Here is a 57,055-nt window from a genome sequence, read left to right as displayed (position 1 = left end):
ACGCAGATGGTTGGCGTTGATTTCCAGGCCCACACAATAGAACTTGCTGGCGTCGATACACAGGTAACTGGCCATGGAGCCAACCGTTTCGGCCAGCACCACAGAGGCGCCGCCGTGCAGCAAACCATAAGGCTGATGGGTGCGATGGTCGATGACCATGCTCGCGGTCAGCGACTCGTCGTCAAAGGCTTCGAAGCGGATATCCAGTACTTCGCCAATGGTGTTTTTCTGGATGGCATTCAACTGCTCGATGTTGGGAGTGGTGCGCCACAAACTCATCGCTACTTTCCTTTGTTGGTTTTGTTCGTGACTCAATCCTGCCACAGCACCGCCTCGCTGCGCTCGCTCCATTCCGCGAAACGCTCGCCGTAAGTGGCTTCTATCACGTTGCGCTTGATTTTCAGGGTCGGCGTGAGGAAGCCGTTTTCCACCGCCCAGCTGTCCTTGACCACCACCAGACGCCGCAAGCGTTCGTGCTTGTCGAGGGCGCCATTGACCTCCTCCAGCAACTTTTCCAGGCTTGAGTGAAGGCCGGCGCGCGCCGCACCATCCGCATCCTGCTGCCCGACCGCCGACAGCACGCACAGCCCCAGTGGCGCAATCAGGCCATCGCCGACCACACACACTTGTTCAATCCGCGAATGCACCGCCAAACGATTTTCGATGGGAGCCGGGGCCACGTACTTGCCTTTGCTGGTCTTGAAGATTTCCTTCAGGCGTCCGGTCAGGCGCAGATTGCCTTCGGCGTCTTGCTCGCCCTTGTCGCCGGTGCGCAGGAAGCCATCCTCGGTGATGGTGTCGGCGGTTTTCTGCGGCTCCTTGAAATAGCCGAGCATGGTCGCGCCGCTACGCACCAGGACCTCGCCCGAGTCGTCAATGCGCACCTCGACTTCCGGACAGGGCTTGCCGATCCACCCCGGTTTGTTCTGGCCCGGCAGGCCAATGTGCGAGTAACCGCAGTTCTCGGTCATGCCATAGACCTCCAGCACATCCAGACCGAGCTTGCGGTACCACAACAGCAAGGCCTGCGGCACTGGCGCCGCGCCGGAGAGGGCCACGCGCAAGGCGTCCAGCCCCAGGCCGGCGAGGACTTTGTGCCCGACCCGCTTGCCAATGATCGGCAGGCCAAGAAGGAAGTCGAGACGCTTTGCCGGGATCTTGCTGTAGACGCCCATCTGAAACTTGGTCCAGATCCGCGGTACGCCAAACAGCGCGGTCGGCCGGGCGCGGCGCAAATCGGTCAGAAACGTGTCGAGGCTTTCGGCAAAAAATACCGTCTGCCCGGTATAGATCGACGCCAGCTCGACGAACATCCGCTCGGCGACATGGCACAACGGCAGATAGGACAACAGCCGGTCTGACTCGTTGAGGCCGAACAATCGGGTGCCATGGGTCGTGGCAAACCCCAGGTTGCCGAAACTGTGCATCACGCCTTTGGGCAGCCCGGTGGTGCCGGAGGTGTAAATGATGGTCGCCAGTTGATCGGCGGCGGGTTTGGGGTCGTCCTGGATGGGGGAACTGCGTTGCAGCTCGGCCCAACTGAAATCGAATCTACCCGGTGGATGCAGCGGCAGGCTGATGGTCGGCAGATCCGTGCTGACCCCACTGGACATGCTCGGCCAATCGTCGAGTTTGCCAATGAAGGCCAGCGCCGCTTCCGAATGCTCCAGCACCTGGGCCACGGACTTGGCAGTCAGATTCGGGTACAGCGGCACTGATACATGCCCGGCCATCCAGATCGCCAGGTCGGCAATGATCCAATGGGCACAGTTTTTCGAGATGAGTGCGATGTGACTGCCTTGGGGCAATTCCCGCGCCCGCAGCCAGTGGGCGGCGCATCGGGCCTGATGGCCGACGTCGGCCCAGGTCAGCGTTTCGACCTCCCCGCCACCCATGGGCTGGACCAGAAAGCGCTGGCGGGGATGACGGGCCTCGCGCTCGTAGAAAACGTCCAGAGGCAAACGAAAAGCAGCAGACATGCGACTCGCTCCTTTATTTTGGTCTGGAGCAAGCGTAGCCAACCAAGCAAGTGCTTGGTTGACTATTTCGCAGAAAAACGTTTGATCGCATTCCTGCTAAACGGTTACGGGTGTTTGATGCCCTTGAGCTTCATCGACCCGATCAGCAATTCATCGCCGTTGATTTCCGCCAGTCCGGCGGTACCGACCTTCTCCGGCGGATGCCCGGCGCCATGTTGCAGGTAGCTCAGCAGGTTCCCCACCAGCGGGTTGTGACTGACCAGCAAGACATTACTCACCGACACCAGTTGCTCGGCCACCTTGTCCGGATCGGTTTCCGGCGTGAGCCATTCGACGGTACGGATCTCCGGTTCGAAACCCAGTGCGTCTCGTACAAGTTGAGCCGTTTCCTGCGCTCGCAAGTAGGGGCTGGCATAGATTGCGGTGAGCGGCTGGCCGATCAACAACGCCGCGCTACGCAGTACTTCTTCACGACCGTGGGCGGTCAATGCCCGCTCCGAATCATGGTGGTTGGAACCGTGAGGTTCAGCTTCACCATGACGCAATACCCAGAGTTTCATAGCTTGGGTTCCTCATCTCGGGCCGGATGCGGAGCTGGCGCCACGACGTGCGGCGCTTCACCTTCCGGCGTACGCGGCGTTGGCCAGTCGGCGAACGGCCAGGGCTTCTGGTCGCTGTGAAAACTGCCGAAACGACCGATCTGGGCCAGAAACTGACTCAGGCTGTCGCCGAAATTCATCAGGCTGGCGCTCGGGGCGCCATAGATCAAACGATAGATCAACTGCACCAGCACCACGGCGCCAAGGATGAACTGCGCCACTTGCCAGACCAGCAAGAACACGATCATCCACAGTACCCGCAGCAGGATGGACTCGTATTTGGCTTCTATTTTTTGATCGCTCATGTCTCGCTCCGTTCCTGTTACATAGAGGGCTCAGTTGAAGCCGCTGGTGGAAATGAAATCGACGTCCGTCTTCGGCTCCGCGCGCATCAGCAGCTCAATCACCTGCTCCAGCGTGCGCCCTTCGAACAGGATCGCATGCAGCCCGGCGACCAGCGGCATATACACACCGACCTCCTGAGCCTTGGCCTTGAGCACTTTCAGGGTATTGACGCCTTCAGCGACTTCGCCCAGGCGATTGACCGCCTCGTCCAGGCTCAAACCCTGGCCGAGGGCGAAACCGACCTGATAGTTGCGGCTTTTCGGCGACGAGCAGGTGACGATCAAATCCCCCACGCCCGCCAGACCCAGGAAGGTCATCGGGTTGGCGCCCTGATTCACCGCGAAGCGGGTCATTTCCGCCAATGCCCGGGTGATCAGCATGCTCTTGGTGTTTTCCCCCATGCCCAGCGCCACTGCCATGCCGGCGATGATCGCGTAGACGTTTTTCAACGCCCCGCCCAGCTCCACACCGAAACGGTCGGCGCTGGCGTAGACGCGAAAGGTACGACCGTGCAACGCGGCCTGAACCCGCTGACAAAGCTCTTCGTCTTCACTGGCGACCACTGTGGCAGTCAGTGCGTGCTCGGCCACTTCTCGGGCCAGGTTCGGCCCGGACAACACGCCGATGCGTGCTTGCGGAGCGATTTCCTCAAGGATCTCGCTCATCAGTTTGAAGGTGTGGGCTTCGATGCCTTTGGTCAGGCTGACCAGAAACTTGCCGCGCAAACGCTCGGCATGCGGGGCCAGCACCGAGCGCAACGCGCTGGATGGCAGTGCGACGAAACACAGGTCGCAGGCCTCCAGGGTGGCTTTCAGATCCGTGACCGGTGTCACACCGGGCAGAATCTTGATGCCTTTGAGGTAACGCGGGTTCTCACGATTGACCCGGATGGCCTCGGCCTGCTCGGGGTCACGCATCCACTGCAAGACCTGATGACCGTTTTCAGCCAGCAGATTAGCCACGGCGGTACCAAAACTTCCGCCTCCCAGGACCGCAATCGGGCGCTGTTCAGTCATATGCAATCCGTTAATCCATACCAGTGGCGATGTCGGCATTATACGGAGCGGCCCAGTGGCGGCCAGCCCCCGCGTCAATTAGCGGCGCAAGTGCAAAGAAGTCCAACAAAGCCGCGGAAAATGCTGACATCGTGACTGGAAAAGTCTTACAGCTCGTTTAACATGCGCGCCATCACTCGCTAACAAGGAAGCGTCGTGCCACTGGGTTCTTCCTCACCTCGCTCGTCGTTGGTCATGGCGCTGGCTCTCAGCTCGCCATTGCAGGCTGACGACTTGTTCCTCGACAGCGAAACGCTCCCGCCAGTGCTCACGGCCATTCGCCTGAAACAATTACCGGCCGCCATGCCGGGGAGCCCCTCCCTGGATGCGCAGCAGACTGCGCGTCACAGCGGCTCCGCCGATTCGGACCACGAATGGAACAGTGCACGCCTCTACTATAGTGACGAAGCCCTCAACGACTACCGCTTTGAACGAGTCGATACTTGCATCGCCAAACACATCCGCCTGGGCAAGGCCAACCTGGAATTGGCCGGCGTGCTTGAGCAACGACTCGTCTATCAGCCCACCAGCTTCGTCGACAACCACTACGACGAGCGCCGGGTGATGTATTTCAGCGCGGAACTGGCGTTTTAAGATGCAGCATTATCGGTTGCCCAGGACGCCAACCGTTGGCCATCTACTGGTCATGTTGTGCCTGGTGGTCAGTGGCTGGCTGAGCAGCCTGGCGGTCCACGCCGCGGACATTCTGCTCACCGGTATCGAAGACAACCCCGGCGTGCAGTCCTTCACCCAGGCCTTGCGCGAATTGCGACCTGGCGACAACGTGCGTTTTCAGCCGCTGGCCGACCTGCCGGCACCAGGCAAGCTGCCTGGCAATATCCGATTGATTCTGCTCGACCTGCCGAGCCTCGACTGGCGCCTGCAAGATAGCCATGGTCCGGCGACACTGGTGCTGCGCATCAGCCGCCTGCAGGCGCGGCAACACCTGGGCGACGCCCTGCCGGCGCACCTCAGCCTGCTGTGGAGCGATCCGCCCCTGGGCCGTCAATTGCGCCTGATCCAAATCCTTTTACCTCAGGTCAAACGGGTTGGCGTGCTGTTCGACAACCACAGCGAGTTTTTGCTCAAGGAACTGCGCCAGGCCGCTCTGCCATTGGGTCTTGAAGTGGTCACCGAGCGCTGGGATAACACACTCGACAACCGTCCGTTACAGAACCTGCTGAAAAACAGCGACGTGCTGCTGGGCTTAGACGATCCCGATCTGTACAACCCGAAAACCGCGAAAAATCTGCTGCTCAGCAGCTATGCCCGACAAATGGCGCTGATCGGCCCCAATGCCGGCTTCGTCAAGGCCGGGAGCCTGGCCAGCACCTACAGTGATCAAAGCGATTGGCTGGCGATGCTCGGCGACTTGCTCGACCAGCCACCCGCCAGTTGGCCACGCACGCACTACGCGCGGCGCTTCAAAGTCTCGAGCAACGCGCAAGTGGCGCGCTCGCTGGGTATCGAACAGATAAATGAAGCAGCTGTCGCAGCATTGTTGGCAGAAGGAGAACGCCGCCCATGACCTTCCGTCGTCGTTGGGACATCAACACCCGGACCCAGCTCATCAGCCTCGGTCCTGCCCTGCTGCTGACACTGCTGTTGATCAGCTTCTTCACATTCGTACGGCTCCAGGACCTGCGCCAGGAGCTCAACCACACAGGTCAGTTGATCGCCAACCAACTGGCGCCGGCGACCGAGTACGGGGTGATATCCGGCAACAATGAAGTGCTGGACAGCCTGCTGAAGGCCACATTGGCAACGCCCAATGTACATTTTCTGGAAATCCAGGACAGCGCCAACCGGATTCTGGTGCACGTCGAGCAACCGTCGGCCCGCCCACGCCAGGTCGAAGTGTTCCAGGCCCCGGTGCGGCTGCAACGGGTACCACTGCACAATGATTTTTTCCAGAGTGGCAACAGCGCGGCCACGGCTCCTGCCGAAGACTATCTGGGTCGGGTGATCGTCGGACTGTCCAGTGACGCGTTCAGTCAGCGCCAGCAGGAAATCCTGCTCAAGGCCGGTATTCTGGCGCTGTTCGCGCTGTTGTTCACCTTTCTGGTCGCCCGGCGCCTGGCGGGAAGCCTCTCGCAACCGATCCGGGACATCGGCGACGCGGTCAAGGCGATCCAGAACGGCGACTATAAGACCCCCCTGCCCATCGTCGACGACACCGAGCTGGGCGCCCTGTCGCAACACATCAACAACCTCGCCAGCGGCCTCGAACAGGCCAGCCGTGAACAGCAGCAGGCAATGGCGCAATTGATCCAGACCCGCGAAGAAGCGGAAAAGGCCAACAACGCCAAGTCAGATTTCCTCGCCATGATGAGTCACGAACTGCGCACGCCCATGAACGGTGTGCTGGGCATGCTGCAGTTGCTGGAAACCACCGACATGACCGAGGAACAGGTCGAATACGCCGCACTGGCATCCGAGTCCACCGAACACCTGCTGAAAGTCATCAACGACATTCTGGATTTCTCGCGCATCGAACGTTCGGAACTGGAGCTGGAACATATTCCGTTCAACCTGGCGGACCTGATCAGCGCCTGCGCGCAGTCATTCCAGCACAGCGCCGTGCAGCGCGGGCTTGATCTGCAGTTGCAGATCCCCGACGACATGCGCGGGCTTCAGGTTCAGGGCGACCCAACGCGCATCCGGCAGATTCTGGTCAATCTGGTCGGCAATGCGCTGAAGTTCACCGAGCAGGGTCGCGTCACCATCGAATCGCAGTGGCAATCCCTCGATCACGAATTGTTGTGGTTTACCTGCACCGTACGTGACAGCGGAATTGGCATTTCGGCGCAAAGCCTGGAATTGATGTTCAACGCGTTCCAGCAGGCTGACAGTTCCATTTCAAGGCGTTACGGAGGCACCGGACTGGGCCTGCCGATCGCCCGCACCCTGGCCGAACGCATGGGCGGCACCTTGCGTGCCCAAAGCGAGGAAGGCCGGGGCTCGGTATTCACTCTGGAAATTCCTCTGGCGCTCTACCAACAGCCATTGCCGGCACGTTCACTCCGCGCGCCCAGCGGCAAGGGTGACGGTGAGGGCCGCAATGTGTTGCTGGTCGAGGACAATCCGGTCAACCAGACGGTTATCGAAGCCATGTTGCGCAGCCTGGGCTTTACGGTCAGTGTCGCGGCCGATGGTGCGCAGGCCGTGCGCAGTGCCGAGAGCCTGATTTTCGAAGCGATCCTCATGGACTGCCGATTGCCGATCATCGACGGCTACGAGGCCACTCGCCAGATCCGCCAACTGCCCGGCTGCACCGACCTGCCGATCATCGCCCTGACCGCCAATGCCTTGCAGGGCGACCGTGAAGCCTGCTTGTCGGCGGGGATGAACGATTACCTGGCCAAGCCCTTCAAACGGGTTGATCTTCAGCAAATTCTGCAACGCTGGGTGCAGTAGTACAGGCCTTTCGACCATCTGTGACTGGCGTGAAAGTCGAAAGTGCGGCAGTCTTAGGCACCCGAACAGGCCCGAAAAGGGGCTTGAATAAAAATTTCAGTGCACAAGTGTACATTCATGTCCTTGGTGCTGTGACTTTCACCACAACGCAATAGTCTATGAGTAGGCTGCCGGTTCGAGGCATGAACGCTTCGATCGGCCGGGAAGATTTGCCCCACCTGCCGCATGGGACTATTGAGGAGCTCGCATGACCAAACAAAACGCCTTTACCCGGGAAGACCTGCTGCGCTGCAGTCGCGGTGAGCTGTTCGGCCCAGGTAACGCGCAACTGCCCGCCCCCAACATGCTGATGGTTGATCGCATCACCCTGATCAACGAAGAGGGTGGCAAGTACGGCAAAGGTGAATTGGTCGCCGAGCTGGATATCACCCCGGACCTGTGGTTCTTCGCCTGCCATTTCGAAGGCGATCCGGTGATGCCGGGCTGCCTGGGCCTCGACGCCATGTGGCAACTGGTCGGTTTCTTCCTCGGCTGGCAAGGCCTGCCGGGCCGCGGCCGCGCCCTGGGTTCGGGCGAAGTCAAATTCTTCGGCCAGGTTCTGCCGACCGCCAAGAAAGTCACCTACAACATCCAGATCAAACGCGTGCTCAAGGGCAAGCTGAACCTGGCCATCGCCGATGGTTCGGTCACTGTCGACGGTCGCGAGATCTACACCGCCGAAGGCCTCCGGGTCGGCGTTTTCACCTCCACTGACAACTTCTAAGGGTTATCCGCATGCGCCGCGTCGTTATCACTGGTCTGGGCATTGTTTCGTGCCTGGGCAATGACAAAGAGACCGTCTCCGCTAACCTGCGTGCAAGCCGCCCTGGCATCCGGTTCAACCCGGAATATGCTGAAATGGGTCTGCGTAGCCAGGTTTCCGGCTCCATCGACCTTCCCCTCGAAGAACTGATCGATCGCAAGATCTATCGCTTCGTCGGCCACGCGGCGGCTTACGCCTACCTGGCCATGAAAGATGCCATCGCTGACTCCGGCCTGACCGAAGAGCAAGTGTCCAACCCGCGTACCGGCCTGATCGCCGGTTCCGGCGGTGCCTCCACGCTGAACCAGATGGAAGCGCTGGACATCCTGCGCGAGAAAGGCGTCAAGCGCGTCGGCCCATACCGTGTAACGCGGACCATGAGCAGCACCGTTTCTGCTTGCCTGGCCACGCCATTCAAGATCAAGGGCCTGAACTACTCCATCGCCTCTGCCTGCGCCACCAGTGCTCACTGCATCGGTACCGCTATGGAACAGATCCAGATGGGCAAGCAGGACATCGTATTCGCCGGCGGCGGTGAAGAAGAGCATTGGAGCCAGTCGTTCCTGTTCGACGCCATGGGCGCACTGTCCAGCAAGCGCAACGACACCCCGGAACAAGCCTCCCGCGCTTATGACGCCGACCGTGACGGCTTCGTCATTGCTGGCGGTGGCGGCATGGTCGTGGTTGAAGAGCTGGAACACGCTCTGGCCCGCGGCGCGAAAATCTACGCGGAAATCGTTGGCTATGGCGCGACGTCCGACGGCTACGACATGGTCGCCCCGAGCGGCGAAGGCGCCATCCGCTGCATGCAGATGGCGATGTCCACCGTTGATGCTCCGATCGACTACCTGAACACCCACGGCACCTCGACTCCGGTTGGCGACGTTGCGGAAATGAAAGGTGTGCGCGCTGTCTTCGGTGACAAGGCTCCAGCCATCAGCTCCACCAAGAGCCTGTCGGGTCACTCCCTGGGCGCCGCCGGCGTTCACGAAGCGATCTACTGCATGCTGATGATGGAAGGCAACTTCATGGCGGGCTCCGCCAACATCGACGAACTGGACCCGGAAGTGGCCGACCTGCCAATCCTGACCAAGACTCGTGAAGATGTCGCCTTCAACACCGTGATGAGCAACAGCTTCGGTTTCGGTGGCACCAACGCCACGCTGGTACTGAAGCGCTGGCAGGGTAAGTAATACCCCGCCGTTTCGCTGCACACGAAAACGCCCCGACTGGTTCGGGGCGTTTTTTTTTGCCTGGAAAACGCAAAGCCCCGTGGGCGAGATTGCTCCGGGCGAGCTCCGAAGATGGCGGTGTATCAGTGATGCGTCCTCATCGCGAGCAAACTCTCTCCCACAGGGGTTCCGGCCAGTATCGAGCCGAGGGTTATCCTCAATGCGAACATGAAGCTTTTGTCATGAAACTTAACGACCTGCGACTGAATGTCGCGGCCTGCAAGGCCTGCGAGACTTTGCCCGATTTTGCAAAAGTCTGTTTCCAAATCGAAGAGTTTACTTAGCAAGCTAACAAAACATATAACAGAACCCTGCACACGCCTTGCTGCAGATAAACAAGATTGGAGCTAGCAGATGACTGTAAAAGTAACTGAACGCGACGATTCACATAAATCCCACGAAGGCGTAGCCGCCGGTATCCGCATCTGGGATGTGCATCAACAGGGCTTGCTGGTCGGGATGTTCCATAACGAAATCGACGCCCACAACTACAGGGCCGAACTGGAACTGCTGGAACGGCAACGAGAGCAGCAGTCCGCATAAGCCATGACAGCATTGAAAACGACAAACCCCGCCATGAGCGGGGTTTGTCGTTGTTGCAGTCGTTAACGACTTACCACATCAGATCGTCAGGGATCTGATAGGCCGCGTACGGATCGTCCTCGGCCGCGACTTCTTCGGTCTGCACATTCAGTTGCACGATACGTTGCGGATCGCGCTCCTGGATCTTCAGGGCCGCTTCACGCGGGATCACTTCATAGCCACCACCGTGGTGCACGATGGCCAGCGAACCGTTGCTGAGCTTATTGCGCATCAGGGTGTTGACCGAGATACGCTTGACCTTCTTGTCGTCGACGAAGTTGTAGTAGTCCTCGGTCGTCAATTTCGGCAGGCGCGTGACTTCGATCAGTTGCTTGACCTGCGCGGCACGAGCTTTTGCCTCGGCCTTCTCCTGCTGCTGACGGTTGAGTTCCTGATCGCGCTTGACCTTCTCGGCCATGGCTTCCTGAGCCGCACGCTGCTGGGAGTCATCGAGTTCGATCTGGCCTTTGTGGGCCAGACGCTGCTGCTTCTGTTTCTCTTTGCTGACCTGCTTGGCCTGCTTCTGGTTGACCAGCCCTGCTTTGAGCAACTGGTCGCGGAGGGAAATGCTCATGGTGCTTATTACTCACTTAGGCAACTGCTCAACCGCAGCTGGGCAAATTCTTTTCCTGACGTTTGGCTTCGCCCCACAGGGCGTCCAACTCTTCGAGGGTGCAATCTTCCATGGGACGATGGGTGTCGCGCAATGCCTGTTCGATAAATCGGAAACGTCGTTCGAACTTGCTGTTGGCCCCACGCAGCGCGGTTTCCGGATCAACCTTGAGGTGGCGCGCCAGATTGACCACGGAAAACAGCAGGTCGCCGACCTCGTCGGCAATCGCGCCCGGGTCGTTGTCGGCCATCGCCTCGAGTATTTCATCAAGCTCTTCACGGACCTTGTCCAGCACCGGCAAGGCATCCGGCCAATCGAAACCAGCCTGCCCGGCACGCTTCTGCAATTTGGCTGAACGGGACAACGCCGGCAGTGCGGCGGGAACATCATCAAGCAAGGACAGTTGCTGGGGCGCGGACGACTTCTCGGCCCGTTCTTCGGCCTTGATCTCTTCCCAGCGTTGCTTGACCTGCTCTTCGCTCAAACGCGGGACATCCAGTGGCGCGTACAGATCGCCGGTGGGGAACACGTGTGGATGCCGGCGAATCAGTTTGCGGGTAATGCTGTCGACCACACCGGCGAATTCGAAACGCCCTTCTTCCCGGGCCAGCTGGCTGTAGTAAACCACCTGGAACAGCAGATCGCCCAACTCACCCTGCAAGTGATCGAAGTCACCACGCTCGATGGCGTCGGCGACTTCGTAGGCTTCTTCCAGCGTATGCGGGACGATGGTGGCGTAGGTTTGCTTGATGTCCCACGGGCAACCGTACTGCGGGTCGCGCAGGCGGTTCATGAGGTGCAGCAGGTCTTCGAGTGAATACATCGTTCAATCTCTGTCCGCTCCCTGTTGGAGCGAGCCTGCTCGCGATGGATCAGAGAGCGGCGCCTTCATCCAGACAGCACGCGTCATCGTTAACGTCCATCGCGAGCAGGCTCGCTCCTACAGAAAAGCGCTCCCGTTTTATGGCGTACGGTTACGCCGGGTTTCGATGATGTTCGGCAACTGGGAAATCCGCCCCAGCAACCGCCCCAGCGCATCCAGGCCCGGAATCTCGATGGTCAGGGACATCAGCGCGGTGTTGTCCTCTTTGTTCGAGCGTGTGTTGACCGCCAGCACGTTGATCCGCTCGTTGAGCAACACCTGCGATACGTCACGCAGCAGACCGGAACGGTCGTAGGCGCGAATGACGATGTCCACCGGGTAAGTGAGCACCGGCACCGGCCCCCAGCTGACCTGGATGATCCGCTCCGGCTCGCGCCCGGCCAGTTGCAGCACCGAGGCGCAGTCCTGGCGGTGAATGCTCACGCCACGGCCCTGGGTGATGTAACCGACGATCGCATCGCCCGGCAATGGCTGGCAGCAGCCCGCCATCTGGGTCATCAGGTTGCCGACGCCCTGGATCTGGATATCGCCGCGCTTGCCTGGCTTGTAACCGGTGGCCTTGCGCGGAATCAGTTCCAGCTGCTCGTTGCCGCGCTCCGGCTCGACCAGTTGCTGCGCCAGGTTGACCAGTTGCGCCAGGCGCAGATCGCCGGCGCCGAGCGCGGCGAACATGTCCTCGGCGGTCTTCATGTTGGCCTTTTCGGCCAACTTGTCGAAGTCCACCTGCGGCAAGCCAAGGCGGTTGAGTTCACGCTCCAGCAGGGTCTTGCCGGCAGCGACGTTCTGGTCGCGCGCCTGCAATTTGAACCAGTGGACGATCTTCGCCCGTGCTCGCGACGTGGTGACGTAACCCAGGTTCGGGTTCAGCCAGTCCCGGCTCGGAGTGCCGTGCTTGCTGGTGATGATCTCGACTTGTTCACCGGTTTGCAGGCTGTAGTTGAGCGGCACGATGCGCCCGTTGATCTTGGCGCCACGGCAGTTATGACCGATCTCGGTGTGCACGCGGTAGGCAAAGTCCAGCGGCGTCGCGCCCTTCGGCAAGTCGATGGCGTGACCGTCAGGGGTGAAGATGTAGACCCGATCGGGTTCGATATCGACCCGCAATTGCTCCGCCAGACCGCCAATGTCACCCAGTTCCTCATGCCACTCGAGCACCTGACGCAGCCAGGAAATTTTCTCTTCGTAGTGGTTGGAGCCGGACTTGACGTCGGTGCCTTTGTAACGCCAGTGCGCGCAAACACCCAGCTCGGCTTCTTCGTGCATCGCGTGGGTGCGTATCTGCACTTCCAGCACCTTGCCTTCCGGGCCGATCACCGCCGTGTGCAACGAGCGGTAACCGTTCTCCTTGGGGTTGGCGATGTAGTCATCGAACTCTTTCGGGATGTGCCGCCACAAGGTGTGGACGATACCCAGCGCGGTGTAGCAGTCGCGCATTTCCGGGACCAGCACACGCACGGCGCGCACGTCGTAGATCTGGCTGAATTCCAGACCCTTGCGCTGCATTTTGCGCCAGATCGAATAGATGTGTTTGGCCCGGCCACTGATGTCGGCCTCGACGCCGGTCGCCTGCAATTCGTTTTTCAGCTGGCTCATCACGTCGCTGATGAATCGCTCGCGATCCAGGCGCCGCTCGTGGAGCAGCTTGGCAATCTGTTTGTACTGGTCAGGCTCAAGGTAACGGAAGGACAAGTCCTCCAGCTCCCACTTGATGTGACCGATACCCAGGCGATGGGCGAGCGGCGCATAGATGTCGAAGACTTCGCGGGCCACGCGGTTGCGCTTCTCGTCGTCAGCGGTTTTCACCGCACGGATCGCGCAAGTGCGCTCGGCCAGTTTGATCAGCGCGACGCGAACATCGTCGACCATGGCCACGAGCATTTTGCGCAGGTTTTCGACCTGGCCCTGAGTGCCCATCACCATGGATTTACGCGGACTCAGACTGTCGCTGATCGCCGCCATGCGTTGCACGCCGTCGATGAGTTTGGCCACCACCGGACCGAAGCGCTGGCTGACCGCGGGCAGTTGAATCTGGCCTTCGCGCACGCCACGGTACAAGACCGCGGCGACCAGCGAATCCTGATCGAGCTTGAGGTCGGCGAGAATCTCGGCGATCTCAAGGCCGGTGCGGAAACTCGAGTTTCCTTCCGACCACAGGTTCTTCGCCGCATTGGCTTGTTGTTCGGCCTCACGAGCGTACTCGCAGGCTTCTTTCAAGGCTTCGCGATCCAGTGCCAGATCGACACTGACCGCGTGATCGAGCCAAGCCTCGAGATTGATACTGCCGTCGGTGTTGATCGGCTGGTGTGCTCTCACCTGTACCATCTTGCTTACCTTCCCTACGACGCAGATTCAATGCGTCAAAATCGCTGACCTTCGATGCCCATGAGCCCACGTCGGGCTGGTGCGCGGCTGCACGGGCGGGCCAGTCGGACCAGACGAGCCTTCCTAGCTCGCTTCAAATAACGCCATGGCCTCGACATGTGCCGTTTGAGGAAACATATCGAGAATCCCGGCACGTTTTAACCGGTAGCCCTGCTTGATCAATTCGACCGTGTCGCGCGCCAAAGTTGCCGGGTTGCACGATACATACACCAACCGTTCGGCGCCCAGAGATTTAAGCTTGCGCACTACCTCGAAAGCACCGTCACGGGGTGGGTCCAAGAGTACCGCACAAAAGCCTTCGGCGGCCCATTCGGCGTCGGTCAAAGGCTGGGATAAATCGGCCTGAAAAAACTTTGCGTTATGCAGATTATTGCTAACGGCGTTCGCGGCTGCCCGCTCGACCATCACCTGCACCCCTTCCACTGCCACCACCTCACGTACAGTCTGCGCCAGCGGCAAGGCAAAGTTGCCCAGGCCACAGAACAGGTCGAGAACGCGTTCATCCGCAGTTGGCTTCAACCATGCCAGCGCCTGGGCAACCATCGCTTCGTTGACCCCGGCATTGACCTGAATGAAATCCCCGGGCCGATACGCCAGCTCCAGATTCCACGGTTCCAGGCGATAGCCCAACGACTGATCGGCCTCGACCGGTTGCGGCTCGCCGTCACCGTGCAGCCACAACTGGGCTTCATGCAACGCGCAGAAATCCTTGAGGATAGTCATGTCACTTTCGGACAACGGCGCCATGTGCCGCAGCAACACGGCCAGCGATGAACCGCTGAACAACTCCACATGACCGAGTGCCTGAGGCTTGCTCAAGCGCCGCAGCATTTCCGGCAAACCGGCCATGATGGGTTGCAAGGGTTGTACCAGCACCGGGCATTGATCAATGGCGACGATGTCCTGGCTGCCGGCGGCGCGGAAACCCACTTCGAGCTTTTTCGCCTTCATGTCCCAGCGCACAGCCACTCGGGCTCGGCGACGATAAGCGAATTCAGGACCGCTCAAAGGAGCCGCCCATTCTTCGGGTTCGACGCCAGCGACCTTCGATAATTGCTCGGCGAGCATGCGCTGTTTCAGGGCAAGTTGTTCGTTGTGCGGCAGATGCTGCACGCTGCAACCACCGCAGCGGCCGGCATGGGCGCACGGCATCGGGCGGCGCAGTTCGCTGGCCTTGAACACCCGTTCGGTGCGCGCCTCGACCACTTTGCCGTGGGCACCGAGCACGCGCGCCTCGATTTCTTCACCGGCCAACGCGCCGATGACGAACCAGGTGCGGCCTTCGAAAAACGCGATGCCGCGACCGTCATTGGCCAGGCGCTCGATGGTCAGGCGCTGCTTTTTGCCGGTCGGGACTTGCGGGGCCTTGCTGCCGCCGGTGGGCTGGAAGCGCAGGCCTCTTTCGTGCTTGGCCATCAGTTGGGCGCGTCGAAAATGCCGGTCGACAGGTATCGGTCGCCACGGTCGCAGATGATCGCCACGATCACCGCGTTTTCAACTTCTTTTGACAGACGCAGCATCGCCGCCACGGCACCGCCCGAGGATACGCCGCAGAAAATGCCTTCTTCGCGGGCCAGGCGTCGGGTCACGTCTTCGGCTTCGCTTTGGGCCATGTCGACGATACGGTCCACCCGATCGGCCTGGTAGATCTTCGGCAGATATTCCTGCGGCCAGCGACGGATGCCCGGGATCGCCGAACCTTCCATTGGCTGCAAGCCGATGATCTGCACGCTCTCGCTCTGCTCTTTCAAATAGCGCGAGACGCCCATGATCGTGCCGGTGGTGCCCATGGAGCTGACGAAATGGGTGATGGTGCCCTGGGTCTGGCGCCAGATTTCCGGGCCAGTGGTGGTGTAGTGCGCCTCGGGATTGTCGCCGTTGGCGAACTGATCCAGCACCTTGCCACGGCCTTCGGCCTCCATGCGCTGGGCAAGGTCGCGGGCGCCTTCCATGCCTTCTTCCTGGCTGACCAGAATCAGCTCGGCACCGTAGGCGGTCATCGCGGCCTTGCGTTCGGCACTGGAGTTGTCCGGCATGATCAGGATCATCTTGTAACCCTTGATCGCGGCAGCCATGGCCAAGGCGATCCCGGTATTACCCGAGGTCGCTTCGATCAGCGTATCGCCGGCGTGGATCTGCCCGCGCAGTTCGGCGCGGGTGATCATCGACAGCGCCGGACGGTCCTTGACCGAACCCGCCGGGTTGTTCCCTTCGAGCTTGAGCAAAAGGGTGTTGCTGGTGTTGCCAGGCAAGCGCTGCAAACGGACCAGCGGAGTGTTGCCGACGCAATCGGCGATGGTTGGGTACTGCAAGGTCATGGCGTATTCGCAATCCAGACTGCGGGGGCGCCTATCATACCGGCAAACCGGGTCAGGCCATATCACGCAAAGTGTGGTGCTTATGGCTTATGGGTATAAGGGCGGAATTTGCAGAAGGTGGGTGCTCTCGACCGCGTCATCGGCCAACAAGCGCATATTCATCCGCAGCCCCTTCCCGGTATTCTCCGCCCAGATTGTCCCACCCTGACGCAGCACTGCATTCCTCGCGATGCTCAACCCCAACCCAAACCCGCCATTCCCCCGCCGCGAGCCATCGAGCCGAGTGAACGGCCGGAAAATCCGCTCCAGATCATCTTGCGCCACGCCACCGCCCTGATCTTCCAGCCATAAATGCCAGTAGCGGCCATCACGCCGACCGCCGAGGTGGACAATGCCGCCTGCGGGTGAATGTCGAATGGCGTTACGCAGTATGTTTTCCAGGGCCTGGGCCAGGGTGTTGAGATGGCCGCGTACCCAGCAAGACGCATCCACTAAACATCGCAGCTGCGCTTCGGGCCAGCCACTTTCATAACAGGCGTTTTCCATGAGCATTTCCCACAGCGCCTGAATCTGGATCGCTTCATCGGGCAGTCGAGTGCGCCCGGTGTCGAGCCAGGCCAGTTGCAGCGTGTCTTCCACCAGACGCTGCATGCCATCGACCTCACGGCCAATGCGTTCGCGCAATGGCTCCAGCCCCTGCTCGCTTTCACTGGCAACTCTCAGGCGACTGAGTGGCGTGCGCAATTCGTGGGACAGGTCGCGCAGCAATTGCTGTTGCAAGGCCACCGTACTTTGCAGGCGTTCGGACATGTGATCGAAGGCCCTGCCCAACTCACCCAATTCATCCGCACGATTGGTGGTGCGACTCGACAGCCGCACATTCAACTGGTCGGCACGCCAGGCATTGGCCTGTTCACGCAGGTGATTGAGCGGCACCACCAGTAAACGGTAAAGCCCCACGCACAGCAGCAGGGTGAACAGCCCAGGAATCACCCCATTGGTGATCACCCGCCAGAAAACTGTGTAGCGCCCGGGCATGTACCGCTGGGGCAATTCAATCACCAGACTGCCGGCGTACGGATCGCCGGGAAACGGCAGACGCAGCCATGGCAGGCCTTTGCGGTGAATGGGCCAATCGATACGGCGCAGAAAGGTCAGCTGCTGGACTTCCTCGTCGCTCAGGGGGTGGCTACTGAGCGACTGCAAATCTCCATCGATGACGCCAACCCAGCCGGATTCCTGCTGGCGCATATTTTTCAGCCAGCGATCGACGCCCGCCTGCTGCCCCTGTTGCCACGCTTGCTCGGCTTCGGCGGCATAGCGTCTCAAGGTGTTGCGAGCCTTATCCGACAGATACTGGTTTTGCTCTTCCATGTAGCGGCCCCAGGACCAGCTCAACCAGATCATCAGCAGACAGAACGCCACCAACAGGCAAGCCAGCTTCCAGAACAGCGAATGCCGTCCCGGAAAGTTACAGGTCATCGGTGGCACTCAGGATGTAGCCCTTGCCCCAGACCGTGCGCAGTTCACGCTCGGTGTAGCCGATGGCCTTGAGCTTGCGGCGAATCTGACTGATGTGCATGTCCAGACTACGGTCATGGGCGGCGTAGCCTCGTTGCAGTACATGCTGATAAAGGAAGGCCTTGCTCAACACGTCATCGCCATGGCGGTCCAGGGTTTCCAGCAGTCGATATTCGCTGCGGGTCAGGCCCGCGGCCTGCCCGGTATAAAACACGTCGAAGCGTTCATCGTCGAAATGCAGGCTGTCCATCGAGGGGGTAACCGCTGTCGGCATCGGCCGACGGTCGAGCGCGACCCGGCGCAGGATCGCTTCAATGCGCACCCGCAACTCCACCATGCTGAAGGGTTTGGGCAAGTAGTCATCGGCCCCGAGGCGAAAGCCGCTGATGCGATCCTCTTCGGCGCCAAGCGCCGACATCAGCACGACCGGAGTGGAATGACTGCGGCGCAGTTGCGTCAACACCGACAGCCCGTCCAGGCCTGGCAGCAAAATATCCATCAGCACCACATCGAAGGCTTGCTCGCGGGCAACCTTCAGACCTTCCTGGCCGTTCTGGCACCAGGTCACCTGAAAGCCGCTGCGACCCAGATGTTCGTGAACATATGCACCGAGGACGAGGTCGTCTTCAATGGAGAGGATACGTGGATGGCCAACTGCAATAGGCGTCATGAGTATCTGCAAATAATTCTCAGTTGATAATTATTCAAGATTGCACCGTCCACGGCAACCCAAGGGCTTGAGCTGAACGAAAAGACGCCAGGATGAGCGATGAATGACGACAACAATTTTACGAAGATTGCCTGCCTGCAAATCGCTACACTGCGCAAGTGGCGCGTGCCGGACGCACGTGCAGCTCTATAAATAGCGGGATGCAGGAGAAGTGCGTGCTCAAGAATCTGGGAATTAAAGGCCGCGTGCTGTTGCTGACTCTATTGCCGACCAGCCTGATGGCGTTGGTCCTGGGCGGCTATTTTACCTGGATGCAGCAATCCGACCTGCAAACCCAACTCATGCAGCGCGGCGAAATGATCGCCGAGCAACTGGCACCGCTGGTGGCCCCGGCCATGGGACACAAGAACAGCGAACTGCTGGAGCGCATCGCCACGCAGTCCCTGGAGCAACCGGATGTGCGTGCCGTGACCTTCCTCGCACCGGACCGTACGCCGCTGGCCCACGCCGGCCCCACCATGGTCACCCAGACACCGTCGGGCGATGGTACGCAGATGCTGCGCCGCAGCGGCAGTGACGCCACGCGCTACCTGTTGCCGGTTTTCGGCAAACACCGCAACCTGGCCGGCGACCTGATTCCCGATGAAACCGACCGCCTCCTGGGCTGGGTCGAACTCGAACTGTCCCATAACAGCATGCTGCTACGCGGCTACCGCAGCCTGTTTGCCAGCCTGCTGATGATTGCAGCCGGCCTGAGCGGCGCGGCGCTGCTGGCATTGCGTATGGGCCGCACCATCAATCGGCCGCTGAGTCAGATCAAGCAAGCCGTGGCTCAGCTCAAGGACGGACATCTGGAAACCCGTCTGCCGCCCCTCGGCAGCCAGGAGCTGGATGAACTGGCGTCAGGGATCAACCGCATGGCCGGCACCCTGCAAAATGCCCAGGAAGAATTGCAGCACAGCATCGATCAGGCCACCGAAGACGTGCGCCAGAACCTCGAAACCATCGAAATCCAGAACATCGAACTCGATCTGGCGCGCAAGGAAGCGCTGGAGGCGAGCCGGATCAAATCCGAGTTCCTCGCCAACATGAGCCATGAAATCCGCACGCCGCTCAACGGCATCCTCGGTTTCACTCATCTGCTGCAAAAAAGCGAATTGACCCCGCGCCAGCTCGACTACCTGGGCACCATCGAAAAGTCCGCCGACAGCCTGCTGGGCATCATCAACGAAATCCTCGACTTCTCGAAAATCGAGGCCGGCAAACTGGTGCTCGACCATATTCCGTTCAATCTGCGCGACTTGCTGCAGGACACCCTGACCATCCTCGCCCCAGCCGCCCATGCCAAACAGCTAGAGCTGGTGAGCCTGGTTTACCGCGACACGCCACTGTCACTGGTGGGCGACCCGCTGCGCCTCAAGCAGATCCTCACCAACCTTGTGAGCAACGCGATCAAGTTCACCCGCGAAGGCACTATCGTCGCCCGGGCCATGCTCGAAGAAGAACACGAAGACAGCGTGCAGTTGCGCATCAGCATTCAGGACACCGGCATCGGCCTGTCGAACCAGGACGTGCGCGCGCTGTTCCAGGCCTTCAGCCAGGCCGATAATTCGCTGTCGCGACAACCTGGCGGCACGGGGCTGAGGCTGGTGATCTCCAAGCGCCTGATCGAACAGATGGGGGGAGAGATCGGCGTTGACAGTACGCCGGGCGAGGGATCGGAATTCTGGATCAGCCTCAACCTGCCCAAGACCCGCGACGATACCGAGGACCTGCCCGGCCCACCGTTGCTTGGACGGCGGGTGGCGGTACTGGAAAACCACGAACTGGCCCGCCAGGCGTTGCAGCACCAACTGGAAGACTGCGGCCTCGACGTCACACCGTTCAACAACCTGGAAAGCCTGACCAACGGCGTAACCGGCGTCCACCAGACTGAACAGGCGATCGACCTGGCCGTGCTGGGAGTCACCAGCAACGACATGCCGCCGGAACGCCTCAACCAGTACATCTGGGACCTCGAACACCTGGGCTGCAAAGTGCTGGTGCTGTGCCCGACCACGGAACAGACACTGTTCCACCTCTCGGTTCCCAACCCCCACAGCCAACTGCAGGCCAAACCGGCCTGTACCCGTAAACTGCGTCGCGCGCTGTCTGATCTGGTCAACCCGCGCCAATCGCGTAACGAACCCGGCGAACCGGTTTCCAGCCGTGCGCCGAAGGTGCTGTGCGTCGACGACAATCCGGCCAATCTGCTGTTGGTGCAAACCCTGCTCGAAGACATGGGCGCCAAGGTGCTCGCGGTGGAAAGTGGTTATGCCGCCGTCAAAGCGGTGCAGAACGAGACGTTCGATCTGGTGCTGATGGACGTGCAGATGCCCGGCATGGACGGACGTCAAAGCACGGAAGCGATCCGCCAGTGGGAAAGCGAACGGCATTGCACGCCGCTGCCCATCGTCGCCCTCACCGCCCATGCCATGGCCAACGAAAAACGCGCCTTGCTGCAAAGCGGCATGGATGACTACCTGACCAAACCAATCAGCGAGCGGCAGCTGGCGCAAGTGGTACTGAAATGGAGTGGCCTGGCGCTGCGCAACCAGCGTCCGGAGCGTTCGGGCGAGAGCCACGGCGGTGCCTTTGAATTGCAGGTGCTCGATCACGAAGAAGGTTTGCGCCTGGCCGCCGGCAAGGCCGATCTTGCGGCGGACATGCTGGCGATGTTGCTGGCGTCGCTGGAAGCAGACCGTGAAGCGATCCGACAGGCGCAGGAAAGCCACGACCACAATGCCCTGATCGAACGAGTCCATCGCCTGCACGGCGCCACCCGCTATTGCGGCGTTCCACAACTGCGCGCTGCCTGCCAGCGCAGCGAAACCCTGCTCAAGCAACAGGACCCGAAAGCCTTCGGCGCTCTCGAAGAACTCGACCGGGCAATCAATCGCCTGGCCGCCCAGGCGCGTATCAATGCCTGATGCACTTTCCAGGAGGACAGCATGCGCACGATTCTTTTCAGCAGCCAGACTTATGACCGCGACAGCTTTCTCGCCGCGGATCTGCCCGCCGATATCGAGCTGCACTTTCAATCGGCACGCCTGAGCCTCGATACCGCAGCATTGGCGGAGCACCACGAGGTGGTCTGCGCCTTCATCAATGATGACCTCGGCGCCCCGGTGCTCGAACGCCTTGCCGCTGGCGGCACTCGCCTGATCGCCCTGCGCTCGGCCGGCTACAACCATGTCGACCTGGCGGCGGCGAAACGCCTGGGGCTGGCGATTGTGCGCGTCCCGGCCTATTCGCCGCATGCGGTGGCCGAACATGCGGTAGCCCTGATATTGGCGCTTAACCGTCGCTTGCACCGCGCCTACAACCGCACCCGCGAAGGCGATTTCAGCCTGCACGGCCTGACCGGCTTCGACCTGGTGGGCAAGACTGTCGGCGTGGTCGGCACCGGACAAATCGGCGCGACCTTCGCCAGAATCATGAACGGTTTCGGTTGCAAACTGCTGGCCTACGACCCCTTCCCCAACCCGGAAGTCGAGGCACTGGGCGCTCGTTATCTGAGCTTGCCGCAACTGCTGGCCGAGTCGCAGATCATCAGCTTGCATTGCCCGCTCAACAAAGAGAGCAAGCATTTGATCAACCGCGAATCACTGGCGCACATGCAGCCGGGGGCGATGCTGATCAACACCGGACGCGGTGGCCTGGTGGACACGCCAGCGTTGATCGACGCCTTGAAGGAGGGTCAATTGGGTTATCTGGGGCTGGATGTCTATGAGGAGGAAGCACAGCTGTTCTTCGAAGATCGCTCCGACTTGCCATTGCAGGACGATGTGCTGGCGCGACTGCTGACGTTCCCCAACGTGATCGTGACCGCACACCAGGCCTTCCTGACCCGCGAAGCCCTGGGCGCGATTGCCGCGACCACCTTGCGCAATATCTCGGCATGGATGGCCGGCAACCCCGAAAACAGGGTCGAGGGCGACTGAACCTGATCGAAGGTCATATGCCCGCGCCATGCTGCGCGTATGCCCGTGCTAGCATATCGCGCATATTTGGAGGACCCATGGTCGAACACGATTTCCGCTACAGCCTGATGAACCCGCAACACACCCTCACCGAATGCCGCGCCCTGGTGCCGGGGCGTTATCAAGTCACCGGCAACGGCGGCTCGATTCGCAACAACGACGTGCTGATTGTGACCCTCAAAGGCGCCAAGGACTTGTCCATGCGCCTGACCGTCGAAACGGTTCGCCACCTGATCAACCCACCGGGCCAATGGGTCGCGGTGGCCAGTGGTCCGGTGTTCGGCGAATTGGCGATCCACACCTGGCAAGTGAATTGCGACAGCTGCGCCAAAGAGCTGAGCTTCGAATTCGCGGTCGACGCCAAACTGGGCAATAAAGCGGAAAAACCAGCGGCCTCTGCGCGGATTGCCGAGTTGGGCTGGAAGTCGGTTGGTGAGAAACACCTGTGCCCGAAATGCCAGGAGCCCGCGTGATGAAACGCCTCGCTCTGACCGCGATGGTCGGTGCCAGCCTGGTTGGCTGCGCCGCCGAACCGGTGCAATTGCAACAGAACCGCAGCTACATCCTGGAGTGGATCGGCGAACGCCCGCTGATGGACTACAGCCACCTGACCATCACCCTGGGTGAAGACGGTCGGGCCTACGGTAACGGCGGCTGTAACCACTGGTTCGCGCCTTATACGCTCGAAGGCGACAAACTCAGCTTCGGCAAAGTCGGCAGTACCCGAAAACTCTGCGCTCCAGCGTTGATGGAACAGGAAAAACGTTTCCTGCAAGCGCTGGAAAACGTACAGCGTTGGGACGTCTCGCCGATCGACCAGATGCGTTTCTGGCCGGCCGAAGGCAAGCCACTGCGCTGGTGGCTTGAAGAGGGTTGATCCCCTTCCCCTGTAGGAGCCGGCTTGCCGGCGAAGGTGATGGACGGTTCAACATTGATGTCGCCTGTCCCACCGCTATCGCCGGCAAGCCGGCTCCTACAGTGTTCGTCGTTGCACATGACGGATGCACACCCTGTGGGAGCTGACGAAGGCCGTGATCCTTACCCTTAATTTTTAGCCTGCAACGCCTCCAGCTTCGCCATCACCCCCGCCGCCGTCTGCTCGCCCATCAATTGTTCGCGCACCTTGCCTTTGTTATCGATGATGTACGTCACCGGCAACGCTTCGCTGCGCGGTAAATCGAACAATTCGGCAGGATCCTGCGCCAACACGGTGAATTTGATCCCGAGTTTTTCGCTGGCGCCTTTGAGCTCTTCGCCCTGCACATTGTCGAAGTTGACGCCGAACACTCCGATCTTCTTGTCCTTGATCTGATCGGCCAATTGGTTCAGTTCCGGGATTTCGGTACGACACGGGCCGCACCATTCCGCCCAGTAATTAAGCACCAGCCACTTGCCGTCCAGACGATCGGAGGCGATTTTCTGACCGTTCTGGTCAATGCCATAGTCATTACCGCAGCCCCCCAGCATCAACGCTCCGATGATCGCCAATGCCGCTGCCAGTCGCCTAGTCATGTCGTGTTCCTTGTCAAAAATTGAATGCGCCTGCGACCCATCGCCTCCCGAGGTTCTGGATTGCGCGCTGCACAGTTAGAATAGCCGCCACCTTACGCAAGATGCGACCCGCTCATGACCGATCTGACGCTTTATCACAACCCGCGCTGCTCGAAATCCCGCGGTGCGCTCGAACTGCTTGAAGCCCGTGGCCTGACGCCGACCGTGGTGCGCTACCTCGAAACGCCACTGGACGCTGCGCAAATCCAGAGCCTGCTGGGTAAACTCGGGATCAGTGCCCGGCAACTGCTGCGCACTGGCGAGGACGAGTACAAGACCCTCAACCTGGCCGACAGCAGCCTGAGCGAAGCGCAATTGATCGCCGCCATCGCCGCTCACCCGAAACTGATGGAGCGACCGATTCTCGAAGTCGGCGACAAAGCCGTCATCGGCCGTCCGCCGGAGCAGATCCTGGAGCTGCTGCCGTGACTGCACCCTATATTCTGGTGCTGTACTACAGCCGCAGTGGCTCGACCAATGAAATGGCCCGACAAATTGCCCGCGGCGTCGAACAGGCCGGCCTTGAAGCCCGGTTGCGTACGGTGCCGGCGATTTCCACCGAGTGCGAAGCCGTTTCGCCAGAGATTCCCGATGAAGGCGCGCTCTACGCCACCCTCGATGACCTGAAGAACTGCGCCGGCCTGGCGCTCGGCAGCCCCACCCGCTTCGGCAATATGGCGGCACCGCTCAAGTACTTTCTCGACGGCACCAGCAATCTATGGCTGACGGGCGCGCTGGTGGGCAAACCGGCCGGTGTCTTCACTTCCACCGCGAGCCTGCACGGCGGCCAGGAAACCACCCTGCTGTCGATGATGCTGCCGTTGCTGCACCACGGCATGTTGATTACCGGTCTGCCGTATAGCGAATCGGCGCTGTTGGAAACCCAGGGTGGCGGCACGCCGTACGGTGCCAGCCACCATGCAGGCGCCGATGGCAAAAGCGGTCTGGATGCCCATGAAGTGGCGTTGTGCCGCGCGCTGGGCTCACGCCTGGCCAAGACTGCCCTGAAACTGGAGCGCTGAAGTGGCCAAGAAGCCGAAGATCCTGCCTTCCATCGCATGGCTCGAACCCCGGGTTCGAGCCATGCGCGTCATCAGCCTGCTGTGTTTTTTCGGCTTGGCAGGCCTGCTTTGCGTCTACTACTTGATAGTTGCCGATCTGCATGGCGCGCGACCGTGGGTGATTCTGCTGATCGAACTGGTGCCTTTGCTGTTACTGGCACCGGGCATGATTATCGGCAGCGCCCGTGGGCATTCGTGGATGTGTTTTGTGGTGAACCTGTATTTCATCAAAGGCGCATTGGCTGCCTATGACCCGAACCGGCAGATTTTCGGCCTTCTGGAGATGGGCGCGAGCCTGGCGGTATTCTGCTCGGCACTGCTGTATGTGCGCTGGCGGTTTCAGTTGAACCGCAAGCTGGCGGGCGAAGGCGAAATCGCTGCCGCCTGATCCGTCGCCATCGCAGGCAAGTCGAATCGCCGTACTTGCCCGCGATGGAATCGATTCGGTCTCAATGATTCACGGTGTAAGCCAGCATCATCGAAATCTGACTCATGGGCCGCCCGCCACTTTCTTCATGCCACTGATTGAATACATCCTGCACCAACGCTAGATCCCGCAGGCTGCCGGGCACCTTGTCGATGATGTTCTGCGCATTCAATGCCGCCACCACGTCGTAGCTCGGCACAAAGGTGTCCTTGCCGACCATGCGCAAGAAGCGCGGCGCCGAAAGACCGCCCAATTGAGAGCCACGCTTTTTCAGGAAGGTCCAGAGCCCGACGATATCGGTCACCGGCCAATCGGCGATCATCGCACCGAAGCTGCCCTGTTCATGGGCCACATCCAGCACGAATTGCGCATTGCGCGGTACGCTCTTGAGTTTGCCCAAGTGGCGGATGATCCGTGCGTCCTGCATCAGGCGTTCCAGATGTTCAGCGCTCATCAGCACGACTTTTTCCGGATCGAACTTGAAGAACACCTCTTCAAAGGCCGGCCACTTGGCATCGACCAGGCTGTGCTTGAGCCCGGCGCGAAACACGCGCAATGCCATGGTCGAGAGATAGCGATCGTCGCTGATTTTGCGCAATTGCGCCGGGGTCTTGGGAACGGGCAGATGGGCTTCCAGTTCAGCCGCCGAACCGAAACGGTTCAAGCAGTATTCGTTCAGCCACTTGTAGTCGCGCATGCCCTCTCCTGAGGATTGAAACGAAAACCAAAAGTGGGAGCGCCACAGGCTCGCTCCCACAGTAATTGTGGTTAGAGGTTGACGACGTTGACGAAGCGCGAAGCCGCGGACTCGTCGATCTTGAGGCTGGTGAAGTCGAACAGGTTGCGGTCCGCCAGCTGCGACGGGATCACGTTCTGCAGACTGCGGAAAATGCTTTCGGTACGGCCAGGGGTCTTGCGCTCCCAGTCCTGCAGCATTTCCTTGACCACCTGACGCTGCAGGTTTTCCTGGGAACCGCAAAGGTTGCACGGGATGATCGGGAATTGCTTGAGGTCCGAATAGGCCTGAATGTCTTTTTCGTTGCAGTAGGCCAGCGGGCGAATCACCACGTTGCGGCCATCGTCGGCGCGCAGTTTTGGCGGCATGGCCTTGAGCGAGCCGTTGAAAAACATGTTCAGGAAGAACGTCTCGACAATGTCGTCACGGTGGTGACCGAGCGCCATTTTGGTCGCGCCGATTTCATCGGCGAAGGTGTAAAGCGTTCCGCGACGCAGGCGTGAACACAGTGAGCACGTGGTCTTGCCTTCCGGAATCAGCTCCTTGACCACCGAGTAGGTATCTTTCTCGACGATGTGGTACTCGATGCCCAGCTCTTTGAGATAGGCAGGCAGTACGTGCTCAGGGAAGCCCGGCTGCTTCTGGTCCATGTTCACGGCCACGATCTCGAACTTGATCGGCGCAACCTTCTGCAAGTGCATCAGCACATCGAGCATGGTGTAGCTGTCCTTGCCACCAGACAGGCAGACCATGACCTTGTCGCCGTCTTCAATCATGTTGAAGTCAGCAACAGCCTCACCGGCCTGACGGCGAAGGCGCTTTTGCAGTTTGTTCTGGTTGACCGTAAGAGTGCCCATGACGCGAAATCCGTGAGGTGTGACGAAAGGCCGGCATTTTACGCAAAAACGCCCCGCTGGCGAAGGCCCTCAGAGCCGTTGTGGCAAGGGAGCTTGCCTGCTCCTCAAAAATTCAGTTCTGCACAGACTCTGCGGCGATTAATACGCTTGTTTACAGCGCGATTTGCTCTAATGACCCTACTCCCTCCGGGGAAACTCCTTCCTATACTGCGACATAAGGTCGCATTCATATCCAGACCTACAACTTACCTTGGCCTGCTAGGCCCGTAGGCGCTCCACTGGGGGGCGACGGTAAAAAAAGAGGAGTGACTGGCATGATCCATCACGTAGTGGGGCTTTTCACCCACCCTGATCAGGAATGGAAAGAAATCCGTGGCGACCAGGAGGAAAGCATCAGCCACATGTACCTGACGCACACGCTGATTCTGGCGGCGATCCCTGCGGTGTCGGCGTTTATCGGCACCACACAGGTCGGCTGGGTCATTGGCAATCGAGCGCCGGTGATGCTGACCCAGGAGAGCGCGCTATGGATGACCATCATGTCGTATCTGGCCATGCTGGGCGGTGTGGCGGTCATGGGCGCATTCATTCACTGGATGGCCCGTACCTATGACGCCAATCCAAGCCTGGCACGCTGCGTGGCGTTTGCGACCTACACGGCGACTCCGCTGTTCATTGGCGGCCTCGCAGCCCTTTACCCGCATATGTGGCTGGGAATGATCGTCGGCACCGCAGCGATCTGCTACACGGTCTACCTGCTGTATGTCGGGCTACCGACGTTCATGAACATTCCATCCGACGAGGGCTTTCTGTTTTCCAGCTCGGTACTTGCCGTAGGCCTGGTGGTGCTGGTGGCCATCATGGCGTTCACCGTGATTGTCTGGGGACTCGGCGTGGGGCCGGTCTATACCAATTAGCAACACCCCCCAAAAAAACAAGATCTGCCAACACAGGCCGCCGCAAGGCGGCCTTTTAATTCTTCAGCCTGGAGAACGGCAACGACCATTCGGCGCTTCGGCAATTCGCAAGGCCCGAGGGTTGCGGCATACTCGACGTCTCTGGAGATCCATCAAGCATGCCCGAGCAACTCAATTCCCGCGTCGAAGACTGTTTCCAACAAGCCGAATCCTTTTTCAAACGACCTTTCAAACGCCCCGTGGTGAACCTCAAGCTGCGTGGGCAAAAAGCCGGCGTCGCGCATTTGCACGAGAACTTGCTGCGCTTCAATCCGCAACTGTATCGGGAAAACACCGAAGACTTCCTCAAGCAAACCGTGGCCCACGAAGTCGCGCACCTGATCGCCCATCAGCTGTTCGGCGATCGCATCCAGCCCCATGGCGAAGAGTGGCAATTGATCATGCGCGGTGTGTACGAACTGCCGCCCAACCGTTGCCACACTTATGACGTCAAACGCCGCAGCGTGACCCGTTACATCTATAAATGCCCGTGCGCAGACAGCGATTTTCCGTTTTCAGCGCAGCGCCACAGCCTGGTGAGACAGGGCCGGCGGTATTTGTGTCGGCGCTGTCGGAATACGTTGGTGTTCAGTGGGGAAATGCGGGTCGAGTAGTGTTTTTTTGGTACCCGTGCTGGCCTCATCACGAGCACTAAAGGACCACCTTGGCACGCCGTAATTCAGCAATCCGCTCAGCGCTATACCCCAACCCATCCAACACCTGATCCGTATGCTGCCCCAGCGCCGCGCCAATATGTCTGGGTGGCGGCAAACCTTGCGAAAATTTCAATGGGCACGCCATCTGTGCTTGATTCGTACCGTCCCCCCGTGGCACCTCGGTCACCAACTCCCGCGCCTGCATTTGCGGATGCTGCACCGCCTCGCTCAGGCTCAATACCGGTTCGACGCAGGCATCCAGCTCGGCAAACAACGCACACAATTCGGAAAAATCGTGCTTCTCGAACTCGACCCTCAGCGCGTCCTTGAGGCGCTTTTGCTGGGCCGGTTGCGGCGATAAGCCGAGGCTGGCCAGTTCCTCCAGCCCCAACGCCGCGCACAGCTGCTTCATGAAATCCGGCTCCAGGCTGCCCACCGACAACCAGCGCCCGTCCCGCGAGCGGTAATAGTCGTAGAAACTGCCGCCATTGAGCACCTGGTCTTCCCGACCCGGCTCGATACCGCATGCCAGATACCCGGCTCCGGCCATGGCGTTCAGGCTGAACGCACAATCGGTCATGCTCACATCCAAATATTGCCCCTGACCCGTTTGCTGTCGGGCGATCACCGCCGCCAGCAGACCGATCACCCCGTGCAGCGAGCCTCCGGCGACGTCCGCCACCTGTGCGCCCAAGGGCAACGGGCCACTGTCGGCGCGGCCGGTGTAGCTCGAGAGCCCGGCCAGGGCCAAGTAGTTGATGTCATGCCCGGCGCGATCCTTGTAGGGGCCGGTCTGGCCGTAGCCGGTGATCGACACATAGATCAGCTTCGGGTTGATCGCTTTCAAGGCTTCATAGCCCAGGCCCAATCGTTCCATGACGCCTGGACGAAATTGCTCCAGGACGATGTCGTAGTCCTGCAGCAGCTGCTTGATCACTTCCAGCGCCTCGGGCTGTTTGAGGTCCAGTGCCAGGCTGCGCTTGTTGCGATTGAGGTAGGCATGACTGGCGGAAACGCCCCGGTCATGGGGCGGCAGCACGCGTAGCAGGTCCATGCGAGTCGGCGACTCGATGCGCAGCACCTCGGCGCCCATGTCCGCCAGCAACAACGAAGCGAATGGCCCCGGCAACAATGTCGAGAAATCCAGAACCTTGAGAGATGCAAGTGGACCGGGCATGTGCGTTCTCCATTGACGATGCACCAGCCTAGGCAACCGGCCGCCATGCAGCAATCACCTTATGCGCCAGTCGAGCTGACCGTTATGCTCAAATCCCGGGCATGAAAAAACCCGCCGAAGCGGGTTCTTTCATCATGCCAAGGTTTACTTGGCGCTAGTCGGGGTTGCCCCTTCGACGTGGCCCAGAACATCATCTTTAGGCTCATCGGCAATGCCGCGACCGCCCGAGGCCAGTTCGGCGTGCATCACGTCGGTGTCCAGCTCCTTGACCCACTTGGCCACCACCAGAGTGGCAACGGCGTTGCCCACCAGGTTGGTCAGCGCACGGGCTTCGGACATGAAGCGGTCGATACCAAGGATCAGCGCCAGACCGGCAACCGGCAGGTGGCCAACGGCAGACAGGGTAGCGGCCAGCACGATGAAACCACTACCGGTCACGCCTGCAGCACCCTTGGAGGACAGCAGCAGTACCACCAGCAGGGTGATCTGGTGAGTGATGTCCATGTGGCTGTCAGTCGCCTGGGCAATGAACACGGCCGCCATGGTCAGGTAGATCGCAGTACCGTCGAGGTTGAATGAGTAACCGGTCGGGATCACCAGCCCCACCACGGATTTCTGCGCACCCAGACGCTCCATCTTGATCAGCATGCGAGGCAGTACCGATTCGGAGGACGAAGTACCCAGCACGATCAGCAGTTCTTCACGGATGTAGCGAATCACTTTCAGCACGCTGAAGCCGTGGGCCCGAGCGATACCGCCCAGCACGATCAGGATGAACAACAGGCAAGTAATGTAGAAGCAGGCCATCAACTGACCCAGTTGCACCAGCGAGCCGACACCGTAGGCACCGATGGTGAACGCCATGGCGCCAAAGGCACCGATCGGGGCGAGCTTCATGATCATGTTGATGATGTTGAACATCACGTGGGCAAATCGATCGATGAAGTCCAGGATCGGCTTGCCGTAGGCACCCAGGCGATGCAGGGCGAAACCGAAGATCACCGAAAACATCAGCACTTGCAGGATGTCGCCCGTGGCGAACGCGCCGACGATGGTGGTCGGAATCACGTTGAGCAGGAAGCCGACGACGCTTTGATCGGCACCGGCCGCCACATAGGTGGCGACTTTGGAGGCGTCCAGCGTGCTGACGTCGATGTGCATGCCAGCGCCTGGCTGCACGATGTTGACCACGACCAGGCCCACCAGCAGGGCGATGGTCGAAACGATTTCGAAGTACAGCAGCGCGTAACCGCCGGTCTTGCCGACCGACTTCATGTCCTGCATGCCCGCGATACCGCTGACGACTGTGCAGAAGATGATGGGGGCAATGATCATTTTGATCAGTTTGATGAACCCGTCACCCAGTGGTTTAACCGCCACACCGAGCTGTGGATAGTAGTGACCGAGCAAGATACCGATGACAATTGCAACGATCACCTGGAAATACAGGGATTTGTACAGTGGCTGACGAGTCGTCATTGCAAAGTTCCTCAAGAGTGCGCGGTGACAACATCCATCTGTTGTCCACGACACCTGAATTGCGAACCCTCCTGCACTGGAGGGATTTGTTTTTCGAGCTGCGCGACGGCAAGCATCTACTCGTTGTATCGCAAGGCCCGTGCCACGTTCCGCGAAAACCCTGCAAGCCTTTTGACATCAAGGTTTGCAGGCATTCCCTTGCCACCCGTCCGTTACAAAGCAGTGGCGGATTTCCGCCCATCCGACGGATCGCGTCCTGCAAATTGGCGGATATCCGCCCTGTTCATCAGCAATTCCCGCAGCTACCATCCGTCGCTCAATGGATGGGCTGTCTTCTATGCGCGAACGTACCATCGCCAGTCATTTCGCCCGTGCCGCTCTTGGTGGTGCGCAGCGATGCGGCTACGACTATTCGGGTCTGCTGCAGCAGTTGGGGATCAGCCCCGAATTGCTCGACGAGCCGCGGGCGCGCATCGCTCCTGAACAGTTCGCCCAACTGATCCAGGCACTGTGGCAGGCACTGGACGATGAGTACCTGGGTTTCGGGCAAGGCCCGAGCAAGCCGGGCAGCTTCGCGATGATGTGTCATGCCGTGATCCACTGCCGTAATCTGGAAAAGGCACTTAATCGCGGCTTATTGTTTTATAGCCTATTCCCCGATGCCCCGCGCCTGACCCTGACGCGCGAAGATGAAATGATCCGCCTGAGCCTGGAAGATGCGCATCTGTGGGATCCAGACCATTTCCTCACCGAGAGCCTGCTGGTGATCTGGCATCGATTCGGCAGTTGGCTGATCGGCCAGCGAATACGCCTGGAGCAGGCCACGTTCAGCTATCCGCGACCGGAGCACGGGGCCGAATATGATTTGCTTTTTTCCTGCCCGCTAGAATTTTCAACCGCCCACAGCAGCCTGCTGTTTCACAGTCGCTACCTGAACATGCCGCTGCTACAGGACGAGCGGACGCTCAAGCATTTCCTTGAGCGCTCCCCTGCCGATCTGCTGTCGCGCCCCGACGATGGCGACAGTTTGAGCAGTCAGCTGCGCAGGCTGCTCAGCCGCGACAGTTCGCGCTGGCCGGATCTGGAAGCCGTGGCCGCGCACCTGCACATCAGCCCGCAGACATTGCGCCGCCATCTGCGCGAAGAAGGCAGCAGTTTTCAGGAGTTGAAGGATCAGTTGCGTCGCGACATCGCGATTTATCACTTGAGTCGCGCCGACCTGTCGTTGCAACAGATTGCCGAACAGCTGGGGTTTTCCGAGCCATCGGCGTTTCATCGTGCGTTCAAGAAATGGACGGGGCTGACGCCGGGGGCGTACCGCGCTCAGGGAAATTGAACGAGCCTGCAAAAGCCAGGGCTCGCGAAGCTTGAAACGAGGATCAAACCGCCGGAAAGTGAATCCGGAATGCCGCGCCCCCCATCGGTGAGTCGTCCAGGGTCAGTTTGGCGCTATAGCTTTCAATGATGTCCTTGACCACTGCCAGGCCAATGCCCTGTCCCGGATGTTGCCGGTCAAGGCGCTCACCGCGTTGCAGGATTCGAGCGCGCTGGTCGGGCGGGACGCCGGGGCCGTCGTCTTCGACGCACAACTCGATACCACTCAAGGTCTGACGCACGCTGATTCGCACTTCGCCAAGGCACAGGCGATAGGCATTCTCCAGCAGGTTACCCATCATCTCCAGCAAGGCGCCCTGCTCTATTGGCATGTAACACTGCGGCGGCAAGTCCATGGCGACTCGCACGCGCTTGTCACGATAAACCTTGTCCAGAGTGTCACACAGACTTTGCAGCACAGGCTGCAGGGACACCTGATGCCGTACTAGACCGCTTTTACGCAGGCTGGCGCGCTGCAATTGATAGCTGATCTGCTGACTCATGCGCTCGATCTGGTTTTGCAAGACCCAGGCTTGCTCGCGATTTTCGGTGCGTTGTGCCATGTCCTCACTGACGCCTTGCAGCACCGCCAATGGGGTTTTCAGGCTATGCGCCAGATCGTCGAGGGAATCACGATAACGACTACGCTGTTCGCGCTCGCTGTGTAGCAAGCGGTTCAGAGAACCGGTCAAGCGCAACAGTTCTCGAGGATGTTGTTCGCTGAGGCTTTCGCGGGTGCCACCTTCGATTTCGTCAAGCTCCTTACTTAGGCGGCCCAATGCCTGCAAGCCCCACGTCAGACCAATCCACAGCAAGGCCAGCAGCACCAGCAACGCCGCGCCGAACCCCAGATAGAGGTTTTCCCGCAGGCCTTCAAGGGTGTGTTCGTATTCGCGCACCGGTTGCAGCGTGACAATACTGAACGCCGCGTTTTTACCGCCGAGCAGCTTGACCTCGACGTCATAGACGAAGAACTCCTGGCCATTGGCTTCACGGATTCTTCCGAACTCATTACCGTGCCCGTCATAGCGCGGTTTGTAATTGATGTTTTCTTCCTGAGTGCCCTTAGACCGCCAGACCAGATTGCCTTCACGGTCATAGATATAACCGAGCAAACGGCCATCGGTGAGGTTGAAGCGCTCGTCGGGCAATTGTGCCGGCATCTGCAGGCGGTTGTTCTCCACTCGCGCAGCGGAAATCAGCGTCGTAACGTCCGAAGCCAGTCGCTGCTCGATAGAGTCCTGCAGTGCCAGGCTGAACGCACCCTGCATCGCCGGCAGCAACGCGAGCATGAACAACACCGCCAGAATGGTGGCGGCGAGCATCAAGCGGACGCGTAGGGAACGAATCAATTGCAGCGCTCATTGAACAGGTAGCCGAGGCCCCGCACGGTATCGATCGGCTTGAACCCCGCCGGACCTTCGAGTTTGCGTCGCAGGCGGCCAACCAGCACTTCGATCACATTTGGATCACGCTCATCGTCGTCCGGATACAGCTGCTCCATCAGACGATCCTTGGCCACGACTTGCTGGTGATGGAGCATCAGGTACTCAAGAATACGGTACTCGTACGCTGTCAGCGCCAGCGGCTGCTCATCAAGGCTTGCCTGTTTTCGATTGAGGTCGAGCAGCAATGGGCCCGCGACAATGGTCGACTGGGTGAAACCACTGGACCGACGCAGCAACGCATTGAGCCGGGCATCGAGCTCTTCAAACTGGAACGGCTTGACCACATAGTCGTCGGCACCGGCGGCGAGGCCTTCGACCTTGTCCTGCCAGTTGCCACGCGCCGTGAGGATGAGGATCGGAAAAGTCTTGCCGCGCGAGCGCAGTTGGCGAATCAGCTCGAGCCCGCTTATGCCCGGCAGGCCGAGGTCGATCACCGCCAGGTCATGATTGAACTGTTCGGTCTGGTACAAAGCCTCTTCGGCATTGGCCACAGACTCGACGACATGGCCACTGTCCGTCAGCCGGGTTTGCAGGTGATGACGCAACAGAGCCTCATCTTCAACGACCAGCAGTTTCATAACGCGCTCCAAGGCAAATCAATTTCTCCAGAGGTACGAACAGCGCACCTCGATAGTTTACGGGCCGGCCCCGGTTCAACCTCTTGGTTGATCCGGGGCCGGCCTGTCGCGAACGCTTTTTTCAGAACGCGTAGTTGGCGGAAACGTATGTCTGGGCGCTGCTGGTCAGGCTTAGCGAACCCTGTTTGCTAGCACGGCGCTCGCTCATCTCGGTGCTGGCATTGCTGCGCAGATAACGGTACCCCAGTTCAACGGAGGTATTTCGCGAAATATGCTGTAAAACTCCCGCCTGTCCACCCAGTGCATAACCGATGTTGCTGTCGCGACTGAAGCCTGGCGATTCCTGGGTCATCTTGGTCAGTCCGACGGAGGCGCCGCCGAACAGCCTGGTATCGCCACCCACCGGGTAGAACAGATCGTAGCTGCCCAAGAGGTTTTCCTGACGAAGTTTAATGCCATTGTGCGAGCCCGACACGTTGTCGTAAGTGGCGTAATAGCGGCCCTGGCTGTTTTGCTGCCCCAGGCGCACTCCCCAGGTGTTGTCCTTGCCAATCACGCCGTCGGCGTTTGGATGGTTAAGGTTGTCGTTCAGGACGTGGGACTTTTTGATCTTGTCACTGGTCTGCCCAAAGGTAAGGCTGCCGAAAGTATCGTCGGATGCAAACGCTGCCGAGCTTGCGCTCAAAACGGTGAATGCCAGAAGCAAGTTTTTGAATCCATTCATGGTAGAACTCCTTGTGAGCTACTTGTTTGTTGGCTACGGGGCAAGACTACTCACGCCGCCCTGAACTCACCCTGAACGCGGGCTTAACCTAAGCTGAACCAACTCGCCCCGAGTATTACGATGAGCTTCAACAGGAGATTCGACCATGCGTATGTTCCTTGCTCTCGCCTTGCTGACCCTGAGCGGGCTCAGCCAGGCCGCCATCAAGACTCAGGAAATTCCTTATCAGAGTGCCGACGGCACGAAACTGATCGGCTATTACGCTTACGACGATGCAATCAAGGGTCCGCGCCCTGGTGTCGTGGTAGTGCATGAGTTCTGGGGGCTGAACGACTACGCCAAACGCCGGGCCCGGGATCTGGCCGGCCTGGGCTACAGTGCCCTGGCCATTGATATGTATGGCGATGGAAAGAACACCGAACACCCCAACGACGCGATGGCATTCATGCAAGCGGTATTGAAGGACAGTGCAGCGGCCAGTGCGCGGTTCCAGGCGGGGCTCGATCTGCTGAAGAAACAGCCGCAAACCAACCCTGATAAAATGGCCGCCATCGGCTACTGCTTCGGCGGCGGCGTGGTGCTTAATGCCGCGCGTCAGGGTGTGCCATTGGCGGGTGTCGTCAGTTTTCACGGTGCACTGGCGACCAACACGCCTGCTACGCCGGGCAGTGTGAAGGCAAAAATTCTCGTCGAACACGGCGCCAAGGACAGCATGATCACCTCCGAAAATGTCACTGCGTTCAAATCCGAAATGGACAAGGCCGGGGCCGACTACACGTTCGTCAGCCTCGACGGTGCCAAGCACGGTTTCAGTAACCCTGATGCCGATCGCTTGAGCCACGGCGATCATGGCGGGCCGGACATCGGTTACAACAAGGCGGCGGATGAAAAGTCTTGGGCGGACATGCAGGCGTTTTTCAAAAAGATATTTAGCTGACACACCCAACGTCGGGAGCCGAGCATGCCTGTGGCGAGGAAGCTTGCTCCCTCGCCACAAAGCCCTTAACTACTACCCAGCGTCAATCCAACCCGGCAAAATGCCCGACATGAACTCCGTCCCCGCCCTGCCCGCTTTCTGCTCCCCACTCGATGCTCATTGGCCGCTGCCGTATGTGCTGCCCGACACCGTGCTGCTGAGCACGCACTTCAATACCTCACAACTGCTCAGCGATGATTTCCAGCGCAGCGCCATTGAACCGCCGGCGACCATCCAGCGCTCGGTTGCCAAGCGCCAGGCCGAGTTTCTCGCCGGTCGTGTCTGCGCCCGTGCCGCGCTACAGCAACTGGAAGGTCTGAACCTCAGCCCGGCCATCGGTGAAGACCGGGCCCCAGTCTGGCCGGCACACATTTGCGGCTCGATCACCCACAGCACGGGCCGCGCCGCCGCTATCGTCGCGAAGAAAAGCCATTGGCGCGGCCTGGGGATGGACCTGGAAAACCTGCTCAACGCCGAACGGGCCGAGCGCCTGGCCGCAGAGATCCTCACCCCGCCGGAACTGCAGCGCATGGCGGCCGGCCGTCACGATCAACTGGCGTTATGGGTGACCCTGACGTTTTCGGTGAAAGAGAGCCTGTTCAAGGCGCTCTATCCGATCGTTCAGCAGCGCTTCTACTTTGAACACGCCGAAGTACTGGAGTGGACCGAGCGTGGAGACGTGCGGCTGCGATTACTGACGAACCTGTCCGCCGAGTGGCGCAATGGCACCGAGCTTGATGCGCAGTTCGGGGTCAGGGACGGGCAGTTGTTGAGTCTGGTGAGTATCCGGGCCTGAGGGCACCATCGTCGGCACGCTCGCGCCCGCAGGCTAGCGGCGCATTCATTTCTGTTTTGGACGACTTACCGGCGATGGCGGCCCGTATCCAGCGCACATCTCATCGCTTCTCCTGATTGCGCGGCCAACTCAAACTGAAACACGCGCCCCCCAGGCTCTTGCTTTTGCCGATCAACGCCCGGCCATCGTGCCAATGAATAATGCGCCGCACGATGGACAGCCCCAAGCCATGTCCACCCGATGCGCGGGTACGGCTGTCATCCAGACGCAGGAACGGGGTAAAGATTTTCTCCCAGGCGATTTCCGGCACGCCCGGTCCGTCATCCTCGACATCGACACGACAGCGTTGCTGGCCAACCTGATAACTGATGGTCACCCGTGATTGCGCATGACGCATGGCGTTGCTGACCAGATTCTGCAGTGCCCGATGCAGGTAGCGCGGCTCGGCCTCGACCCAGGCGTCGTCGCAATCGGCCGCCGACAGGCACAACCCGCGCTGCACCGTGACATCGGCACGCAACGGCGCCAGCTCCTCGATGACCTGATTGACCAGCGCATCCAAGTCGATGCGCTGGAAGTTCAGCGCCGGCGAGCCCTGCTCCAGCCGTGCGTAAGTGAGCATTTCGTCAACCAGTCGGTCGAGATCCTCGATGTCGTGATCCATGCCTTCACAGTATTTTTCCAGCGCTTGCGGCGTGGTGGCCGAACCAATCATCTCCAGGCCGAAACGCAGGCGCGCCACCGGCGTCCGCAATTCGTGGGAAACGGCGCGCACCAGCTCACGCTGGATCGCCAGTAATTGTTGCAAGTGCTCGGCCATACCATTGAACGCCGACGCCAGACGCCCTACCGAGTCAGCACCGCGCGCCGGCACGCGGGTTTCCAGACTGCCCTTGGCGATGCGCGTGGCTGCTGCTTCAAGACCGCGCAAGCGGCGCTCCAGTTGGCGAACCAGCAGGTAAACGATCAAACCGATCAGGGTCAGGCCCAGCGCGGCAATCAGCACCAGCCACTCCGGCGGATAAGGATTCATCTGATACAAAGGGCCGATTTCCAGTACCCACGGCGTGCCGACCATCCCCGCAAACACACGGATCGAATCGCCCTCCTTGCCCAGCGCCATCACCGTGTCGCCTTCGGAAATGCGTCGACTCTGGTCCTCGTCCATGTCCGCCTCATCTACTGTGACCAGACGCAAGTCGAAACCAAAGCCCTTGTCCTGCTTCAGTCGCGCCAAGCGCTCGGGTTGCTCGGCCACCGGTACGCGCACCAACTCGTCGGTCAACAGGTAAATCGTCGCCCGCGCCAGTTGCTCGCTGATTTGCTGGACTTCCCCCGTGAGCACCAGTTGCTCCTTGTCGCTGACCAGTCGGTACACCTTGGCCGCATGGGGGCCGGTCTGCTCCACCAGCGCCTGACCATGCAGCACGCGGGTGCGTTGGGTCAGGTCAAGGTCGGTCTGGCTGAAGGTTTTCAGCGCCAGCGGAATTCCCAGCAACCGCTCCCACACCAGCAAGGCACGATGGCGTTCGGTCTCGTTCATCGGTTGCAGGTTGTCGGCCATCAGCGAAAACGTGCCATGGGCCAGGCGCTCGCGGTACTGCTCGCTGCGTACCTGGTTGAGCATGTGCAACGCCAGCACCCCGAGCACCGCCACCAGGATCAGCGCGGCGCACATGCCGCCGTAGATACGCAGGAAGATCGAGTTCACAGGGACGAGTCTACGCAGGCCTCTGGGACGAACAGATAGCCTTTGCTGCGTACTGTCTTGATCAGCCGCGGGTGATCCGGGTCATCGCCGATTTTCGGGCGAATGCGCGAAATGCGTACGTCGATGGAGCGGTCCTGGCCGTCATAGCCGATGCCACGCAAGGCGGTGAAGATCTCTTCCCGGGATAGAATGCGCCCGGCGTTGGCCACCAACAGCCAGAGCAGGTCAAATTCGGCGCTGGTCAATTCGATGCCCGTATCATTGAGCCAGGCTTCGCGCAATGCGTTATCCACGACCAGCGGGCCAAATTGCAGGCGACGTTGTTTTTCCGGCGCGGCTTCCGGCGCCTCGCTGCGCCGCAATAACGCCTGGATGCGTGCCAGCAGCAAACGCGGACGCACCGGTTTGCACACATAGTCATCGGCGCCCAGGTCGAGGCCGAGTATTTGGTCAGTGTCGTCGGTACGGGCGGTGAGCATGAGGATCGGGCCGTCATAACGGTCGCGGACCTTGCGGCAAATGCTCAGGCCATCTTCACCGGGCAGCATCAGGTCAAGGATCACCAGGTCCGGTTTTTCCTTGATGATTCGGGCTGCGGCCAGGGCGCCATCGCCCTCGATGGACACGCGCAGGCCATTGGCTTCCAGGTAATCGCGGGTCAGTTCGGCCAGACGCTGGTCGTCCTCGACAATCAATACCTGCCAGGCTTCTTGCTCCACGGGGGACCTCTATTTGCCAAGAACTCTAATAAGGAAGGGTCCTCCCGTCTTTTTGTAATGATTGGGGAGGATAAATTGTCTACATGCTGGCCGATTGTATAAACGTCGCTCGCGCAGAACACAAGCCGGCAAATGCGTTCGGACAAGTCGGTTTTTTGTGATAGGGTTCGCGCCCTTAAAAATCCACCCGGCCGTTTTCGATCACTGAAAATTGATGAAAAAAGGTTCGGTCCAGCAGCATTGCGGCCTACACGCCGATTCGCTCTTTCACACACAATTTACGCACAGGTTTATCCACAGGTAGTACGTTGCAATCCCCCCCTAAAACGCATTATCTTGTACCCCAGCGCCAAAAAAACCCTAGATGTAGGGTTTTGCGCAAAAAACCAAACACAAACCGGACACCAATTTCAAGCGCTTTTCTTGCCACCGTCCGGTTGAACCAAACGTAATTTCGAAAGCCCAAACCGCGCGTGCGGATGGTTACTGTATTTCGGCCCATAAGGGTGAAAACGGTACGGGTGTTGCAGTCCCCAACTGTCACCTCAAAGGACCCCGGCCTCTCGCCCAAGGCGTGAGGCCAAAGACTTCGGCATGGAAGCGGCGCCCAAATAGCACCCCTTCCTACTGTCCCGAAGTTGTTATGCCCGGCATTCGCCGGTTGTAGTGCTTCAGGACGGAACGGTGGGCACCGTGATGGTGCCCAAACAAACATAGAGAACGTGGAGACACCCATGCAAACCGACACAACTCGCGAGAACCCGCAGGGCACCTTGCCGCAGGCCGCTGATTCGAATTCGGATCTGTCCGCCACCGCGCCGGGCCAGCTTCGCGTGATCAAGCGTAACGGCACTGTCGTTCCTTACACCGATGACAAAATCACCGTCGCCATCACCAAAGCGTTTCTCGCAGTTGAGGGCGGCACCGCTGCCGCTTCGTCGCGAATCCACGACACCGTTGCCCGCCTGACCGAACAGGTCACCGCAACCTTCAAGCGTCGCATGCCATCGGGCGGCACCATCCACATCGAAGAAATCCAGGACCAGGTCGAACTGGCCCTGATGCGCGCCGGCGAGCAGAAAGTCGCTCGCGACTACGTGATCTATCGTGATGCCCGTTCCAAGGAACGCGCCGTACGTGCCCCGGCCGAAGAAGCGGTCAACGCTCACCCTTCGATCCGCATCACCCGTGCCGACGGCAGCCTGGCGCCGCTCGACATGGGCCGCCTGAACACCATCGTCACCGAAGCGTGCGAAGGCCTGGAAGAAGTCGACGGCGACCTGATCCAGCGCGAAACCCTGAAAAACCTGTACGACGGCGTGGCCCTGACCGACGTCAACACCGCCCTGGTGATGACTGCCCGTACGCTGGTCGAACGTGAGCCGAACTACTCGTTCGTCACTGCCCGCCTGCTGATGGACACCCTGCGTGCCGAAGGCCTGGGCTTCCTCGGCGTCGCCGAAAGCGCCACTCACCACGAAATGGTCGACCTGTACGCCAAGGCCCTGCCTGCCTACATCGCCAAGGGTATCGAATTCGAATTGCTGAACCCGGTTCTGGCCGACTTCGACCTGGAAAAACTGGGCAAGGCAATCAACCACGAGCGCGACCAGCAGTTCACCTACCTGGGCCTGCAAACCCTGTACGACCGTTACTTCATCCACAAGGATGGCGTGCGCTTTGAACTGCCGCAGATTTTCTTTATGCGTGTGGCCATGGGCCTGGCGATCGAAGAGAAGCAAAAGGAAGACCGCGCGATCGAGTTCTACAACCTGTTGTCGTCCTTCGACTACATGTCCTCGACTCCAACGCTGTTCAACGCCGGTACCCTGCGTCCGCAGCTGTCGAGCTGCTACCTGACCACCGTGCCGGATGACCTGTCGGGCATCTACCACGCGATCCACGACAACGCCATGCTGTCGAAATTCGCCGGTGGCCTGGGCAACGACTGGACACCTGTTCGTGCATTGGGCTCTTACATCAAGGGCACCAACGGCAAATCCCAGGGCGTTGTACCGTTCCTGAAAGTCGTGAACGACACCGCCGTCGCCGTTAACCAGGGTGGCAAGCGCAAAGGCGCTGTCTGTGCGTACCTGGAAACCTGGCACATGGACATCGAGGAGTTCATCGAGCTGCGCAAGAACACCGGTGATGATCGTCGTCGTACCCACGACATGAACACCGCCAACTGGATTCCTGACCTGTTCATGAAGCGTGTCTTCGATGACGGTAAATGGACCCTGTTCTCGCCGTCTGAAGTTCCGGATCTGCACGACCTGACCGGCAAGGCCTTCGAAGAGCGCTACGAGTACTACGAAGCCCTGACCGAATACCCTGGCAAGGTCAAACTGTTCAAGACCATCCAGGCCAAAGACCTGTGGCGCAAAATGCTGTCCATGCTGTTTGAAACCGGCCACCCATGGCTGACCTTCAAGGATCCGTGCAACCTGCGCAGCCCGCAGCAGCACGTCGGCGTGGTCCACAGCTCGAACCTGTGCACCGAAATCACCTTGAACACCAACAAGGACGAAATCGCCGTTTGCAACCTGGGCTCGATCAACCTGCCGAACCACATCGTCAACGGCAAGCTGGACACCGCCAAGCTGCAACGCACCGTGAACACTGCCGTACGCATGCTCGATAACGTGATCGACATCAACTACTACTCGGTGCCGCAAGCGAAGAACTCCAACTTCAAGCACCGTCCGGTCGGCCTGGGCATCATGGGCTTCCAGGACGCGCTGTACCTGCAACACATCCCTTACGGTTCTGACGCTGCCGTCGAGTTCGCCGACAAGTCGATGGAAGCGGTCAGCTACTACGCGATCCAGGCTTCCTGCGACCTGGCCGACGAGCGCGGCGCCTACGAGACCTTCCAGGGGTCGCTGTGGTCCAAGGGCATCCTGCCGCTGGATTCGCAACAGATCCTGATCGAGCAACGTGGCCAGAAGTACATCGACGTCGACCTGAACGAAACCCTGGACTGGGCCCCTGTGCGCGCCCGCGTTCAAAAGGGTATTCGTAACTCCAACATCATGGCCATCGCACCGACCGCAACCATCGCCAACATCACTGGCGTATCGCAGTCGATCGAACCGACCTACCAGAACCTCTATGTGAAATCGAACCTGTCGGGCGAATTCACCGTGATCAACCCGTACCTGGTTCGCGACCTCAAGGCTCGCGGCCTGTGGGACTCGGTCATGATCAACGACCTGAAGTACTACGACGGTTCCGTGCAGCAAATCGAGCGCATCCCGCAAGAACTCAAAGAGCTCTACGCGACGGCCTTCGAAGTGGACACCAAGTGGATCGTTGACGCGGCAAGCCGTCGTCAGAAGTGGATCGACCAGGCACAGTCCCTGAACCTGTATATCGCCGGCGCTTCAGGCAAGAAGCTGGATGTGACCTACCGCATGGCCTGGTACCGTGGTCTGAAAACCACTTACTACCTCCGTGCCCTGGCCGCGACCAGCACAGAGAAGTCGACCATCAACACCGGCAAGCTGAACGCTGTTTCCAGCGGCGGCAACCACGGTGACGACTCGGTCCTGGCTGCGCCAGCAGGTCCAGCGCCCGTGCCGAAGGCCTGCGCCATTGACGAGCCGGATTGCGAAGCTTGCCAATAAGCTGAACCTGCAAGCGTCGTAAGGCGCTTGTCTGAAACCCCCGATGGGCCTCTGGCCGATCGGGGGTTTTCTTTTGCTTCTTGCAGGAGCGAACTTACTCGCGATGTACGCGAAAGCAACACGGTTAATCAGCAGGAACGCGTGATCGTTAACGTCTATTGCGAGCATGCTCGCTCCTACAGTGTCGACCAATTCAGCTTCCACAAAAAAGCCCCTCTGACGAGGGGCTTTTTATGCAGCGCTATCCAGTATCAGGTCATCTGAATGATGGTCTGCATGATGGTGCTTTGGGTGGAGATAGTCTTGGCGTTCGCCTGGTAGTTGCTCTGCGCCTTGATAAGGTCAACCAGCTCGTTGGTCAGATTCACGTTGGACTCTTCCAGAGAGTTGGAAACCAGCGACCCCAGGGTGCCGGTCTCCGGAGCATCGTAGCCTGGAATACCCGACGCGTAGGTTTCCTTCCAACTGGTGCCACCAACAGGCTGCAGACCTTGTTCGTTGGTGAAGCTGGCCAGCGAAATCTGGCCGATGGGCTTGGTCTGGTTGTTGCTGAAGTTGGCCAGCAGCACACCGCTGCCGTCGATGGTCAAATTGGTGATCTGACCCGTCGCGTAGCCGTTCTGCGCAGGAATCGAACGCGCGCTGTCGGCATTGAACTGGGTGGTGTTGGACATGGCGATGGACAGGCCAGCCGGGTCGGCGGATGCACCGTTGGCAGCCCAGACACCATTGGTCACTTTACCTGGAACCCAGTTGGTGATTTTCAAATCAGGGCTTACAACAGGGGGGGTACCTGGAGTGGTGACCGACACGAGCTTGCCGCTCGAATCGAACGCCATGGTCGAAGCGACCGGCGCGGTAGCCGCGACAGTAGGATCGCTGCCATCCGGGTTGCGACCATCGATCAGCGTGTAGGTATCCCAGGTATTGGAAGCTGTCTTGACCATGTACTGGTCCATGGTGTGCTCATTGCCCTGGGTGTCGTAGACCTTGGTGGAGAACTGCTTGGTGAAAGTGGCTGTATTGGACGGATCAAACTTGTTGGCTGCAACAGCCTGGTCAATCACGTCAGACTTGGAGTCCAGGTTGATCGTCGACGAAACGGAAGTGGTAGCCTTCGGCGCCAGGTTGGACGTGTCGATTCGCAGGTCGGTCAATACACCATTGACGATCTTGCCATTGGAGTCGACGCCGTAACCTTGCAGACGGGCGGTACCGTCGCTGTTGGTGACGTAGCCGTCCTTGTCGGTCTTGAACGTACCGGCACGGGTGTAGGTCAGCGAACCATTGTTGCTCAGGACGAAAAAGCCGTTACCCTGGATCCCCATGTCGAGCACGTTACCGGTGTTGCTCACATCACCCTGACTGAATTGCTGGGAGACGTTGGCCAGACGTACGCCGTTGCCGACGGTCTTGCTGCCAGTTCCCAGGCGAGTCGCAGAGTACACGTCTTCGAATTCTGCACGGGACGATTTGAAACCGGTGGTCGCGACGTTGGCGATGTTATTGCCCGTTACGTCCAGTTGTTTGTTGGCTGCAAAGAGACCGCTAAGGCCGATGTTGAAAGACATAATCCACTCCTTTGTGCCGGGTTAGTCGGCTTTACATACCAATGGTTTGTACTTTGGACAGGGCGACGCTGCCCAGCCCGGCCAGATTGAGCATCAACTCACCGCCGGTCTGACTGATGGTCACACTGTTGACCGTGGCGGGCAGATTGGTGACAAGCGATACGGACTGGCCGTCGATCGTGCTCGCAGCCCCAAAGCTATAAGTGCCCGCAGGAACCGTTACACCGGAATCGTCCTTGCCGTCCCAGATGAAGCTGGCATTGCCCGCGCTCTGAGACCCCATGTCGATGGTGCGTACGGTCTTGCCATCGGTATTGGTAATTTTCAGGCTGACGTCGGCGACCGAAGACGGAACGACGACCGTACCGCTGAGGCTCTTGGTGGTGTCGACCACAGCCTTATCGCTCGGTGCGATGACCGAACGCCCCACCAGCGAGGAAGCCTGCAGGGCTTGCGACGAGTTGTAGTTGCTGGCAAGGCCACTCACTGTGGTGTTGAGGTTGTTGATGCCTTCCAGGCTACTGAACTGCGCCAACTGTGCCACGAACGCGCCGTTGTCCTGCGGCTCCAGCGGGTTCTGGTTTTTCAGCTGCGTTACCAGCAATTGCAGGAACGCGTCCTTGCCCAAGGCTTGGTTGCCCGTGGCACTGCTGGTTGCCGAAGCCAGACCGTCCTTCGTGGTACTGGTCTTGATCGAGGAATTGGCCAGGATGTCGTTGAGGCTCAAACTGCTGGTGGTATCGCTAACACTCATCTGAATCGCCCCTTATCACTGACCGAGGGTCAGGACTTTCTGCATCATGGTTTTGGCCGTGTTCATCATTTCGGCGTTGGTCTGGAACGAGCGGCTCGCGGAAATCATGTCCGCCATCTCTTCCACCACGTTGACGTTCGGGTAATAGACGTAGCCCTTGGCGTCGGCGGCCGGATGGTTCGGCTCGTAGCGCGCCTCGAGGTTGCTCTGGTCTTCGACCACGCCCATGACCTGCACGCCTTGACCGGCAGCGTCCTGGTTCTGGAACAACGAATCGCTGCCGCCGCTCTGACCGCCCTGGAACATGGTGGCGAATACCGGGTGACGCGCGCGGTAGGTCTGGTCGATGCTCGACGAGACGGTTTCGGCGTTGGCAATGTTCGAAGCGACGGTGTTCAAGCGAGTGGTCTGCGCACTCATGCCGCTACCGGCAATGTTGAAAACACTGGATAGAGACATGGCTTACTCTCCACGCAGGGCTGACACCAGCCCTTTGAATTTACTGTTGAGCAGGGTGAAGCTGGCCTGGAAGCCAATCGCGTTTTCCGCGTAGTTCGACTGTTCCAGCTGGGCGTCCACAGTGTTCTGGTCAATCGACGGCTGCATCGGCGTGCGGTACATCAGCGATTCGTCACCATTGCCCAGCCCTTGCGCTTCGATATGACGGCTGTTGGTCATGTTCAAGGCGATGGTGCCGTTTTGGTTTTTCTCGCTCTGTGCCGCGAGCACTTTGGAGAAATCCAGATCCCGGGCCTTGTAGTTCGGGGTGTCGGCGTTGGCAATGTTGTTGGCCAGGACTTCAGCGCGCTGGGCGCGAAAGCCCAGTGCCTGTTCGTGAATACCGAGCGCTTTATCGAAGCTGATGCTCATGTCGGGAAACCTTCGGGTGACCTGATTTTTCGTACGATGGACATAGCAAGCGTCATGCCAAGTCAAAAAAACCCCGTAAACCGGGGCTTTGCGGGCAGAGGCTAGGCGGCAATGCCAGAAAAGCGGCAACGGGTTTCCGCCGGATGCCGCTTTTCTGCCGCCTGGCATCCAATCCCGAGTACACCACTTGCCAACTCCTGGCGCGGTTTCGCCAGGCACAAAAAAACGGGAGCCCCATAAGGACTCCCGTTTTGATGACGCCGACAAAATCACTTCGCCTGATAAATGATCCCAGGGCTGCACTGGACCATCTGGTAATGATCCGGCAATCCGTTCAGCGCTTCTGAAGCACCAAGGAACAGATAACCGCCAGGCTTCAACGTGCTGTGAATACGCAACAGGATGTCCTTCTTCACTTCGGCAGAGAAGTAGATCAGGACGTTGCGGCAGAACACGATATCGAACTTGCCCAGGCTGGCGTAGCTGTCCAGCAGATTGAACGAACGAAACTCCACCCGACTCTTGATCGGTGTCTTGATGACCCAGCGCCCCGGCCCTTTCGGGTCGAAATATCGCTGCAGTCGCTCGGGCGACAGACCGCGACCAATGGCCAGGCTGTCGTACTCGCCGGTCTTGCAGTTGGTCAGCATGGTGCCGGAAAGATCGGTGGCAACGATTTGCACCCCCATCCTCAACTGTCCCATGTTGGCCCGCTCGAACTCATCAATGGACATCGAAAGCGAATACGGCTCCTGACCCGACGAGCATGCCGCCGACCAGATGCGCAAACGCTGGCCGGGACTGGCCTTGATCGCTTCGGGCAGTACCTTGTTCTTCAAGACTTCAAAGGGGTAGGTATCACGAAACCACAGGGTTTCGTTGGTGGTCATGGCGTCGACCACCTGCTCGCGCAAACCGCTGCGCGGCTGGGTCTGCATGCGCTGGACAAGCTCACCCAACGACTTGATACCCTGCTGCTCCATCAGTTTGTTGAGACGGCTCGATACCAGATACTGCTTGTTTTCACCGAGCAAAATGCCACAGGCTTTTTCCAGGAATACCCGGAACTGTTCGAAATCCAAATTACCCGTTGACAATGCTGCCGCCTCTTAAATCGTGTTGACTGCCGGGGGCCGAACGCCCCTAGCTAATGTCTGCTGCTTTGATCCGGTCGACTACCCGGGATGCCAGGTCATCAGGACGGAATTTGGCGAGGAAGTCATCGGCACCGACTTTCTTGACCATCGCCTGATTGAACACACCCGACAACGAAGTATGCAGGATGATATGTAGCTTTTGCATGCGAGGGTCGTTGCGGATTTCCGCCGTCAGGGTGTATCCGTCCATCTCCGGCATCTCGATGTCGGAAATCATCATCAGGAACTCTTCCTCCGGCTTCTTGCCCTCGTCGACCAGTTTGCGCAGGTAATCCAGCGCTTGCCGACCGTCGTTCAACGCCACCACTTCGACGCCAACCGTTTGCAAGCAGCGCGTGACCTGTTTGCGTGCCACCGACGAATCATCGACTGTCAACACACGCAGAGAGAGCGCCTTGTGCTGGGTTTCGACATCCACCACACCAACCGAAATCGCTTCCGGTGTCGGCGCCACTTCCGCCAGCACTTTCTCGACGTCGATGATTTCGACAAGTTGATTGTCGACGCGAGTCACGGCCGTCAGGTAGTGATCGCGGCCGGTGCCCTTGGGTGGCGGATGAATCTCCTCCCAGTTCATGTTCACAATGCGTTCCACCGAGCGCACCAGGAACCCCTGGGTCTTGGTGTTGTACTCCGTGATGATCACGAAAGGGTTGTTCTTGTCTTTCAAGCCCCCGGAGCCGGTCGCCATCGCCAGATCAAGGATCGGAATGGTCGCCCCCCGAATATTCGCCACGCCGCACACGACAGGACTGGACTTGGGCATCAGTGTCAGTTGGGGGCATTGCAGCACCTCCCGGACCTTGAACACGTTGATCCCATAGAGCTGCTGGCCGTCAAGACGGAACAACAACAGCTCAAGGCGATTCTGCCCTACCAGTTGCGTGCGCTGGTTTACCGAATCCATTACACCAGCCATGCCCAGACTCCTACACCAACGCTAAGTGTTGTTGCGACGCACATTCATCTCTAAACGGCACGGCGCTTGCTTTTTATCTCTCTATGAACAGAGAACCGACATTTTTTCGACGCCTTACCACACCCTACCGCAGATTACTCGGCGTGCTGGCGACTGTGTGCCTGTTCAACGCTGGCAGCCCTGCCCTTGCTGACCCGGTTACCTTGCCTGACATGCTTATCGGCGTCACCCAAGGCTTTCTTGAGTTCACCGTAGAAGACTATCTGGCCACCAGTCAAACGGAAGGTCGCTATGAAATCCAGGTTAACCAGCTCGATCCGCGCATGCGCATGCCGATGTGCGACAAGGAATTGACAGCCTCGCTGGAGAGTCCGGCCAAGCCACTGGGCCGGGTAACGGTCAAGGTCCGGTGTGAGGGAGCATCCCCCTGGACCGTCTTCGTACCCGCTCAAGTACGCCTGTTTCGTGACGTTGTGACCACCACCCGCCCCCTGCGCCGCGCCGGCATTGTCGAGCCTGGAGACGTGACATTGCGTGAGCGCGATATCAGCCTGATCAACCAGGGCTATTTGACCTCGGTGGATCAGGCGATCGGCCAAAAACTTACCCGACCAATGGTCGCCGACCAGGTCATTACCCTGGTGCACATGGAGCAAGCGGAAGTCGTTCGCAAGGGCGATCAGGTGGTGATTACCGCGCGCAGTGGTACGCTCAGCGTGCGAATGCCAGGCGAAGCGCTGGCCAACGGTGGCTTGAATGAACAGATCCGGGTCAAGAACCTCAACTCGCAGCGGGTCATCAAGGCTCAGGTCACCGCGCCGGGGCAGGTGGAAGTAGCCATGTAGGGCTCCCTGTTCATGAAGATGGCGCTTCCTGAGGCTGTTCCCTAAACTGTGCTCCATGCGGGGCAAGCGCCGACGCGCGCAAGCTCCCGGATAAATGGGCCTAAAGTTTTGCAGGGGATGGCCGAAAACAGGGCAAGCGTCCAAATTCCCAGAGGTTTTTTATCATGGTCATCGATTTCAGCCGTTTGAACAGCTCCTCATCACTTACGGGCAGTACACGTACCAGCGCGAGCAAGGAAACGGCCGACGCCGGCAAGTCCGCAGCGCTGAATACCCCGGCCGAACGGGCCAGCACCGTTAAGAGCGGGGAATCGGTACATCTCAGCAATGAGGCTCAACAGTTGCAAAAGGTCACTGATACGCTGCGCGATCAGCCTGTCGTCGACAACGCCCGCGTGGCCGCGTTGAAAGCAGCGATTGCCGATGGCAGCTACAAAGTCGACAGCAACCGTGTAGCCAGCAAACTGCTCAACTTCGAAGCCCAGCGCTAGGCCCACGGCCTGCGCCAGGCTTTTGGACGCTTAAAAACCAAGGCCAGCCATGCACGACACTAATTTACTGCAACTGATCACCGACGATTTTGCTCCAGCGCAACAATTGCTGGAGTTACTGCAGACCGAGTCCCTCGCCCTGCATGGTCGCGACATGCCCCTGCTCGAAAACGTTCTGGCACAGAAACAGGCATTGATCATTTTGCTCGAACAGCATGGCCGCAAGCGCAGCGAAATTCTCGCCAGCCTCAACTTGCCAACCAACCGTAGCGGGCTGGAGCAACTGGCCAGCCATTCGAGCATTGGCGAACAGTTGCTGGAGCAGAGCGACGTGCTGACCAACCTCCTGGCTCAGTGCCAGACCACCAATGCCAGCAACGGTCAGTCGATCCTGATACAGCAAGCCGCTACGGCTACCCAGCTGAAAATTCTTACCGGCGGCGAACCTCCTGCGCTCTACGATGCCAGCGGATCATTCTCCAAGCTTGTGAAACCGCGCCCGCTCAGTCAGGCTTAAGCTTGTCGATGAGCACGCTCTATCAAGACGCGAAACATGCTGGCAAAATGCTGGCTAGCCGTAGTCAAAACTTGTCTGGAGATTGATTAACCGTGTCCAATGCCTTAAATGCGGATGATGCTCCGCAGCCACCCAAGGTGCTTAGCACGCCTCTGGAAATCTCCAGCAACCTGCGCCAGCTGCAAGAAAGTCATGACCCGCTGATCATTACGTTTCATGAGCGCAGCCAGCGCTTCCAGAGCTATCTGGTGGACGTTGATCGTGAAAGCAAGATGATTGCCCTGGACGAAATGATTCCCCGAGACGGCGAACGTTACTTGTTGGCCGGCGAACCCTTCAAGGTCGAAGGCTTCCACGAAGGCGTGCGTATTGCCTGGGAAAGCAACGGTCCGCTGACCATCGACGAATCCGGCGGCACTCGTTGCTATCGCGGCGCACTGCCCGATGAAGTGGTCTACCATCAGCGCCGCAATGCGTTCCGCGCTGCGTTGAAACTGGCACAATTGGTCGACGTCGACCTGGATGGCGAGAAACTCAAGGCACCGATCAGCGGCAAGTTGCTAGACATCTCGGCTACCGGTTGCAAGCTACGCTTCTCTGGCGACATCTCTGGCAGCCTGCAATTGGGTCAAGTCTATGACCGCTTCGTGGCCGCCCTGCCTTTTGGCAAGATGATGGCCCCGGTCGAGTTGCGTTACTTGCACTTTGAAGAAAAGATCTCCACTACCTTCGCCGGTGTGCGCTTCCATAACATGAGCGGATTGGTGCAACGGCAGGTCGAGCGGTTCGTCTATCAGCTGCAACGCGAAGCGCGGCGCTTCGACAAAGATGACTTCTGAGACAGAAGTCTGAATAAAAGCGGGCAGTCCCTTGCGGTGACTGCCCGTTTTTTTTGCCTCAATGTTATGGCCTGGCCTCGGTGAAACTTTTTTCGCTGCCCGTGTCCGGCTGCTCCGGAGGCGTATCTGCTTCAGGCTCCGATGCAGACTCCGGTTCGGAAGGTATCGGGTTCTGCATCTGTTCCTGCACCATCTGCTCATCCACCCGCGGATCGAGTGCAGCCACCAGTGGCGAGCTCGACATACTGTCCGGCATGGCAACGTGGTGCAGCGGCGCATCTTCCACCTGGTGCAGGTTGGTCACCGCTTTCGGACGAATTCGCCACACCAGGACCAACGCAAAAAAGCTGAAGAATGCGTAAAGCATCTGGCTGCCGAACAACTTCATCAACACCCCGGCAACCAACGGTCCGATGCTGGCACCAACCCCGTAGGTCACCAGTAACATCGCAGTCAGCGATACCCGACGATCCCCCTCGATGTGGTCATTGGAAAATGCCACGGCCAACGGATACAGACAGAACTGAACCAATGAGCAGAGAAAACCGGCGATAAACAACACCTCCAGCGGCACCCGCTCCATGATCGCCAGCGGCAAAGCGGCCAGCGCCAGACTGAAAGCGAAACTGCGGATCAACAGCGCCCGGTCATAGCGATCGGACAACCACCCCAGAGGCCACTGCACCAGCAACCCGGCAAAGATACAGCTACCCATGAACAGACCGACCTGTTCGGTGGACAACCCCTGCTGCGAGGCATACAGCGGTGCCAAGCCATAAAATGAGCCGACGATCAGCCCCGCTCCCAACACCGTACTCAACGACTGCGGCACCCGCTTGATAAAAAACCGAGGCTCCATCGGTGCCGGATGCAACGGAGCCGGGTGAATGCGTCGGGTCAAGGCCACCGGCACCAGACACAAGGTAAAACATAGAGCGACCAACATCAGCAGCTCGAGCCCCAGTCCTGGGTGCATGACCAGAATCAGTTGTCCAAGCACCAACCCCAGATACGAAGCAATCATGTAGCCGCTGAACACCATCCCGCGCTGCTTGGTGTCGGCCTGTTCGTTGAGCCAACTCTCGATGACCATGTATTGGCACATCATGCCAAGGCCGACGATCACCCGCAGGAAAAGCCAGGCAGGCAACCAGTTCACCAGGCCATGGCCCAGCACTGCCGCGCCAACGATCCCGGCACAGGCCGAATAAGCTCGAATATGACCAACCCGGGCGATCAGTCGATGGCCGATCTTGCCACCCAGCACAAGACCGAAATAGTTGGCGGCCATCAACGCACCGACCCAAAGGCTATCGACATGGTCGGCAGCCAGGCGCAACGCCAGGTAAGTACTCAACAAGCCTGAACCGATCAACATCATCAGCGAGGCGAAATAAAGCGCTCGAAAGGATTTCCAGATTTGGCGCATCGGCGTTCCGAGCGGCTCCTTGCAGTGAGAAACGGGCTATCCAAACGATAGCCCGATGTCGACATTTCGTCAGGCCTGGGCCGCTAGAACACGCCTTTCCCAGGGAGTAATTTCATCATGGAAGCTGGTCAGCTCCAGGGTCTTCGAAGCAATGTAGCCTTCGATGAACTCCGAGCCGAACAGTTCCTTCGCCAATTGGCTACGTTTCAGACGCACCAGAGCTGCATGCAAGGTACAGGGTAACGAAAGATTGTCTGGCACTTCAAATTCGCCCTGGATCGGATCGCTCGGTTCCAGTTGTCGTTCAATGCCATAGAGTCCCGCCGCCAGGCTTGCGGCAATTGCCAGATAAGGGTTGGCATCAGCCCCCGGCAAGCGATTCTCGACCCGACGAGCGACCGGCGAACTGGCCGGAATACGCAAGCCTGCCGCCCGGTTGTCATAGGACCAACAGGCATTATTCGGTGATGCGAAGGGATGGAACAAGCGCTGATACGAGTTCACGTTCGGTGCAAACAGCGCAGTGAAATCGGCCATGCAGATCTGCTGTCCGGCGATGAAATGATGGAAGGTCGCCGTCGGTTGATCGTCTTCGCCACTGAATACGTTACGTCCGCTATCCATATCAACGATGCTCTGGTGAATATGCATCGAACTGCCTGGCGTGTGCGCCAACGGCTTGGCCATGCAGACAACCGTGAGGCCGTGTTTGAGCGCCACTTCTTTCAGCAAATGCTTGAACAGGAAGGTCTGGTCGGCCAATAGCAGCGGATCGCCGTGCAGCAAATTGATCTCGAACTGGCTGACGCCCATTTCATGCATGAAGGTATCGCGCGGCAGCCCCAAAGCCGCCATGCATTCGTAGACCTCACTGAAGAAGGGTCGCAAGCCGTTATTGGAACTGACACTGAACGCTGAATGACCGTCCTCGCGACGTCCATCCAGCCCCCTCGGCGGCTGGAAAGGCTGAGTCGGGTCGGTATTGGGGGCGAAGACAAAGAACTCCAGTTCGGTTGCCACAACGGGTGCCAGACCAAGGGCGGAGTAACGCGCGATCACTGATTTGAGTTGACCGCGAGTCGAAAGATTGGAGCCAGTGCCGGTCAGTTCGACTGCATCGCAAATGGCAAATGCGCGTGGTTGCTTGCTCCACGGCAAACGGTGAATCTGCGCAGGATCAGCAACCAGCGCGAGGTCGCCGTCATCGCTTCCGTAAAAACGTGCTGGTGGATAACCTCCCATGATGCATTGCAGCAAGACACCCCGCGCCATCTGCAAACGCCGACCTTCGAGGAATCCCTCGGCGGTCATCACCTTGCCCCGCGGCACACCATTCAAATCCGGCGTGACACATTCAATCTCATCAATACCCGTCAATCGTTGCGCGAGTGACCTCAGGTCATCCGTTGTCATGACGCAATCCTTGTTTTTATGCGAGCCGTGAACGGCGACCCGTACAAAATAGGCTCCGCGCGTTCGGAATATCAAGCAGCGCCAAACAAAAAGCTGCGTGCCCAAGCGGCAAGATCAGGGCAAGTAAAGACTGAACACGCCTCCCCCCAACGGGCCGCCGTTGCTGATTCTGGTATGCCCGCCGATGCCGTTTCGCTGATGCAAGGCCGCGATCCGGCCCGCAAAGTAAAGACCCAGGCCCGTGCTACCACTACTTTGATTGATGCCCTGCATGTATTCCGCCTGCCGCTCGATCATCTCGGTCGGATAACCTTCGCCGTCATCGTTGATGGTCAGTACCAATTGCCCGGCCTCGTCACTGACCGTGATCAACAGCGCATGCCGGGCATAACGAATGGCGTTGTTGATGCTGTTGGCCAATACCGATGCAATCAACTCTCGATCGAAGAAACCCAGAGGGCTCAGCGGATCGACCTCAAAAGAAGCGGCAATACCACGACTGGCGAACACGTCCTGATGACAGGCTAATTGTGCCTCGATGAAGTCATCCAGTTCATGGTAGGCCGGTTGCAGGGGCATTTGATTGACACCCAACTTGTACAGCCCGAGCAACTGCACCAGCATGCCGTTGAGATGAGCGAACTCGAACTCGATCACGCCCTGCTCCGCAGAATGACGGGCCGTGCCGGGCAGATTCGCCAACCATTGGCTATGGGCCTGCATCAGCATCGCCAACGAGTTCTTCATGTCATGTACGGTGGAAGCAATCACCGTAGAAAAATCCAACGCCTGCTGGTTGTCGTTCATTCGCCAAACGCCTTGCTTTTAAGCTTCTTATAACGCGGATAACGGGTATCGGTGTCAGGCATCAAACCAACCATTTTCAGGCAGGTCCGACATTCTTCGAGCTCGGCAGATGGCACGTTGGTATCAGTGCCATGCAGCAATGCCTGCGCCAGGTTCAACGCGATACTGATGTTTTTCGGCTGTAGCGCCAGGGCTTTGCGGAACACTTCCCGGGCCTCGACCAGATTACCGGTCTTGTACACGCGTACGCCTTGACGGTTGAGGTCGGCAGCGGCGTTACCGGAGTTGAGGATAGCCGGATCGTCGGTCAGCTTGGCGATGCCCTTCATGACGGTTGGATCGTCACCATAGATTTCCGCACAGTTTTTCAACATGGAGGCGCCTGCGCTGGGTTGTCCGAGCATCTGTAGTTGCTTGGCTACCAGAAGTGCAGCTTCCGCGCTCATGAATTGCTCCATGCCTTCAAGGCGCATCATTGCTTGTTCAGTAAGCTTTTCAGCAGTTTCGCCGTCGTTGAGCAGAAGACTGGTAGCCTTCATTAACCGCGCACGAATTTGCAGACCGGGGTCGGACGGATTTTCCTTGGCCACAGCGCTCAGTGTCGTATTGATCTCCAGGCGAGTTCGCGTATCCAGGCCCTTTTCACTGCCTTTGCTGATCAAGGCATGGGCCAGCCCAAGGTTGCTTTCCGCATCCTTGAAACGTGACTGCGCTCCTTGGCTGACAGCCTGACGATAGGCTTTGGAGGCTGTGTCAAAATCTTCGTTGGTCATCGCCAACTTGCCCAACTGCGCTTGTCGGCGCACCGCCAGTGGCGACAAGCGAATCGCTTCTTCCAACACCGCCTGCGCGGCCTTGGTATCACCTTCAGCGACCAGCACATCCGCCATCCCGTCGTAAAGCGCCGGCATCATCGGGAACACTTTCAGTGCTTTTTCGTAGACGCCTTTAGCTTGCGCAACCTGACCCCGCTTGAACAGCAATTGACCTAAGCCGGCAAAGGCCCAAGGCAAAGGTCGATCTGCAATGATGCTGTCGTAGAGTCGCTCCAGCGCCTCATTCTGATTGAGGTCACGCAGCGCATCAGCCCGATAGCGCAGACACAGTGGCGAGTAACGGATGTCTTGCTTGCACAGGGCAATGCAGGCGTTGAGGACTTCAACCGGCTTGCCACGATCAAGGGCTTGAAGGATCGGCTTGAGCAAGGTTTTGCGCTGCTCCAGTCGCTCCAGGCGCTGAGCTAGGCCAGAGCGGTTGAAAGGCTTGGTCAGGTAAGCATCGGGCTCATGCTCCAGGGCGCTGAGTACCATTGCCTGGCTGGTTTCAGCGGTGACCATGACGAATACACTTTCATGGCTGATCAGCTTTTCGATCATCAGGTCTTCGAGTACCTGTTGGCCGTTCTTCTTGCCATCTCCGAGGTGAAAATCCTGGAGGATGAAATGGTAGGACTTCTGCGAACACATACGCAGCGCCTGCTCACCCGTATCAGCAGTGTCCACATCCTTGACACCCAACTCCCGCAACATGGATCTGACCGAACTGCGGAAATCCGAAAAATCATCGACGATCAAAAAGCTCTTTTGGTGATACGACAGCATCGAAGATTTCCAGGCAATTTAAGAAGAAAAACCACAAGGCCAATACGCAAACAAGAGCAGACTCAATGCCGTTTTCGGCGCGCAGATGATAGCGAGTAGCCATTATCTAGCAAGCGATTTTCTCAGAACGAAGCGACGAAAAGAGATGGCGAGAAATCAAGCTCACTGCGCCCAATTGAGTTATCGGCCAGTGGTGCCATTCTCTTGAAGCGGCGGGAGGGTAATTGCCCTTTTTCGTTACGAAACAGGCTTCTAATGCAATGCCTCGGGAATCTGGCACAACCGTCAGGCGCTCTCTGCCCATCACGGCACTTTCCGGCGCGCAAAAACAAAACCCCTACCTGCATACGCAGATAGGGGTTTCGGAATTTAATCTTGACGATGACCTACTCTCACATGGGGAAACCCCACACTACCATCGGCGATGCATCGTTTCACTTCTGAGTTCGGGATGGGATCAGGTGGTTCCAATGCTCTATGGTCGTCAAGAAATTCGGGTACCGAACCGTCTTTCGACGCTTCAGCAAATTGGGTATGCGATAGTTTGTGTGTTTGTGCGAACTTTCG

54 protein-coding genes, 1 rRNA gene and 1 pseudogene (1 of these 56 cut by a window edge) are annotated in these 57,055 nt (G+C 59.0%); 23 read left to right on the top strand and 33 right to left on the bottom strand.

The window, feature by feature from the left end:
- The 5 genes from F7R06_RS27795 to F7R06_RS27775 form a co-directional block, all read right to left on the bottom strand.
- Positions 1 to 279 carry the 5' portion of a hotdog fold thioesterase gene (locus F7R06_RS27795; RefSeq protein ID WP_090324480.1) on the bottom strand. Its footprint begins 165 nt before the window's first position, so the window shows 279 of its 444 coding nt (coding positions 1-279); it begins with the start codon at positions 277 to 279; its stop codon lies beyond the left edge, outside the window.
- 32 nt (positions 280 to 311) lie between these two features.
- Positions 312 to 1,979: an AMP-binding protein gene (locus F7R06_RS27790; RefSeq protein ID WP_090324482.1), complete on the bottom strand. Its 1,668-nt coding sequence runs from the start codon at positions 1,977 to 1,979 to the stop codon at positions 312 to 314.
- Between the two features lie 104 nt (positions 1,980 to 2,083).
- Entirely contained in the window at positions 2,084 to 2,539 is a 456-nt protein-coding gene (gene sixA / locus F7R06_RS27785) for a phosphohistidine phosphatase SixA (RefSeq protein ID WP_090324483.1), read from the bottom strand.
- A complete protein-coding gene (locus tag F7R06_RS27780) occupies positions 2,536 to 2,883 on the bottom strand; it encodes a DUF4389 domain-containing protein (protein WP_090324485.1) in 348 nt (115 codons plus the stop codon). Before F7R06_RS27780 ends, sixA begins: the two co-directional genes overlap by 4 nt.
- Positions 2,884 to 2,913: 30 nt before the next feature.
- Positions 2,914 to 3,939: an NAD(P)H-dependent glycerol-3-phosphate dehydrogenase gene (locus F7R06_RS27775; RefSeq protein ID WP_090324487.1), complete on the bottom strand. Its 1,026-nt coding sequence runs from the start codon at positions 3,937 to 3,939 to the stop codon at positions 2,914 to 2,916.
- A 351-nt stretch (positions 3,940 to 4,290) separates the two neighbouring features.
- Between F7R06_RS27775 and F7R06_RS27770 the strand changes: the two are divergent.
- From F7R06_RS27770 to F7R06_RS27745, 6 genes and pseudogenes are all read left to right on the top strand, one after another.
- Positions 4,291 to 4,572, top strand: a pseudogene (locus F7R06_RS27770) (TonB-dependent receptor); the annotation flags it as partial.
- A 1-nt stretch (position 4,573) separates the two neighbouring features.
- Positions 4,574 to 5,506, top strand: a complete 933-nt coding sequence (locus F7R06_RS27765; protein ID WP_090324488.1) for an ABC transporter substrate-binding protein — start codon at positions 4,574 to 4,576, stop codon at positions 5,504 to 5,506.
- Positions 5,503 to 7,395, top strand: a complete 1,893-nt coding sequence (locus F7R06_RS27760) for an ATP-binding protein (protein ID WP_090324490.1) — start codon at positions 5,503 to 5,505, stop codon at positions 7,393 to 7,395. Before F7R06_RS27765 ends, F7R06_RS27760 begins: the two co-directional genes overlap by 4 nt.
- 247 nt (positions 7,396 to 7,642) lie before the next feature.
- Positions 7,643 to 8,158, top strand: a complete 516-nt coding sequence (gene fabA, locus F7R06_RS27755) for a 3-hydroxyacyl-[acyl-carrier-protein] dehydratase FabA (RefSeq protein WP_090324492.1) — start codon at positions 7,643 to 7,645, stop codon at positions 8,156 to 8,158.
- Between the two features lie 11 nt (positions 8,159 to 8,169).
- On the top strand, positions 8,170 to 9,390 hold the full coding sequence (gene fabB, locus F7R06_RS27750; RefSeq protein ID WP_090324493.1) for a beta-ketoacyl-ACP synthase I: 1,221 nt from the start codon (positions 8,170 to 8,172) through the stop codon (positions 9,388 to 9,390).
- Between the two features lie 393 nt (positions 9,391 to 9,783).
- Positions 9,784 to 9,972: a hypothetical protein gene (locus tag F7R06_RS27745; protein WP_090324496.1), complete on the top strand. Its 189-nt coding sequence runs from the start codon at positions 9,784 to 9,786 to the stop codon at positions 9,970 to 9,972.
- Positions 9,973 to 10,042: 70 nt separating this feature from the next.
- Here F7R06_RS27745 and F7R06_RS27740 read toward each other — a convergent pair whose 3' ends face one another.
- The 7 genes from F7R06_RS27740 to F7R06_RS27710 all read right to left on the bottom strand — a co-directional run bounded on the left by F7R06_RS27740 (position 10,043) and on the right by F7R06_RS27710 (position 18,398).
- Positions 10,043 to 10,585, bottom strand: a complete 543-nt coding sequence (locus F7R06_RS27740) for a DUF2058 domain-containing protein (protein WP_090324498.1) — start codon at positions 10,583 to 10,585, stop codon at positions 10,043 to 10,045.
- A 28-nt stretch (positions 10,586 to 10,613) separates the two neighbouring features.
- Complete coding sequence (gene mazG / locus F7R06_RS27735) at positions 10,614 to 11,447, bottom strand: nucleoside triphosphate pyrophosphohydrolase (protein ID WP_090324500.1); 834 nt, start codon at positions 11,445 to 11,447, stop codon at positions 10,614 to 10,616.
- A gap of 138 nt (positions 11,448 to 11,585) precedes the next feature.
- Positions 11,586 to 13,829 (bottom strand): GTP diphosphokinase, encoded by a 2,244-nt coding sequence (relA, locus tag F7R06_RS27730; protein WP_090324501.1) that lies wholly within the window; start codon positions 13,827 to 13,829, stop codon positions 11,586 to 11,588.
- 123 nt (positions 13,830 to 13,952) lie between these two features.
- The gene (rlmD, locus tag F7R06_RS27725) at positions 13,953 to 15,305 is read right to left on the bottom strand and encodes a 23S rRNA (uracil(1939)-C(5))-methyltransferase RlmD (protein WP_090324503.1); all 1,353 of its coding nucleotides are present in this window, start codon (positions 15,303 to 15,305) and stop codon (positions 13,953 to 13,955) included.
- Positions 15,305 to 16,207 (bottom strand): cysteine synthase CysM, encoded by a 903-nt coding sequence (gene cysM, locus F7R06_RS27720; RefSeq protein WP_090324505.1) that lies wholly within the window; start codon positions 16,205 to 16,207, stop codon positions 15,305 to 15,307. The genes rlmD and cysM overlap by 1 nt, the downstream gene beginning before the upstream one ends.
- Before the next feature lie 87 nt (positions 16,208 to 16,294).
- Positions 16,295 to 17,689 (bottom strand): sensor histidine kinase, encoded by a 1,395-nt coding sequence (locus tag F7R06_RS27715; protein WP_090324506.1) that lies wholly within the window; start codon positions 17,687 to 17,689, stop codon positions 16,295 to 16,297.
- Positions 17,679 to 18,398 carry a response regulator transcription factor gene (locus F7R06_RS27710; protein ID WP_090324508.1) on the bottom strand — a complete coding sequence of 240 codons (720 nt, stop codon included), beginning with the start codon at positions 18,396 to 18,398 and terminating at the stop codon, positions 17,679 to 17,681. The genes F7R06_RS27715 and F7R06_RS27710 overlap by 11 nt, the downstream gene beginning before the upstream one ends.
- A gap of 215 nt (positions 18,399 to 18,613) precedes the next feature.
- On the opposite strand from F7R06_RS27710, the gene F7R06_RS27705 reads away from it, so the two are divergent.
- The 4 genes from F7R06_RS27705 (at position 18,614) to F7R06_RS27690 (ending at position 23,297) form a co-directional block, all read left to right on the top strand.
- Complete coding sequence (locus F7R06_RS27705; protein WP_090324510.1) at positions 18,614 to 21,367, top strand: response regulator; 2,754 nt, start codon at positions 18,614 to 18,616, stop codon at positions 21,365 to 21,367.
- Between the two features lie 21 nt (positions 21,368 to 21,388).
- Positions 21,389 to 22,381, top strand: coding sequence for a 2-hydroxyacid dehydrogenase (locus F7R06_RS27700; RefSeq protein ID WP_090324512.1), 993 nt, complete (start codon positions 21,389 to 21,391; stop codon positions 22,379 to 22,381).
- Positions 22,382 to 22,458: 77 nt separating this feature from the next.
- The gene (locus tag F7R06_RS27695; RefSeq protein ID WP_090324513.1) at positions 22,459 to 22,893 is read left to right on the top strand and encodes a hypothetical protein; all 435 of its coding nucleotides are present in this window, start codon (positions 22,459 to 22,461) and stop codon (positions 22,891 to 22,893) included.
- A complete protein-coding gene (locus F7R06_RS27690) occupies positions 22,893 to 23,297 on the top strand; it encodes an META domain-containing protein (protein WP_090324515.1) in 405 nt (134 codons plus the stop codon). Before F7R06_RS27695 ends, F7R06_RS27690 begins: the two co-directional genes overlap by 1 nt.
- A 167-nt stretch (positions 23,298 to 23,464) precedes the next feature.
- Here the strand turns inward: F7R06_RS27690 and F7R06_RS27685 are convergent, their stop codons facing one another.
- Positions 23,465 to 23,932 carry a TlpA disulfide reductase family protein gene (locus tag F7R06_RS27685; RefSeq protein ID WP_090324517.1) on the bottom strand — a complete coding sequence of 156 codons (468 nt, stop codon included), beginning with the start codon at positions 23,930 to 23,932 and terminating at the stop codon, positions 23,465 to 23,467.
- Positions 23,933 to 24,046: 114 nt separating this feature from the next.
- On the opposite strand from F7R06_RS27685, the gene arsC reads away from it, so the two are divergent.
- The 3 genes from arsC to F7R06_RS27670 are packed head-to-tail and all read left to right on the top strand — an operon-like array spanning position 24,047 to position 25,420.
- Positions 24,047 to 24,400, top strand: a complete 354-nt coding sequence (gene arsC, locus F7R06_RS27680) for an arsenate reductase (glutaredoxin) (protein WP_090324518.1) — start codon at positions 24,047 to 24,049, stop codon at positions 24,398 to 24,400.
- Complete coding sequence (wrbA, locus tag F7R06_RS27675) at positions 24,397 to 24,993, top strand: NAD(P)H:quinone oxidoreductase (protein WP_090324520.1); 597 nt, start codon at positions 24,397 to 24,399, stop codon at positions 24,991 to 24,993. The genes arsC and wrbA overlap by 4 nt, the downstream gene beginning before the upstream one ends.
- Position 24,994: 1 nt before the next feature.
- The gene (locus tag F7R06_RS27670; RefSeq protein WP_090324521.1) at positions 24,995 to 25,420 is read left to right on the top strand and encodes a DUF2069 domain-containing protein; all 426 of its coding nucleotides are present in this window, start codon (positions 24,995 to 24,997) and stop codon (positions 25,418 to 25,420) included.
- A 61-nt stretch (positions 25,421 to 25,481) separates the two neighbouring features.
- Here the strand turns inward: F7R06_RS27670 and F7R06_RS27665 are convergent, their stop codons facing one another.
- Both F7R06_RS27665 and ttcA read right to left on the bottom strand, forming a co-directional pair.
- On the bottom strand, positions 25,482 to 26,156 hold the full coding sequence (locus tag F7R06_RS27665) for a DNA-3-methyladenine glycosylase I (RefSeq protein WP_090324523.1): 675 nt from the start codon (positions 26,154 to 26,156) through the stop codon (positions 25,482 to 25,484).
- A 71-nt stretch (positions 26,157 to 26,227) separates the two neighbouring features.
- Entirely contained in the window at positions 26,228 to 27,052 is an 825-nt protein-coding gene (gene ttcA, locus F7R06_RS27660) for a tRNA 2-thiocytidine(32) synthetase TtcA (protein ID WP_090324525.1), read from the bottom strand.
- 314 nt (positions 27,053 to 27,366) lie between these two features.
- Between ttcA and F7R06_RS27655 the strand changes: the two genes are divergently transcribed.
- Both F7R06_RS27655 and F7R06_RS27650 read left to right on the top strand, forming a co-directional pair.
- The gene (locus F7R06_RS27655) at positions 27,367 to 27,969 is read left to right on the top strand and encodes a Yip1 family protein (RefSeq protein WP_010457124.1); all 603 of its coding nucleotides are present in this window, start codon (positions 27,367 to 27,369) and stop codon (positions 27,967 to 27,969) included.
- Between the two features lie 158 nt (positions 27,970 to 28,127).
- A complete protein-coding gene (locus tag F7R06_RS27650) occupies positions 28,128 to 28,622 on the top strand; it encodes a SprT family zinc-dependent metalloprotease (RefSeq protein WP_090324527.1) in 495 nt (164 codons plus the stop codon).
- Positions 28,623 to 28,659: 37 nt separating this feature from the next.
- Here F7R06_RS27650 and F7R06_RS27645 read toward each other — a convergent pair whose 3' ends face one another.
- Together F7R06_RS27645 and F7R06_RS27640 are read right to left on the bottom strand one after the other, a co-directional pair.
- Positions 28,660 to 29,841 (bottom strand): CaiB/BaiF CoA transferase family protein, encoded by a 1,182-nt coding sequence (locus tag F7R06_RS27645; RefSeq protein ID WP_090324528.1) that lies wholly within the window; start codon positions 29,839 to 29,841, stop codon positions 28,660 to 28,662.
- Positions 29,842 to 29,985: 144 nt separating this feature from the next.
- Entirely contained in the window at positions 29,986 to 31,320 is a 1,335-nt protein-coding gene (locus F7R06_RS27640; protein WP_090324529.1) for a dicarboxylate/amino acid:cation symporter, read from the bottom strand.
- A 337-nt stretch (positions 31,321 to 31,657) separates the two neighbouring features.
- Between F7R06_RS27640 and F7R06_RS27635 the strand changes: the two genes are divergently transcribed.
- Positions 31,658 to 32,656 (top strand): AraC family transcriptional regulator, encoded by a 999-nt coding sequence (locus F7R06_RS27635; protein ID WP_090324531.1) that lies wholly within the window; start codon positions 31,658 to 31,660, stop codon positions 32,654 to 32,656.
- Positions 32,657 to 32,699: 43 nt separating this feature from the next.
- On the opposite strand, the gene F7R06_RS27630 is transcribed toward F7R06_RS27635, so the two are convergent.
- The 3 genes from F7R06_RS27630 to F7R06_RS27620 all read right to left on the bottom strand — a co-directional run bounded on the left by F7R06_RS27630 (position 32,700) and on the right by F7R06_RS27620 (position 35,444).
- Entirely contained in the window at positions 32,700 to 34,046 is a 1,347-nt protein-coding gene (locus F7R06_RS27630; RefSeq protein ID WP_090324533.1) for an ATP-binding protein, read from the bottom strand.
- A complete protein-coding gene (locus tag F7R06_RS27625; protein ID WP_090324534.1) occupies positions 34,043 to 34,720 on the bottom strand; it encodes a response regulator transcription factor in 678 nt (225 codons plus the stop codon). The genes F7R06_RS27630 and F7R06_RS27625 overlap by 4 nt, the downstream gene beginning before the upstream one ends.
- A 121-nt stretch (positions 34,721 to 34,841) precedes the next feature.
- Positions 34,842 to 35,444, bottom strand: coding sequence for a hypothetical protein (locus F7R06_RS27620; protein WP_090324536.1), 603 nt, complete (start codon positions 35,442 to 35,444; stop codon positions 34,842 to 34,844).
- 145 nt (positions 35,445 to 35,589) lie between these two features.
- On the opposite strand from F7R06_RS27620, the gene F7R06_RS27615 reads away from it, so the two are divergent.
- A complete protein-coding gene (locus F7R06_RS27615) occupies positions 35,590 to 36,381 on the top strand; it encodes a dienelactone hydrolase family protein (RefSeq protein WP_090324537.1) in 792 nt (263 codons plus the stop codon).
- Between the two features lie 109 nt (positions 36,382 to 36,490).
- Positions 36,491 to 37,216 carry a 4'-phosphopantetheinyl transferase family protein gene (locus F7R06_RS27610; protein ID WP_212613253.1) on the top strand — a complete coding sequence of 242 codons (726 nt, stop codon included), beginning with the start codon at positions 36,491 to 36,493 and terminating at the stop codon, positions 37,214 to 37,216.
- Positions 37,217 to 37,316: 100 nt separating this feature from the next.
- On the opposite strand, the gene F7R06_RS27605 is transcribed toward F7R06_RS27610, so the two are convergent.
- Positions 37,317 to 38,927 carry an ATP-binding protein gene (locus tag F7R06_RS27605; RefSeq protein WP_090324540.1) on the bottom strand — a complete coding sequence of 537 codons (1,611 nt, stop codon included), beginning with the start codon at positions 38,925 to 38,927 and terminating at the stop codon, positions 37,317 to 37,319.
- Entirely contained in the window at positions 38,924 to 39,646 is a 723-nt protein-coding gene (locus F7R06_RS27600) for a response regulator (RefSeq protein WP_090324542.1), read from the bottom strand. The genes F7R06_RS27605 and F7R06_RS27600 overlap by 4 nt, the downstream gene beginning before the upstream one ends.
- 734 nt (positions 39,647 to 40,380) lie before the next feature.
- Between F7R06_RS27600 and F7R06_RS27595 the strand changes: the two genes are divergently transcribed.
- Positions 40,381 to 43,275, top strand: a complete 2,895-nt coding sequence (locus tag F7R06_RS27595; RefSeq protein ID WP_090324544.1) for a ribonucleoside-diphosphate reductase subunit alpha — start codon at positions 40,381 to 40,383, stop codon at positions 43,273 to 43,275.
- 251 nt (positions 43,276 to 43,526) lie between these two features.
- Here the strand turns inward: F7R06_RS27595 and flgE are convergent, their stop codons facing one another.
- From flgE to F7R06_RS27565, 6 genes are all read right to left on the bottom strand, one after another.
- Entirely contained in the window at positions 43,527 to 44,846 is a 1,320-nt protein-coding gene (flgE, locus tag F7R06_RS27590) for a flagellar hook protein FlgE (protein ID WP_090324545.1), read from the bottom strand.
- A 31-nt stretch (positions 44,847 to 44,877) separates the two neighbouring features.
- Complete coding sequence (gene flgD / locus F7R06_RS27585) at positions 44,878 to 45,600, bottom strand: flagellar hook assembly protein FlgD (protein ID WP_090324547.1); 723 nt, start codon at positions 45,598 to 45,600, stop codon at positions 44,878 to 44,880.
- Between the two features lie 15 nt (positions 45,601 to 45,615).
- A complete protein-coding gene (gene flgC / locus F7R06_RS27580; protein ID WP_034146132.1) occupies positions 45,616 to 46,059 on the bottom strand; it encodes a flagellar basal body rod protein FlgC in 444 nt (147 codons plus the stop codon).
- A gap of 3 nt (positions 46,060 to 46,062) precedes the next feature.
- The gene (gene flgB, locus F7R06_RS27575) at positions 46,063 to 46,470 is read right to left on the bottom strand and encodes a flagellar basal body rod protein FlgB (RefSeq protein ID WP_090324548.1); all 408 of its coding nucleotides are present in this window, start codon (positions 46,468 to 46,470) and stop codon (positions 46,063 to 46,065) included.
- Positions 46,471 to 46,739: 269 nt separating this feature from the next.
- Positions 46,740 to 47,567, bottom strand: a complete 828-nt coding sequence (gene cheR, locus F7R06_RS27570) for a protein-glutamate O-methyltransferase CheR (protein WP_090324550.1) — start codon at positions 47,565 to 47,567, stop codon at positions 46,740 to 46,742.
- Between the two features lie 46 nt (positions 47,568 to 47,613).
- Positions 47,614 to 48,546, bottom strand: a complete 933-nt coding sequence (locus tag F7R06_RS27565) for a chemotaxis protein CheV (protein WP_090324552.1) — start codon at positions 48,544 to 48,546, stop codon at positions 47,614 to 47,616.
- 83 nt (positions 48,547 to 48,629) lie between these two features.
- Here F7R06_RS27565 and flgA point away from each other — a divergent pair, with 83 nt between their 5' ends.
- The 4 genes from flgA to F7R06_RS27545 all read left to right on the top strand — a co-directional run bounded on the left by flgA (position 48,630) and on the right by F7R06_RS27545 (position 51,238).
- Positions 48,630 to 49,391: a flagellar basal body P-ring formation chaperone FlgA gene (gene flgA / locus F7R06_RS27560; RefSeq protein ID WP_090324553.1), complete on the top strand. Its 762-nt coding sequence runs from the start codon at positions 48,630 to 48,632 to the stop codon at positions 49,389 to 49,391.
- Positions 49,392 to 49,555: 164 nt separating this feature from the next.
- Entirely contained in the window at positions 49,556 to 49,882 is a 327-nt protein-coding gene (gene flgM, locus F7R06_RS27555) for a flagellar biosynthesis anti-sigma factor FlgM (RefSeq protein WP_090324555.1), read from the top strand.
- Between the two features lie 49 nt (positions 49,883 to 49,931).
- The gene (locus tag F7R06_RS27550; RefSeq protein ID WP_090324556.1) at positions 49,932 to 50,399 is read left to right on the top strand and encodes a flagella synthesis protein FlgN; all 468 of its coding nucleotides are present in this window, start codon (positions 49,932 to 49,934) and stop codon (positions 50,397 to 50,399) included.
- A gap of 92 nt (positions 50,400 to 50,491) precedes the next feature.
- Positions 50,492 to 51,238, top strand: a complete 747-nt coding sequence (locus F7R06_RS27545; RefSeq protein ID WP_090324558.1) for a flagellar brake protein — start codon at positions 50,492 to 50,494, stop codon at positions 51,236 to 51,238.
- Positions 51,239 to 51,302: 64 nt separating this feature from the next.
- Here the strand turns inward: F7R06_RS27545 and F7R06_RS27540 are convergent, their stop codons facing one another.
- From F7R06_RS27540 to rrf, 5 genes are all read right to left on the bottom strand, one after another.
- Positions 51,303 to 52,667: an MFS transporter gene (locus F7R06_RS27540; RefSeq protein ID WP_090324559.1), complete on the bottom strand. Its 1,365-nt coding sequence runs from the start codon at positions 52,665 to 52,667 to the stop codon at positions 51,303 to 51,305.
- Between the two features lie 69 nt (positions 52,668 to 52,736).
- Entirely contained in the window at positions 52,737 to 53,978 is a 1,242-nt protein-coding gene (locus F7R06_RS27535) for a glutamine synthetase family protein (RefSeq protein WP_174552503.1), read from the bottom strand.
- Positions 53,979 to 54,194: 216 nt separating this feature from the next.
- Positions 54,195 to 54,887, bottom strand: coding sequence for a sensor histidine kinase (locus tag F7R06_RS27530; RefSeq protein WP_090324562.1), 693 nt, complete (start codon positions 54,885 to 54,887; stop codon positions 54,195 to 54,197).
- On the bottom strand, positions 54,884 to 56,488 hold the full coding sequence (locus F7R06_RS27525) for a tetratricopeptide repeat-containing response regulator (protein ID WP_090324564.1): 1,605 nt from the start codon (positions 56,486 to 56,488) through the stop codon (positions 54,884 to 54,886). The genes F7R06_RS27530 and F7R06_RS27525 overlap by 4 nt, the downstream gene beginning before the upstream one ends.
- A gap of 373 nt (positions 56,489 to 56,861) precedes the next feature.
- A 5S ribosomal RNA gene (gene rrf / locus F7R06_RS27520) occupies positions 56,862 to 56,977 on the bottom strand.
- Positions 56,978 to 57,055 lie beyond the last annotated feature (78 nt).

Source organism: Pseudomonas moorei (genome assembly GCF_008801475.1).
GTDB classification, from domain to species: Bacteria; Pseudomonadota; Gammaproteobacteria; order Pseudomonadales; family Pseudomonadaceae; genus Aquipseudomonas; species Aquipseudomonas moorei.
Note: the sequence above shows the minus strand (reverse complement) of the source record. Positions and strands in the feature narration are given on the sequence as shown.

Bases quoted from the DNA above. Each gene is read 5' to 3' on its own strand.
- F7R06_RS27790 (WP_090324482.1), bottom strand. From the start codon at position 1,979: ATGTCTGCTGCTTTTCGTTTGCCTCTGGACGTTTTCTACGAGCGCGAG.
- sixA (WP_090324483.1), bottom strand. From the start codon at position 2,539: ATGAAACTCTGGGTATTGCGTCATGGTGAAGCTGAACCTCACGGTTCC.
- F7R06_RS27780 (WP_090324485.1), bottom strand. From the start codon at position 2,883: ATGAGCGATCAAAAAATAGAAGCCAAATACGAGTCCATCCTGCTGCGG.
- F7R06_RS27775 (WP_090324487.1), bottom strand. From the start codon at position 3,939: ATGACTGAACAGCGCCCGATTGCGGTCCTGGGAGGCGGAAGTTTTGGT.
- F7R06_RS27765 (WP_090324488.1), top strand. From the start codon at position 4,574: ATGCAGCATTATCGGTTGCCCAGGACGCCAACCGTTGGCCATCTACTG.
- F7R06_RS27760 (WP_090324490.1), top strand. From the start codon at position 5,503: ATGACCTTCCGTCGTCGTTGGGACATCAACACCCGGACCCAGCTCATC.
- fabA (WP_090324492.1), top strand. From the start codon at position 7,643: ATGACCAAACAAAACGCCTTTACCCGGGAAGACCTGCTGCGCTGCAGT.
- fabB (WP_090324493.1), top strand. From the start codon at position 8,170: ATGCGCCGCGTCGTTATCACTGGTCTGGGCATTGTTTCGTGCCTGGGC.
- F7R06_RS27745 (WP_090324496.1), top strand. From the start codon at position 9,784: ATGACTGTAAAAGTAACTGAACGCGACGATTCACATAAATCCCACGAA.
- F7R06_RS27740 (WP_090324498.1), bottom strand. From the start codon at position 10,585: ATGAGCATTTCCCTCCGCGACCAGTTGCTCAAAGCAGGGCTGGTCAAC.
- mazG (WP_090324500.1), bottom strand. From the start codon at position 11,447: ATGTATTCACTCGAAGACCTGCTGCACCTCATGAACCGCCTGCGCGAC.
- relA (WP_090324501.1), bottom strand. From the start codon at position 13,829: ATGGTACAGGTGAGAGCACACCAGCCGATCAACACCGACGGCAGTATC.
- rlmD (WP_090324503.1), bottom strand. From the start codon at position 15,305: ATGGCCAAGCACGAAAGAGGCCTGCGCTTCCAGCCCACCGGCGGCAGC.
- cysM (WP_090324505.1), bottom strand. From the start codon at position 16,207: ATGACCTTGCAGTACCCAACCATCGCCGATTGCGTCGGCAACACTCCG.
- F7R06_RS27715 (WP_090324506.1), bottom strand. From the start codon at position 17,689: ATGACCTGTAACTTTCCGGGACGGCATTCGCTGTTCTGGAAGCTGGCT.
- F7R06_RS27710 (WP_090324508.1), bottom strand. From the start codon at position 18,398: ATGACGCCTATTGCAGTTGGCCATCCACGTATCCTCTCCATTGAAGAC.
- F7R06_RS27700 (WP_090324512.1), top strand. From the start codon at position 21,389: ATGCGCACGATTCTTTTCAGCAGCCAGACTTATGACCGCGACAGCTTT.
- F7R06_RS27695 (WP_090324513.1), top strand. From the start codon at position 22,459: ATGGTCGAACACGATTTCCGCTACAGCCTGATGAACCCGCAACACACC.
- F7R06_RS27690 (WP_090324515.1), top strand. From the start codon at position 22,893: ATGAAACGCCTCGCTCTGACCGCGATGGTCGGTGCCAGCCTGGTTGGC.
- F7R06_RS27685 (WP_090324517.1), bottom strand. From the start codon at position 23,932: ATGACTAGGCGACTGGCAGCGGCATTGGCGATCATCGGAGCGTTGATG.
- arsC (WP_090324518.1), top strand. From the start codon at position 24,047: ATGACCGATCTGACGCTTTATCACAACCCGCGCTGCTCGAAATCCCGC.
- F7R06_RS27665 (WP_090324523.1), bottom strand. From the start codon at position 26,156: ATGCGCGACTACAAGTGGCTGAACGAATACTGCTTGAACCGTTTCGGT.
- ttcA (WP_090324525.1), bottom strand. From the start codon at position 27,052: ATGGGCACTCTTACGGTCAACCAGAACAAACTGCAAAAGCGCCTTCGC.
- F7R06_RS27655 (WP_010457124.1), top strand. From the start codon at position 27,367: ATGATCCATCACGTAGTGGGGCTTTTCACCCACCCTGATCAGGAATGG.
- F7R06_RS27650 (WP_090324527.1), top strand. From the start codon at position 28,128: ATGCCCGAGCAACTCAATTCCCGCGTCGAAGACTGTTTCCAACAAGCC.
- F7R06_RS27645 (WP_090324528.1), bottom strand. From the start codon at position 29,841: ATGCCCGGTCCACTTGCATCTCTCAAGGTTCTGGATTTCTCGACATTG.
- F7R06_RS27640 (WP_090324529.1), bottom strand. From the start codon at position 31,320: ATGACGACTCGTCAGCCACTGTACAAATCCCTGTATTTCCAGGTGATC.
- F7R06_RS27635 (WP_090324531.1), top strand. From the start codon at position 31,658: ATGCGCGAACGTACCATCGCCAGTCATTTCGCCCGTGCCGCTCTTGGT.
- F7R06_RS27625 (WP_090324534.1), bottom strand. From the start codon at position 34,720: ATGAAACTGCTGGTCGTTGAAGATGAGGCTCTGTTGCGTCATCACCTG.
- F7R06_RS27620 (WP_090324536.1), bottom strand. From the start codon at position 35,444: ATGAATGGATTCAAAAACTTGCTTCTGGCATTCACCGTTTTGAGCGCA.
- F7R06_RS27615 (WP_090324537.1), top strand. From the start codon at position 35,590: ATGCGTATGTTCCTTGCTCTCGCCTTGCTGACCCTGAGCGGGCTCAGC.
- F7R06_RS27610 (WP_212613253.1), top strand. From the start codon at position 36,491: ATGAACTCCGTCCCCGCCCTGCCCGCTTTCTGCTCCCCACTCGATGCT.
- F7R06_RS27595 (WP_090324544.1), top strand. From the start codon at position 40,381: ATGCAAACCGACACAACTCGCGAGAACCCGCAGGGCACCTTGCCGCAG.
- flgE (WP_090324545.1), bottom strand. From the start codon at position 44,846: ATGTCTTTCAACATCGGCCTTAGCGGTCTCTTTGCAGCCAACAAACAA.
- flgD (WP_090324547.1), bottom strand. From the start codon at position 45,600: ATGAGTGTTAGCGATACCACCAGCAGTTTGAGCCTCAACGACATCCTG.
- flgC (WP_034146132.1), bottom strand. From the start codon at position 46,059: ATGTCTCTATCCAGTGTTTTCAACATTGCCGGTAGCGGCATGAGTGCG.
- flgB (WP_090324548.1), bottom strand. From the start codon at position 46,470: ATGAGCATCAGCTTCGATAAAGCGCTCGGTATTCACGAACAGGCACTG.
- F7R06_RS27565 (WP_090324552.1), bottom strand. From the start codon at position 48,546: ATGGCTGGTGTAATGGATTCGGTAAACCAGCGCACGCAACTGGTAGGG.
- flgA (WP_090324553.1), top strand. From the start codon at position 48,630: ATGAACAGAGAACCGACATTTTTTCGACGCCTTACCACACCCTACCGC.
- flgM (WP_090324555.1), top strand. From the start codon at position 49,556: ATGGTCATCGATTTCAGCCGTTTGAACAGCTCCTCATCACTTACGGGC.
- F7R06_RS27550 (WP_090324556.1), top strand. From the start codon at position 49,932: ATGCACGACACTAATTTACTGCAACTGATCACCGACGATTTTGCTCCA.
- F7R06_RS27540 (WP_090324559.1), bottom strand. From the start codon at position 52,667: ATGCGCCAAATCTGGAAATCCTTTCGAGCGCTTTATTTCGCCTCGCTG.
- F7R06_RS27535 (WP_174552503.1), bottom strand. From the start codon at position 53,978: ATGACCGCCGAGGGATTCCTCGAAGGTCGGCGTTTGCAGATGGCGCGG.
- F7R06_RS27530 (WP_090324562.1), bottom strand. From the start codon at position 54,887: ATGAACGACAACCAGCAGGCGTTGGATTTTTCTACGGTGATTGCTTCC.
- F7R06_RS27525 (WP_090324564.1), bottom strand. From the start codon at position 56,488: ATGCTGTCGTATCACCAAAAGAGCTTTTTGATCGTCGATGATTTTTCG.